Genomic DNA, 42731 nt, shown 5'->3' with positions numbered 1-42731 from the left:
TTGGTGTTCGCCTGCTTGAACAGAACGAGGCAAAACACGTCTCGCTCCTCAATCCGTTATCGGCGTTCCTGATGCAGTCCAAGGCGGTACAAGCGTTCATTTGGGAGCTTTATGAAAACGAGCTATTCTTCAATGAGACAGAGCGGACCGTCATCCGCACATACTTTTTACCGACCTATCTCGAGCCTGACCCGTTTTTAGGTCAGCGCGCTTACGTGCAAAAGCCCGCGTTCGGACGAGAAGGGGATTCGGTCATCTTGTACGAAAAGGATGGCACGCCGTTCCATAAAGAAGCGCTTCAAACGTACGCAGACGAGACGGCTGTCTATCAACAATTCGATGAATTACCGGTTCGGAAAACGAACATGGTGAACGGCACGATCGACACACACTATATGATTGGTTGTTTCTGTTTGAACGGTCGCCCGTCCGCGCTCGGTGCGCGGGCCGGCAGCATGATTACGAACAACCAGTCCTACTACTTAGCCATCGGCACACAAAAGGAGAATAACTCATGACGTTCATCACGCTCGATTCGATTTTGAGCTTTTTGGCCCACCTCGGTACAGGGTTTGGCCTCATCTTGATTGGTCTCGTCGTCTTCGCGTTGACGACAAAGTATTCGGAACGAAAGCTCATCAAAGCCGGCAACGTCGCCGTCGCCTTGAAACTTTGGGGCAAGGCGCTCGGTCTCGCTATCGTCATCTATACGGTATGGGCGAATAGCGTCAACTTGCTCGATGCCTTCATTTGGGGGATCGTCGGGATTCTTGCACAAGTGCTTGCGTTTTGGACGTTCGAGTACGTACTCACGCCTGGTGTGAACTTAGAAAAAGAAGTCGAGAACGGCAACCTCGCCGTTGGCATCAGTCTCTTCTCGGCCTCGCTCGTCGTCGGCATCATCGTCGCCGCAAGCTTGACGTACTAACAAACAGCCCATGCACTCAATCGAGGCATGGGCTGTTTGTTCGGGAGGAGAAGAAACATGTCAAAACGTGGACTCTTACTATTGCTGACGGGTCTGCTCATCGTCATCGCGATTTCGGTCACGGCCGGCGTCGGGTATTATCAGGACGAGCAACGAAAACAACCTTTGGCACAGGCGCAACAAAAACTGCATGAGCACATGACCGCTCAAGGCTGGTACACATACATACAAGGCAGCACCGTCGTCTTATTTACGAATGAAGCCGAGACGATTCTCGGTCTCGGTATCATGAATTCAGATGGAGGCTTCAGCACATCGACACGGGACACGATTGAAGAAAAACCGTTCGACTCGATTCACTTTGGCAATACGACTGATGAATGCATCGGGATTCGCTTCAACGAAAAACCGAAAGATGTGGTTTACGTGCGACTGAGCGGTTCGGATTGGAGCGAGACATACACCGTGAACGACCCTCGAGACGAAGGGTACGTCATGTCTTACTTGATCACGCTCGATGAATCACAACGAGGAAGATTCAAGACACTCGAGACGCTTGACGGCGACAGAAATGTGATGCACGTTGAAGAATTATAACACCGCAAACCGATGACCGGTCTGCGGTGTTGTGGCGACTGCTCTCGCGGTCGTCTTTTCTTATGCGTTGGCGAGGACGACTGATGGCCCGAAGAACTCGTAACGGGCTTGTGGAATCGTCTGGACGACCGTCTCCATCATCGCCGTCGGGCCACACGTGTAGACGTCGTGCCCGTCGACATCGAGCGCCTCAAGTTGTGTCGCGCTCAGACAGCCTGATACGTCGTCGACGTGTGTGATGAGCTGGAGTCCGTCGTTCACGAGTTCGTCGAGTTCTTCACCGAGCGGACGAAGGTTCGTGCTGCGCACCGCATGCAATAGTGTGACCGAACGGCCTTCACCGAGCGCGGTCTTCGCCATGTTGAAGAGCGGCGTGATGCCGATGCCGCCGGCGATGAGGGTGAGCGGACGGTCCGATGTTTCGAGCACGAAATCACCGGCTGGGGCGCTCACCGGGATCTCGGTGCCGACCGTCTGTGCGTGGAGCCAATTCGAGACGAGTCCTTCCGCTTTCGGTGCGATCCAGTAGCCGTCTTCTGTCGTCTCGACGACGCTGTATTGACGGTGATGCAAGATGGCCTCACCTTGGATGCGGGCTTGGACTGAGAGGTATTGACCCGAGATGGCCGTCCCGATGACGCCATCGTTCGCGACAAGGCGGAATCGTTTCACTTCCGGCGTATCCTCAATCACTTCGGCGATCGTGAACGGCTTGAAACCGAGCCAAGGCGCATCGTCGTACATCTGTTTCTCGAGCGAGATGAAGACATCGGCGATGACGCCGTACGCTTTCCCCCATGCATCGATGATGTCCGGCGTGGCGGCTTCTCCGAGTACGTCTTGAATCGCGCCGAGTAAGTTCTCACCGACGATCGGATAATGTTCTGGACGAATGTTCAAACTCTTATGTTTATGAAGCGCCGGTTGGATGGCCGGAAGGATTGCTTCGAGCCGATCGATATGGACGGCGGCCGCATAGACCGCGTTCGCGAGCGCCTCTGGCTGACGGCCGCGTTGTTGGTTCGTATGGTTGAAGAAGTGACGGACTTCTGGGTTATTTTCGAACATCCGCTTATAAAAGTGACTCGTGATGGCGACCCCGTGGTCTTTCAAGACAGGTGCGGTCGCTTTGACGATTTCGATGGTCTGTTGGTCTAACATCTATGTTTCCCCCTTTTCAAATGTACACGTTCATTATGTGAGAGAAATCACTTTAAAAGCAATATATTAAATACTAGTTTTAATCAAGTTCAAATTTCTGACTTGAATCCGCCACGCTTTCTTCACACCTTTCATCATCGCGCTTTCGCGAGATGTCTTGTACAATGAACGAACGAAGAGGTGATTTCATGCGGCTCACGCAATCGTGCGATTACGCACTCCGAACATTGATGTATAGTGCCACGTTCTCCCATCGTCTCGTGACGATTCAAGAAGTGGCGGACCAGTACCAGATTTCAAAAAACCACGTCATGAAAGTCGTCTACGAACTCGGTAAGCATGGGTATCTCGAGTCGGTGCGCGGGCGCGGTGGTGGTTTCCGATTAGCCCGTCCGATGAAAGACATCAACGTCGGCGACGTCGTTCGGACGATGGAACCGTTCGATCTCGTCGAGTGTTTCGGCGAAGGCCGCTGTGTCATCGCCCCTGCCTGCGACCTCCGGAGCGTGTTGAACGAGGCGATGCTTGCGTTCCTCCATGTGCTCGACCGTTACACGATTGCCGATCTCGTTGCGAATCGGACGAACGAACTGGCCCTACTTTTAGGCGCACAAAAGCCGACGGACTAAACGAGTCTGTCGGCTTTTGAATTAGAGTGGTTTTAACTTCGCTTCGATTTCATCCCGGCGCGGTTCAAGGAATGGCGGTAGCGCCAAGCGCTCCCCGAGCGTCTCGACGGACTCATCGGTCGCAAATCCCGGTCCATCGGTCGCGAGTTCGACTAAAATGCCGCTCGGCTCACGGAAATAAATCGACTTGAAATAATAGCGGTCAATCAGTCCGGAATGGCTGATACCAAACTCGTTTAACCGCTCGACCCATTGCTCCATTTCCAAGTCGTCCTCGACACGAACGGCGACGTGATGGACGCTTCCCCGGCCCGGCCGCTCCGACGGGACATCGGGACGGTCGACGAGGTGAATCTCCGTCGCCACGCCCCCCTCTCCTGTCTCGAACACACGAACCGTTTGCTCATTCCGCTCAAATTCAGAGGCGAAACGATAGCCGAGCACGTCCGTCAATACGCGTCCCGTCTTCTCGATGCGTCGCACCGTCCATTCACTGAAACCGAGACCGAAGATAGCGACGTCGACGGGGACCGGACCGTTTGACCACGGTGTCCCCGAGCCACCTTCGACGAGGCAGAGCCGTTGCCCTTCCCCGTCTTCGAAATAAAGCGTCGGTCGGCCAAGCACCTCTTCTATCGGATCATGAAGCACACCGAAATGAGCAAACCGCTCCAGCCAATAGGTCAATGCTCCCGCTGGCACTCGAAGCGCCGTCCGTGAGATGCTGCTGCTTCCTCGATACGTCTGCCCGAGAAACGGCAGTTCGAAGAACGTCAAATCGGTCCCCGGCGTCCCCGTTTCATCTGCATAGAATAAGTGATACATCGACGGATCATCTTGGTTGACCGTCTTTTTGACGAGTCGCATCCCGAGCACTTCTGTATAGAATCGTAAGTTTTTCTTTGCGTCCCCCGTCATCGCCGAGACGTGGTGTTGCCCTAAAATCGCCTTCATTCGCTTCTCCCCTTTCACGTTTGATTCTATTGTACCACCACCAAATAAGTAAAGCTCACTTTACATAAAGTAAAGTTTGTTTTACACTGTTGTTAGAAACAGGAAATGAGGTGGCGCCATGCCGTTGATTAATCGCGTCAAAGAGTTGCGGGCCCGGCATCACTTGACCCAAGGTGATCTCGCGGCCAAAGTCGGTGTGACGAGACAGACAATCATCTCGCTCGAAAAAGGGAGTTACACGCCGTCGCTTCTGTTGGCGATGCAAATCGCCCGCGTGTTCGAGGAACCGGTCGAGACTATTTTTACTATCAAGGAGGAAACAGAATGAAACGTGTCATCATCCAATCCATGTCGAGCATCGTCTTGTATATCCTCATGGCGTTCACCGTTGCGTCATTCGCCTCGACAGTCACACATTCGTTGGCTGCCATTGAAACCGGCGCGTTCGAGTTGGAGTTCAATCTCTTGCCGTTCTTCTTGTTGATCGTCTTCTTTATCGTCTGGACGATCTATTCGTTCCGCACACGTCCGAATCAACAGATGAGCTTCGGCCAATGGTCGATCCGCATGACCGAATTCAGTGAAGTCGATGAACGCGAGGCGTTGATCACGGCGAAAGCGACGAAAGCGGCGTACGTCTCGTTCAGCATCTCCGTCCCGCTCTCCATGCTGACATTTTTCTTTTATCCGCTGTTTCAGGCGGCCTGGCCGACGTATCCGGTCTTTGCGCTCCTCTCCACGATTGTCATTGCGAACCTCGTCTACATGACGACGTGGATTCGCGCCTATACCCGTTAAGGAATTCACAACGAATTCCTTTTTTTGTGTCGATTTTTCGTCGACTCGGACGTCACGATTGCCAAGATCGTCTCGTTGTGCTTATATATAACTAAATGGTTATATAAAGTGTCAAAGGAGTCCTGTCCTGTGAAAACCGTCGATTTGACGACCGGCAACGTGCAGCGCGTCATCGTAGCGCTCGCCCTCCCGCTCGTCGGCAGCTCGCTCTTACAGTTCACGTACAGTCTCGTCGATATGTTTTGGGTCGGCGCGCTCGGAAGCGACGCCGTCGCCAGTATCGGCGCGGCCAGTTTTTATATTATGCTCGCCCAGGCAATCCAGTCATTGATTGTCGTCGGGGCCGGCATCAAAGTGTCACAAGCCGTCGGCAAACGCAACGATGAATTGATTCAACGCTATGTTCGGAGCGGCAGACGGTTGAACTTCGGGCTCGGGCTTTTGTCTGCCCTCCTGCTCGTCTCACTCGGACCGACGCTGATTGGCTTTTTGAACATGAACGCGCCAACCGTCGAACATCTTGCCTATCAGTATTTGCTCGTCAGTGCACCGATGCTCCTGTTCTCGTTCTTCAATTTGCTGTTCGCCCGTCTGTTCAGCGCCTATGGAAACACGACGACGGCGATGCGGATCAACGCGACGGGCGTCATCCTCAACATGATGCTGTCACCGCTCTTCATCTATCCGCTCGGCCTTGGCGTACTCGGGGCCGGTCTCGCGACGCTCGCCGCGAACGCCGTCATGTTCGGCTTCTTTTGGCATCGGTCCCGGGCCTTGTTCGATTGGGAAGAGACCGTGCGACCGGTCCGCGCCGACTACACCGAGATTTTTCGTCTCGGGTTTCCGATGGCGACGCAACGCGTCCTCTTTACTGTCATCAGCATCTTTCTCGCCCGTATGATCGGTTCATACGGGACCGAGGCCATCGCGGCCCAGCGCATCGGCCTCCAAATCGAGGCGATCGCCTATATGATGATCGGCGGACTGAACGGCGCCATCGCGAGTTACACAGGCCAAAACCTTGGTGCCCGGAAAATTGACCGGGTGCACGAAGGATACCGGGTGACGACGCGAATCGGTATGCTCTACACCGGGCTGATCACACTCGTCTTCCTCGTCTTCCCGGACGCCCTTATCAGATTATTCGTCGATGATCCGACAACGATTGACATCGGTGCGAGCTATTTACGCATCATCGGTGTATCACTCATCTTCGCGTCGCTCGAGATGATCGGCAACGGCTACTTCTCCGGACTCGGATTACCGAAAATCCCGGCGACCATTTCCATCGTCTTTACTGTCGCCCGCATCCCGCTCGCCATCCTGCTCGAGCCGGTTCTCGGTCTCGATGCCATCTGGTGGAGCATCGCCATCTCGAGCATCGTCAAAGGACTCGTCTCCGCATTGTACGTCCGACTAACAAAAAAGGAAGTGACTTCCCTTGCAGAAGCGATTTAGTCAGTTATCAAAACAATTGCTCACGAGCGGCCGGTTCGCCATCGAGCGTGAGATGCTCCGCGTGACACCTGAAGGGACGCTCGCCGTCACGAAACACCCAGACAGTCTCGGTGATAAGGCGACGCACCCCTATATCACGACCGACTTCTCGGAAAGTCAAATCGAGCTGATCACGCCGACGTTCCCGACCGTCGAAGGGGCACACGACTTCCTACAGACGCTGTACGATATCACGGCGCTGCATATCGATGACGAGCGCCTCTGGCCGCAGTCGATGCCGTGCGCGCTTCCGGACGGCGGGATCATCCCGCTCGCCGATTTTGGCAGTTCTGGCGTTGAGGCCGGCCGCTACCGGGAGCATCTGCTCCAAAAATACGGGGCGAAAAAACAGCTCATCTCGGGTATCCATTTTAACTTCTCGTTCGCAGACGAGTTGGTTGCGGCTTTATATGAAGGGTCGCCCGAACAATATGATCGCTTCAAAGATGAACTCTACTTGAAGCTCGTCCGCAACTATTTGCGGATGCGTTGGCTCATCGTCTACCTGTTCGGTGCGACGCCTGCCGTCCATACGAGCTATGAAGAACGTTGCGTCAGCCAGATGCAGGCATTGAACGAGGACGTGTATTCGAATTCGACGGCCCTGTCTTACCGAAATAGCGACTGCGGCTACACGAACGTCGAACCGCTCTACTCGGACTATTCGACGCTCGCCGCATATACCGACAGCGTCCGCCGCTTCATCGCGAAAGGCGACATCGAGAGTCCAAACGAGCTATACTCGCCGATTCGTTTGAAGACGTCCCGGGGCGGTAACGACTTGGAACGACTTGAAACGAACGGCATCGACTATATCGAGATTCGAAACATCGATTTGAACCCGTTCGAGAAGACGGGCATCGCCCTCGACGACTTGAAGTTCCTGCACATCTTCCTGCTCTACTTGGCGTTAAAAGACGAGACAGACTCCGCAAACTGGCAGGCCGAGGCGTTCCATAACCAACAGCTTGTCGCCAAAGAAGGGCTATCCCCGACGCTCACGTTGCACCGGGATGGCGATTCGATCGCCTTACACACGTATGCGAACGAACTGTTAGATGACATCGAAGCGTTCAACACTCGCTACGCCCTCGGGTTCGCGGACGTCTTCGGCTCCGTCCGCGAACGAATCGACCATGTGGACGCGACGTATTCGGCCCGGTTGACGAAAGTGATGACAACCGAAGGCTACACGGCCTGGTCGCTCCGGCAAGCCGAACTGTTCTATCGAGACGCATACGCCAACCGGTTCCGAATGCACGGCTACTCGGACATGGAGCTGTCGACGCAGATTTTGATGAAGGCGGCCTTGAAACGTGGCTACACCATTGATGTCATCGACCGAGACGACCAGTTCATCCGGATTCGCCACGGCAACCGGACCGAATATGTGAAACAGGCGACGAAGACGTCAAAAGACAACTACGTGTCGGTGCTCATGATGGAAAACAAGACGGTGACGAAACACGTCCTCGCCGAGCATGGCATCCGCGTCCCTGAAGGAGTCGAACTCCGAAGTGAAACCGATTTACGAGACGCTTGGCATGCGTTCTCAAACGAGCCGGTCGTTTTGAAACCGAAGTCGACGAACTTCGGGATTGGCATCCACATTTTCAAGGACGGGACGACGCTCGACGAGGCGCTCGCGGCGTTCCATCACGCTCGTACGTTTGATGACGTCGTTCTGCTCGAGACGTTCCTGCCCGGAAAAGAGTATCGTTTCCTCGTCATCGGCGACGAGGTCGCCGGCATCTTGCACCGCGTCCCGGCGAACGTGACCGGAGACGGCGTCTCGACAATCCGTGAGCTCGTCGCCCAAAAAAACGAAGACCCGCTCCGCGGAAAAGGATACAAGACCCCGCTCGAAAAAATCGAGATCGATGACATCGTCGTGGCGTTCCTGCGCCCTCAACGCAAGACACCGGACAGTGTACTCGCGGATGGTGAGCGCGTCTTCCTTCGCGAGAACTCGAACATCAGCACCGGCGGCGACAGCGTCGACTATACCGACCACATCGCCGATTCGTATAAACAGATCGCCGTCGCGGCCGCGAAGGCGGTCGGTGCGACGATTTGCGGTGTCGACATGATGATTCCGTCGCTCGAGCGTGAAGGTGACTACGGTATCATCGAGCTGAACTTCAATCCGGCCATTCATATCCACTCGTTCCCATACGAAGGGAAAGAACGCCCTATCGGTGAGACGGTGCTCGATTTGTTGTTTGACTGAACAAGTTGTACTTCTCCAAAAAGCGGGAATAAGGACTACGTTGAGGTCAAGACGCTTTCTCATGAAAGGGGACGTTTAAATGGGGGCTGTCAAATCGCACGTGGAAGGCAACACACTCGTCGTCGAACGTAGCTTTCGGGCATCGCGCGAGCTCGTGTTCGAAGCCTTCTCGAGCCCAACCCATCTCGAATCTTGGTGGGGACCGGCCGGATGGAAGACCGAGGTTCGCACGTTCGCGTTCGAACCGAGCGGGACGTGGCATTACAAGATGACATGTGTCGACAAAAATCAAGGCGACTATTATGGGATGGAGTCATGGGGGAAGTCGACGTTCGTCGAGATTAAACCACATCGAAAAATTGTCTATACGGACGCCTTCTCGGATGCGGACGGGAACATCAATTCAGACTTTCCTGTCATGACAATCACGAACGAGTTTTTAGACATCCCGAACGGCACACTGCTCGTCAGCCGCTCCGAGTTCTCGGACGTCGAATCGCTTGAAAAGGTCGTCGAAATGGGCGCCGTCGAAGGCTTCGCCTCGCAGCTCGAACGCCTCGACGCCATCGTATCCAGATAGCAGCAAGCACCGCTCCTCGACTGAGGTGCGGTGCTTTTTCTAATTCCTCATCGCTCTAATTGTTCGAATAGTCGATTGAGTTGAGGTGCATCAATCGCCTCAACCGCATCCCCGACACTGATCTCGGTCGAACAATAGCCGTCATGCGGAACAAGATAACCTGCGATGCCAATCCCAGTCGCGTCTTGAACAGCTTGAATCCGGGCCGAGACTTCCGCCACGTCCCCCTCAACATGAAGGTGGAACATATTCGTCACCGGGACGTCCGGTGTCGTCCATACCCCATCGAGCGCATTGAAACGGCGCGCGAGTTCTTTCGCCTGTTCATAATAGCTCGCCATCCGGTCTTTCCGCAGTTCATAGTAATAGTCGGCCGGGATAATGTACGGATACAGTCCAATCAAATCCCCGCCATAGCGACGTTTCCAGACTCTCGCCTCGGCGCAGAACGGTTTCGGTCCGGCCAAGATGGCTCCGGCAATCCCGCCGATGCCTTTATAGAATGAGACGTAGACGCTGTCGAACAGTGCACATACTTCTGCTGCCGTCTTCTCGTAATACGGGAGCGTCTCGAATAGACGTGCCCCGTCGAGATGCAGACGAATCCCCCGCTCCCGGCACAAGTGACTGATCGCCTCCAGTTCATCGAACGGTGGCAAATAGCCCCCGAGCTCCCTTTGCGGCAACTCAATCAACAGGCAGGCGATATCCAGAATGGCTTGCACTTCCTCGAGCGTCATCATCCGCTTGTCGTCCCCAATTAAGATCGGCTCGAGGTGATGCAGTTCCTTCAAGCCATCCTGTTCGTGAATCTCCAAGTGACAGAGCGGATGATAGGCGACGCGTCGGTTCTCCGTCTCGTCCGCCCAAATGCGTAACGCAATCTGTTGCGCCATCGTGCCGCTCGGGAAGAAGATGGCGTTTTCCATGCCGAGTTCCTGTGCCAGTTTCTGCTCGAACCGCTCGATGACTTCGCCCGTCCCGTAATGGTCGCTCGCCTGATTCGGGTCGACGTCGGCGAACGCCTGCTGCAAGACGCCGACGTTCCGTCTGCCATGACCGCTCAGTTGATGCGACGTCTGTTGATACGATGTCCGTAAATCCATGTCATCCCCTCCAAAAATGGCCCCCTATCCATAGATAGGAGGCACCATCATTATTCGCGTACCCGGACGATCAATTTCCCGCGTACTTTTCGTGTTTGCAATTGTTCCAAACCATCTTTCAACCGATCGAACGGCAAAACGTCCGTGACGAGGTCGTTCAATTCACCGGCCTCGAGTAATTTCATCAATTCCTCAGCCATATACGCCAAGTTGCGAATGGCGCGCTCATCCTCACTCGCATGGGCCGCACCAAGGGCGACCTCATGGATGGACGGCGAGAGCGTAAAGCCTTTCACGTTCGACGTATCCGGCGGACCGGCGATGTAGGCGAGCTGTCCGCTGAAGGCGAGCCGGTCGAGATCGGCTGTCGCGACGTCACGTCCGACCGTATTCAAGATGAGGTCGACGCCGCGGCCGTCCGTCTCTTCCATAACCCGCGCCGTCACGTCTTCCGTGTTATAGTCGATGGCGACATCGGCACCGAGTTCTTTCACCCAGTCAAAGTTGTCAGGCGACGCCGTCGTGAACACCTTAAGCCCAAGTTTCTTCGCAAGTTGGATCGCATAGCCGCCGACCCCACCCGCCCCGGCGTGAATGAGAATCGTCTCTTTGTCGCGCGTGTTCAACTTCTGCATGACCGCCTCATACGCCGTCATACCGGCACAAAGGATGGCCGCAGCGGCCTCATCGCTCACGTCAGGCGGGACGACGGCACAGGCACGCGCATCGACGACCGCATACTCGGCGAAGCCACCGTTCTTCCCGAGGCTCGTATGGACGGCGACACGTGACCCGGTGATGATGTTGGCGATACTCGAGCCGACTTCGACGACTTCCCCGACGAGGTCGACCCCGAGAATGTGCGGGTACGACCAGTTCGGGTTGCCGTTCGTGCCAACTTTATAGTCGACCGGGTTCAACGCGACCGCCTCGACTTTGATGAGCAGTTCACCCGCTTTCGGTGTCGGCCGCTCCGTCTCCCCGAGATATAGATGTTCGAGTCCTGGTTGATCGAGTAACCATGCCTTCATTTCAATACGCTCCTTCCGAATACGTCAATTCATACGAGTGCGAGTAAATCTCGACGAGGTTGCCGAACGGGTCTTCACAATACACCATCCGGTACGGTTTATCGCCCGGGTAATACTCCCGAATCGGCATGCGTTGTTTTCCGCCGTGGGCGACGATTTTCTCAACGAGTCCCTCGATGTCTGGGTCTTGGACGCAGTAGTGGAAAATGCCCGTCTTCCAAAACTCGAAATTGTCCTCCGGCGACTCATTGTTCGGGAACTCGAACAACTCAATCCCGATTTTGTCACCGGTCGACATATGGGCGATTCGGAAGCTACCCCAGCCCGGTCCGAACACGTCCGTGCACATGACACCAATCGGCGAGTCGTCCTCGACGACGTCTGACGGTTGCATGATCGTGTACCAGCCCATCACGTCCTCATAAAATTTCACTGCCTCCGCCACACTCGGCACCGATAGGCCGATATGTGAGAATGTACGTGGATATGTCACTGTCATCCGCTCCTTTTTGTTTGCTCAATTTGATCGATAACGATACGATACCTTCATCGAAGCAAGAAAAATAGTACGCACATTGAAGTAACTACCCGAAAGCGAGGCAAACTGAACATGACGACCCCGTTCCCCGTCAACAAGGCGCTCTGCTCGTGGGGCGAGACACGAGACGAATAAACCCTCGCCGAACCCGGCGAGGGTCTTGTCATGCTGCGAATAGACTGATGAGGTTTCCGTCCGGGTCGACGACGATGGCATAGCGTTGCCCCCAAAACGCATCCCACGGTTCCCGATGCGAGGCATAACCATGCTCGACGATTGCCTTATAGCGCGCATCTAGCTCATCTCGACTGTCGCATAAGAAGGCGAGTTCGACCCGGTGCCCCGTCGCCTGCTTCCATTCCCCATATACCGATTCGGCCACTTCGACCGTGTCGAAGGCGAGCCGGACACCGCCGTCATCGACCTCGACGTGCGCTTCCCCATCTATCGCTTCCGGGATCGTTAAGCCGAGCAAACGATAGAAGTCGAGCGCCCGTTTCATATCTTCGACGACGATGCCGACCATGTCTAATTTGATTCCCATGTGGTCACCCCATTCTTTAAGTTGGTGGTACTATAATGAGTGTAGCACTCCATTCTGACCTTGAATCGAGGAAATTCACATGACGTATCAATTTTCTACCCTGACCCAGCCACAAGCTGAAACGATTGCCTTTACGTGGCATTATGAAGGCGATTATGCCTTCTACAACATGGAAGCGGACGAAGCCGATTTGGCCGAATTTTTAGACGCCGAACAGCGCGGACCGTCTGTGTTCGCCATCACGTCCGACACCGAACTAATCGGTTTCGTGAGCGTCGCGAGAACGGATGATGAAACGCTTGATATCGGCCTCGGTATGCGTCCGGACTTGACCGGACGCGGGGGTGGACGCGCGTTCCTTTCGTCGATTCTCGACTTCATCGAGGTGACGTACGTGCCGCGTCGCATCACGCTCGCCGTCGCCGCCTTCAACGAGCGGGCCATCCGGCTGTATGAGACAGGTGGTTTCAAACAGACCGGTTCGTTTCAACAACCGACGAACGGGAGCGTGTATGAATTCGTCCGCATGGAACGCAAAGAAAGTCCTCAGAACGTTTGATTCTGAGGACTTTTCCTATGCGAACTGTTTCTTTTGGATATATGACAAGCCGAGCGCCGCAATCAAGATGGCCCCTTTGACGATGTCTTGGGCATAGTACGGCACATCCCACATCGTCAGCCCGTTCAACAAGATGCCAATCAAGACGGCACCGATTAACGTGCCGACGACGTTCGGGCGTCCCGTACCGAAGACGGCGTAGCCGATGTAGGCGGCCGCGACCGCGTCCATGAGGAGCGGTGCGCCGGCCGACACTTGGCCCGTGCCGATCCGTGACGCCAAGATGATGCCGCCGATGGCTGCGAATAGCCCACTCAACACGTAAGCGTACAGCTTGATTCGATTGACGGCGATACCCGAACGACGGGCCGCCTCGACGTTCGAGCCGACGTAATAGAACTCGCGCCCCGTCTTCGAATACGTCAAGAACAGATGGGCCCCGGCGAAGAAGAGGATCATCAAGATGGCGACGAACGGGACCGGACCGATTGAACCTTGGCCGATGAAGAGGAACGATGGGATGAACCGCCCCGGCGCCGTTCCTCCATCAATCGGCATGTTGTCATAAATCGAGAACCCTTTCGTGTACGTCAATTGGACCCCGTTGATGACGTACATGATGGCAAGCGTCGCGAGCAAGTCCGGCAACCGGAATTTGATTGTCACGAGCGCGTTCAACAGCCCGACGAGAACGCCGAGAATAATTGGGACGAGCAAGGCGACGAGTAGCTCTTGACTATGTAACACGAGGCTTGACGCCGCCCCGATCGTCGCGAGACTCGCCGTCGAACCGACCGATAAGTCGAACCCGCCGACGATGAGCGAGAACGTCACCCCGAGGGCGAGCAGCGAGACGATTGAGACGGATTTGATGATGTCGCTGAAGTTGGCGTACGTGAGGAACTGGTCGTTCGTCACGCCGAAGACCGCAATCAATGCGAGAATCGCGAACAGCGTTCCGTATTGACCGATTCCCGTGAATCGCTTCGCTTTCGGTTTGAGTACGAGTTGGGCCATGTCATGCCCCTCCTTTCTGTTGCCAACGGCCGCGGTCGAGCCAGAGCGTCCGGTTGGCGACGAGTTCGAGTTCATGCGCTTCACTCGACGTGAAGATGACCGTCTTGCCTTGTTTGGCCAGTCGTGTCACGAGTTCATAAATGTCCCGTTTCGCCGTCACGTCGACGCCTTTCGTCGGCTCGTCGAGTAAATACACGTCCCGGTCTTCAAACAACCACTTGCTGAGGACGACTTTTTGTTGATTGCCACCGCTCAACTCACGCACCGGCTGTCGAACATCGGCATATTTGACACGAAGCGAGGACAAGACGCGTTGTAACACGCTCGTCTCGCCTTCCACGACTAACGCGTTTCGTTCAATCGAGTCGTCGAGAAAGAGTCCTTGCTTGCGCCGTTCTTCCGGGACGAAGGCGAACCCCGCGCGGACCCCTTGTCGCGGGGTGTGGATCGTCGTCACGTTCCCGTTGAGCTCGATGTGTTGCTTCGCGTCTGACAAACCGAACAACGCCTCGACGAGCTCCGTCTTGCCGCTCCCCGTCACGCCGCCGATGCCGACGACCTCGCCTTTGTAGGCGGTGAACGATAACTCGGTCCCAAACGCGGGTAACGTGAGCGTCGCCTTCAGTTGGACCTCGTTCGTCGGTGTCGCTTTTTCCAACTCATCTACAAGTGCCGTCCCGCTCAATAGCGTATGGACGTCTTCGGTCGACAACGGTTGGAACGGCCCTTCATAGACGAGCCGCCCGTCCCGGAGAAACGTCGTCGTCGTCGTGACACGTGTCAGTTCTTCGGAGCGGTGTGTGATGAGGAGGATGCCGACGCCGTCTTCGGCGAGTGTCTGCAGTAGCGAAAGCAGTGCCGCCGCATCGTCCGTCGACAAGGCGGCCGTCGGTTCGTCGAGCAAGAGGTACGTCGCCTCGCTCGCAAGCGCCCGGGCGATTAAGATGCGTTGTTTGACGCTGAGCGGATAATGCCCACTCGGTTTCGTCACATCGATCGCGAGACCGACACGCTTCAAATACGCCGTAGCCCGTCGCTTCAATTCACGCGGTTGAATCCGTTCGACCGTCTGCCACGGCACGACGTTCTCATAGACCGGTAAGTCGAGATAAAGCGCATCATCAACTTCTTGCGACACGGTGATGACACCACGTCGAATCGCTTCGGCCGGCGTGAGCACGACGGTCTCGTCGTCAAGCGAGATGGACCCGGACGTCGGTGTCGTCGTGCCGTTCAATAGCTTGATTAACGTGCTCTTCCCGGCCCCATTCAAGCCGAGAAGGCCATGAATCTCGCCGCGACGCAGCCCGAACGTGACGTCATCGAGCACCGTCACGTCCCCGTATTGTTTGGTGACGCGTTCAAGCCGAATCATCATTTCATCCAGTCCGACCAAGCCGCGTCCGACGCGCCCCAATTCGGTACGTATTGACCGAGATCATCCATCGTCACTTTCTCGTCCGGTAAGACGTCACGGTCGACTAAGTACGGGTCAATCGAATGGATGGACGGCGTCTCTTCACCAGCTAATTTTTGGTAAGCATATCGGACTTGGACACGACCAATCTCGGCCGGGTCGGTCGCTGCCGTCACTTTCCACGGGCTTCCCTCTTCTTGCATGAGCTGAAGGTCCTCATCGCTCAAATCGATGCCGTAGACGGCAATCTCATCGCGCCCGGCTTGTTTGATGGCACGGCTCGCACCTTTGGCGAATTCGTCCCACATCGCGAACACGGCGTCAATCTCGCCTTCCGGGTACTTCTTCAAGATCGCTTCCATCTGGCTCTGTGTGTCGAGCGCGGTGTTGTTCGTCGCCGAACCGAACTTGGCCACTTCCTCGATCCCTGGATAACGCTTCAAGAACGCATCGTAAATCGTATGGCGACGTTCCATCGGCGTGAAACCGCCGACCCAAATCGTGACAATCTTCCCTTCCCCGTCCAAATCCTCCGCGAGCGCCTTGAGCGAACGCCACGCGAGCGAATAGTCGTCTTGGTCGATGACCGTGACGCCTTCGTTCGTCAAATCGTTGTCGAACGCCACGACTTTGATGCCTTTGTCGAGCGCGCGTTGGACGGGTTCTTTCAACGCGTCGGCGCGCCCGTGATCAATCAAGATGACATCGACACCTTGCGTCGTCGCCGTGTCGACATAACTCGCCATCTTCGACAAATCATTGTCGGCGTTATACACTTTCACGTTGCCGCCGAACGATTCGACTTGTTCGGTCACACCGTTTATGTACTGCGACGAGAACGTCCCGATCGACATTTGCATGATCAGGGCGACGTCGATGTCTTTCGGCAATGTCCCGTTCGAAGCCGACACCGGTTTCGTTTCCGGTGTCTTCTCGGTCGGTTTCGGCGTGGCTGCTTGTTCGTTCGTGCAACCGACGAGCGCCAAGACGAACGTGAATAGTAAAATCAATAGTTTCTTAGACATGAATCGTTCCCCCTACATGATGTGTGATAGCCGTCTCGTTCGCCTCGAACACGCCCGCCTCGGTGATGAGTCCCGTGATGAGCTCGGGCGGTGTGACGTCGAACGCCGGATTGAAGACCGTGATGCCGACAGGTGCCGTCGGCTGGCCACCGATGTGTGTCACTTCTTTCGCGTCCCGCTCCTCAATCTCAATCGCATCGTCTGCCGTCAAATCGAACGTCGAATGCGGTGCTGCGACATAGAACGGGATGCCGTAATGGTTGGCGAGCACGGCGAGTTGAAGCGTCCCAATCTTGTTGGCGACGTGTCCCGTCCGTGTGATGCGGTCGGCTCCGACGATGATCGCGTCGACGCCTTTCGCTTGAATCGTCCACGCGGCCATATTATCGGTGATAAGCGTGACGTCGATGTCCGCTTGGTCGAGTTCCCAAACGGTGAGGCGTGCCCCTTGCAGAAGTGGACGGGTCTCACAGGCGAAGACGTTGAACGTGACACCGCGCTCTTTCCCAACATAAAACGGTGCGAGTGCCGTCCCGTAACGCGACGTCGCGATAGCGCCGGCGTTACAAATCGTCAAGACGTTCCCGCCTGAAGGCAACACGGTCAGTGTGTGCTCTCCGATGGACCGATACGTGTCGACGTCACGTTCATAGAGGGCGACCGCGCGCCGTTTTATTTCCCCGGCAATCTGTTCGAAATCGTCCCCGCTGTTCAATTCGAGAAGCGACTCGATCACGTTTTGTAAATTGACCGCCGTCGGCCGTGTCGCGATCAAACGGCGTCCGACAATCTCGAGACGACGCGTGAAATCTGGGTCGTCGACGAGACGCTCTGCCTCTTTCGCCAGGACGAACGCCCCGAAATACGCGATCGCCGGTGCGCCTCGGACTTGGAGCGTCTCAATCGCGTGCTCCGCTTCTTCAAGCGTCTCGATCGTCACGTAACGTGCCTCATGCGGAAGGAGCGTCTGGTCTAAGAGAATCAACTCATTGGTCGAGACGTCAAAGCGAATGTTTTGCACCGTCATACGCGTACCCCCGATAACAAGGTGACGAGGCCGTCAATCGAGTCGACTTCGTGACGTTCTTTAATGAGCGCCGTACCGAGCGCGAGCGCATCGCGTTTCCGCTCGAGACGTGTCGTTTCGGGTAACGTCTCAAGGTCTGCGACGCCGGCGAGGCCGATGGCGCGGCGGATGAGTTCGCAACCGGCATAGCCGACCGTGTCGGCGAAAATCGTTTGTAACAAGTCGTCGACATATCCTTCCGTGTCGAACGGCTCGACGGCGTTCGTGAAGTTGTGGCGGAACGTCTTCTCAAACGTCTCCCACACCGTGAGGACGTCCGTGAACCGTTCGAATCGCTTGAGCGGATCGTGGAACGTGGCGAGCGTCAAATGCGCGATAATCTGTCCGACGTCGAAGCCGAACGGTCCGTAGAATGCGAACTCCGGATCGATGATTTTCGTCTCCTGCGTCGTCGCAAAGATGCTTCCTGTATGTAAGTCGCCATGAAGCAAGGCGTCATGTTTCGTGACGAATCCGACTTTCAGTTTCGCCACCTCGACTTTGAGCGCCTTGTCATGCCAGAGGCGTTCGACGTCAGGACGCAGCGCCGCCTCGATATTGTTCGACTCGGCGTCTTTATACGGATCGGTGAAAATGAGCTTTTCCGTGATGTCGCACAGCTCCGGGTTGTAATACTCCCGTTCCTTCCGCTTCTTCTCGATTGGACCGGCCGCGTAGTCGGACGTGGCGAACAACGTCTCGCCTAAAAATTCACCGACGTGACGGGCCAGTTCAGGATACGTCTTCCCTTCGAGGTAACCGGTGCGGACGATTTCATAATCGGACAAGTCCTCTAAAATCGTGTACGCGAGCGTCCGGTCGCTCCCGAGCACGTTCGGCACGAAACGTGGCACGACTTCTGCGAACTGACGCAACGCGAGCTGCTCGATCCAGGCCCGTTCAAGCGTGAGCGGCCAACTTTCCCCGACGACTTTCGCATACGGGAGCGCTTGTTTGACGATAAGACGCTGTTCGCCTTGACGGATGCGGAAGACGAGGTTCAAGTTTCCGTCCCCAATCTCATCGCATTGGGCGATCCCTCCTTCTTCAATCAGTCCGAGTGCCCGGACGTGGTCGACGACCGTCTGTTCAGTAAATGGTTGATATGCCATGTCTATTTCCCCTTTCGATGATTTCCACAAAAAAAGCCCCTTTCTCCGCGAGAAAGAGGCACAGCCAGATTGGTTGTTCCTCTCATCTTTCAGACATTCGTCTGGTGGATGTAGCACCGTGCCGTACTGGTCGGTTGCTGCGGCGTCATCGGGCCAATTCCCTCTGCCAACTCGCGATAAGAGTGTGTTATTCGATTTGTGTGACTATGAGCTGAATATTACGGAGTCGACGCCCTGGTTGTCAACGCTGTTTTTTTGAGCATCGAGTCACTTTTTGTTTGCATATATGGAAACAAATTTCTAAAATAAAAAATTTTCAAAAAAGGAATTGACGCTGTGACGATTCTGTGCAAAAATTCAATTAAATTTCACAACTTCAAATCATATTCTTATCAAGAGCAGACGGAGGGACAAGCCCGATGATGTCGCAGCAACCGACCCGATTGGGCACGGTGCTAATTCTTGCAGCAGACGCTGAGAGATAAGAGTTCATTTTTTATGATGACCTCTTGCCTCGGCATGGGGTCATTTTTTGTTTGACCGGAAGGAGGAACGAACATGGGCATCATCGCCACTTATGAAATTAACCGTACGGACCGCGTGGCCGACCTCGCCGCGAAAATCGCGCTCGAGTTGACCGTCGGCACGTGGACAGACTTACCACACCTAGAACAAGCACAGTTACAAGCGTATCGCGCCGAAGTCGTCTCGACGTCACATACGGAAACGACGAGCCGCTTCAAAATCCGCTACCCGCTCCATAACGTCAGTGCGGACTTCTCATCCATCTTGACGACGACGTTCGGAAAGCTATCACTCGACGACTCGGTCCGGCTCGTCGACCTCGATTTACCTGAAGCGTTGCGCGACACGTTTCCCGGCGCCAAGTTCGGGACAGAAGGCGTCCGTCAGCTACTCGGCGTCTACGACCGGCCACTCGTCATGAGCATCTTCAAAGGGGTCATCGGCCGAGACTTGACCTTTTTAGAAGCACAGCTCCGTGACCAGCTCGACGGGGGCATCGATATCGTCAAAGACGACGAGATTTTATATGACAATCCGCTCACCCCTTCACTTGAGCGGGCGCAGATCGGCCGCACCGTCTTAGGCGAGCATTACGAGGCGACCGGAAAACGTGCCCTGTACGCCGTCACGCTAAGCGGACCGGTGTTCACGTTACGTGACCAAGCGCTACGGTTGATTGACGCTGGGGCAACGGCCCTCCTCTTCAACGTCTATACATACGGGCTCGATACCTTGCGTGAGCTGGCGAAAGACCCGGACGTGAACGTGCCGATTTTAGCGCACCCGGCGTTCGCCGGCGCCTTGACCGGTTCAATCAGCCATGCACTCCTACTCGGGAAGCTTCCTCGACTCGCCGGTGCCGACTTGACGCTCTTTCCATCGCCGTATGGATCGCTCGCGACGCCGCGTGACGAGGCGCTCCTCATCCGCGATGTAAGCGCGGAACCGAGCGAAAGAAAAGCGATTCTCCCGGTCCCGTCAGCCGGGATTCATCCAGGGCTCGTTCCCGACATCATCCGTGATTTCGGAACCGATGTCGTCATCAATGCCGGTGGCGGCATCCACGGACACCCAGACGGCGCCGCAGCCGGGGCCCGGGCGTTCAAACAGGCCATCGCGCACGTCCTCGGACAACGAGACGGCCAGACGACCGAGCTCGAGACGGCATTGAAAGCGTGGACGACGCGATGACGGTCCATATCCTCTGCGATTTCGACGGGACCATCACGGCCGAGGACAACATCATCGCCTTGATGAAGGCGTTCGCTCCTCCCGAATGGGTCGAGCTGAAAGACGCGATCCTCGCCCAAGACATCTCGATTCGCTCCGGCGTCGGCCAACTGTTCAACTTGTTGCCGAGTAGCGGGCGTACCGCATATCGAGACTATTTGGTGGAACGTATCGCGTTACGCTCTGGGTTTACTGCCTTTTTGGCCGACGTGCGTCAAAACGAATGGCACTTTGACGTCGTCAGCGGCGGGATGGACTTCTTCGTTCAACCAATTTTAGACGGCCTCGTCGGTTCCGAACATATTTTCTGTAACGTCGCCGACTTCTCGGGTGAGACCGTGACCGTCGCGTGGCCACACGCGTGTGACGATCAGTGCACAAACGATTGCGGTTGCTGTAAACCGACGATCGCCCGCCGCATCGTCGATTCCAATGACCGGTTGATCGTCATCGGGGATTCGGTGACCGATTTCGAGATTGCGAAACGGGCGGACTTCGTCTATGCCCGTGGACAACTCATCACGCTCTGCGAGGCGGAAGGCATCCCATTCGCCCCGTTCGAGACGTTCCATGACATCACCCATCATCTGCAGGAGGTGACCGTATGAGTGTGACCGCCCGTTGGCTCGAACTAGCCGACATTAAAGATGAGCTCGCCGCCCGCGACTGGTTCCCCGGAACGAGTGGGAATTTGGCGATTCGCGTCGAAGATGACCCGCTCACCTTTTTAGTCACTGCGAGCGGACGTGACAAGCGAAAACGAACACCGGACGACTTCGTCCTCGTCGATGCTTTCGGACGCTTGATCGGCGAACAGACAGGAAAACCGTCCGCCGAGACGTTGCTCCACGTGGAGGTGTTCAACCGGACCGAAGCAACGTGCTCGCTCCATGTCCATACGATTGACAACAACGTCATCTCCGAGCTTTATGCCGCTCGAGGCGAGGTCGTCTTCACCGGTCAAGAGATCATCAAGGCGCTCGGTTATTGGGAAGAAGATGCTATCGTCCGTGTCCCGATCATCGACAACCATGCCGACATCCCGACGCTTGCCGCGGCGTTCGCCCCTCATGTCCGTTCAAGCGCCGGTGCCGTCCTCATCCGCAACCACGGCATCACCGTCTGGGGCGAGACACCGGCGGCGACGAAACGCTATTTAGAAGCATATGAGTTTTTATTCAGCTACACGTTAAAACTACGCGCCTTAGGCGTGCATTCATAAGGAGGAACCATCCATGGCTACAATCTATTTCCAACAAACCGAAGAACGTCACGTCGACCAAACTGAAGTGAGCGCCTTTTTAGAGTCACGCGGCATTCTATATGAACAGTGGGACATCAACAAGCTCCCAGTAAACCTGCAAGAGAACTACCAGTTGACGGACGAGGACAAACAGGCGATTCTCGCGACGTTCCGTGACGAGATTAAAGATGTATCGGAACGCCGTGGCTATGAGACGGCCGACGTCATCTCGCTTTCGGATGCGACGCCGAACTTGGACGAATTACTCGTCAACTTCCAAAAAGAACACCACCACACGGACGACGAAGTTCGCTTCATCGTGAGCGGCCACGGTATCTTCGCAATCGATGACGCCGAGCGTGGCTACTTCAACATCGAACTGAACCCAGGCGATCTCATCTCGGTGCCGGTGAACACACGCCACTATTTCACGCTCCAAGACGACCGCAAAGTCGTCGCCGTCCGCATCTTCGTGACGACGGAAGGCTGGGTGCCGATTTACGAGAAAGAAAACGTAAACGCATAATAAAGAAGCGGACGAATCACTCGTCCGCTTCTTTATTTGGCTTCACGCTCAGCCAATCGTTCCCTTGCCGACTCGCGCATCTTCGAGACATCGACCTCACCAATTGCTTTTCCTAATCCACGCGTCGGAAGATTCACGTACATCGATTCGTAGTTTTTCACTTCGTATGTCTCGTGAAAAATTCCGACGACTTCACTTGACCGTGCTTTTTGATTGAACACTTTCCATGCTTTCATATGCTGATTGTTGTGAGCGTATTGAAGTAACTGTTCGCTCGAACGCCAATATTGAATGAGCGTAACCGAACGCCATCCGATGCTCGTCTCATGTGACAGGAACCCTAAATCCGAATGGGCATACAGCTCTTTCAACATGCCTGGCATGGCGTTGAACGTGGGCCACCACTTTCGAATCGAGCGCAACCGGTTCACTCGGATTCCGATGACAAATACGACGACGTCTTCATTCGGTACGGCCATCTTCCGTTTCATCGTCTGTTCCCCCTTCAATCATCCGCACTGTCCGTTCACACCATTCGATGAGGGCACGGGTCTGAGTCTTTCCATAGTCAAGCGTCATCAGCCAATACATCGCGTCCGGTGACTGGGTTTCGCTCGAGCGAATCATCGTCTCAATCGCTTCATACGTCTCCAATCGTCCACGTAATAACGCTTCATGATGGGTAATCTTTTCAATCGTTTCTTCTAAAGGTTCGTGTCTCGCAAAGAACAGTTTAAGCAACAGTTCATTTCGTTGAACCGGTAGTTCTGCCGGCTTCTCCTCGAGCCAACGACGTAACTCTGTCTCGCCTGACTCGGTCAGTTCATACGCTTTTCGATCGTCTTCTTCATTTGACAGTACAATCAGCCCGTCTTGTTCTAACGCTTTTAACGTCGGATAAACTTGCCCGAAGCTAATTTTCCAAAAGTGGTTTAAGCTGTGATCAATCATCTGCTTCATCTCATAACCGGTCCGGCAGGATGTCGTCAATAATCCTAACAGGGCATATCGTGTCGAGTTTTCGCGTGGCATCCGTCATCTCCTATATCAAAAAGATACTATCTATTTGATATATACCCGGTCATGAAACGATCAAACAAAAAAACATGTGCCTCCGAAGAGACACATGTTGACTCAATGCTTGACCGCCGACGGTTTCGAAGAGAACCAACCCCAAAGGGCAATGGCGACCATGACCGACCAGAAGAAGAGCGTCCAACCGGTCGAATGGACGAACCCGTGCGGGAGTCCGATGAACTCGATGGGCGTTCCTTCGATTAATCGTTTGAAGCCTTCGTGTTCCAAAACGAGAACCGTCAGCTTCACCCCGACCCAACCGACGATGATAAAAGCCGCTGTCTCGAGCGTCGGCCGTTGGTGCAAGAGTTTCACAAAAATCCGAGCTGCGAAACGCATTAAGACGACGCCGATGAGTCCACCGAGCAACACGACAAAGAATTGACCAGAGTCGATCCCACCGATCTCACCGAGACCGAGCGCCGGAAGACTGACCGCGAGCGCGACCGCCGCCAAAATCGAGTCGACCGCGAATGCGATGTCCGCGAACTCGACTTTCGCGACCGTCCACCAAAACTCTTTGCGCGAGACCGGTTTCTCGGTGACGGCCGTCTCGGCTTTCGCCTCTGCCGCCAGGTCTTGATGCGGCGCCATGTGGCGCGCCTTGTACGTCATATACAGATGTCTCGCACTCATCCCAATCAAATAGAGGGCCCCGAGCGCCTGCACTTGCCAGACGTTGATTAAGAATGAGATCAGGAACAGTGCGAGGAAGCGGAATACGAACGCTCCAAGCAAGCCGTAGAACAATGCTTTCTTTTGTTCCGTGCGCGGCAAATGTTTGACCATGACAGCCAAGACGAGCGCATTGTCTGCAGATAATAGCCCTTCAAGACCGATGAGGACGACGACAATCCAAGCATACTGCAGAATTAACTGCCAATCCATGTAAATCCATCTCCTTTTTGTTGTGTTCCTTCATATTTAATAGTGACTGTTTTTTTAAGTTCACGAGAACATTCTATTCCGATTTTTTTTTAAAAGCAATCGTTATTTTTTCACACTATGAAGTTTCTCACTAAAAACAGGTTCAAAGCATGTTCCTAGAGCAAATTGGTACCCGGTTCACGTACGTTTCGTGATAAAATCCTAACAAGAACGAGTGGTGGCATTCCACCCTCTCAAAAAGGAGAATCCGATTATGTCTACAAGCCATGTCGCTTTACCTACTAAAGCAGAACGACATAAATTATTCGGTTCGGTCCCACCAATTAAAGGAACGAAACCGACAGAGAAAGATAAGATGGTCGATTTGCAAAATACACCGAAGAACTTTTTGTTCGCGCTTGACAGCGTCGGCATCTCAAACGTGAAACACCCTGTCAATATTGATACGCCAAACGGGATTCAAGCGACGGTCGCAACGTTCGAATTGACGACGTCCCTCGTCCAAGACCGAAAAGGCATCAACATGTCGCGCCTTACTGAGCAACTTGACGCGTACCATAACCAAGGTTGGACCGTCTCGAACGCGTCGCTCATCGAGTTCGCACAAGAACTTGCCGAGCGAATGGAACAGACAGAAGGGCAACTCACGATCCGCTACCCGTGGTTCTTCAGCCGAAAAGCACCAGCGACCGGCCTCAGCGGTCTTATGAACGCGGACGTCATGCATCGTGTGTCGTATAACCTTGAAACCGGTACAGCGAGCGTCACGGTCGGGCTCGTCATCAACGTGACAACGCTTTGCCCATGCTCAAAAGAAATTAGTGAATATAGCGCCCACAACCAACGCGGCTACATCACGATCGAGGCCGGCCTCGACGAGACATCGCTCGACGGTTTCGACTGGCGCGTCGCGTTGCTCGATGCAGCCGAGTCAAACGCCTCAGCACCGCTTCACCCTGTCCTCAAACGTCCAGACGAGAAGCGCGCGACAGAGATCGCTTACGAGAACCCACGCTTCGTCGAAGACATGGTCCGTTTGATCGCAGCCGATTTGTATGAGATGAAACAAGTCGTCAACTTCTTCGTCGAGTGCCGGAACGAGGAATCGATTCACCAACACGACGCGATCGCCTCGATCACGTTCGATAAGCGCGAGAACTAAAAAAAACGAGTGAAGCCCCATCGGCTTCACTCGTTTTTCATAGGCTCCGGATGAGCCGAGTCGTCAACAAAATCACAATCAAGATGACCCATACCGCCCAGACGAGACGCCATTTTGCCCAATCGAGCCGTTTGACAAACGCGTACACGGTCAAATACAGCGCGATAAGGAGTGGAATGACGACCCATGGATTCTCAAGCATCACGCTTCGATGTCACCGTCCCAGGCGAGCATACCGCCCTCGACGTTGACGACCTTATAACCTTGAGACTCCAAATAGTCGCCTGCTGTCACGCTGCGGCCGCCCGAACGACAGATGATGTGATAGACGTTGTCCTTGGCGAGCTTCTCCGTCACTTCCGGGAACTCGGACAGCGGATAGAGCGGGACGTGCGGGATGTGACCTGCGTCATACTCGTCTTGTTCGCGTACGTCGATGATGTGGAGCGATTCGCCGTTCTCGAGCTTCTCACGTAATTCGGTTGCATGGATATGTTGCATATTGGTTCCCCCTTTTCAATGTTATCCTCTACTAGTTTACCTCAGACTTTCTTCATACAAACGCTTCTTGCTCCTGAAAAAAGCATCCTCCGCTCAGGAAGGATGCTTTTTGACTTACGCTTCGTTGCGTTCGTCGATGGCTTGTGCTGCTGTGATGAGCGTCAATTTATAGACATCTTCTTCGTTACAGCCGCGCGACAAGTCGTTGACCGGCTTGTTGAGTCCTTGAAGGATTGGTCCGATCGCTTCGAACCCGCCGAAACGTTGAACCATCTTGTAGCCGATGTTCCCGGCTTCAAGGCTCGGGAAGACGAAGACGTTGGCGTTACCGGCCACCTCAGAGCCCGGTGCCTTCTTCGCTGCGACGCTCGGGACGAACGCGGCATCAAACTGAAGCTCACCGTCGATTGGAAGGTTCGGAGCCTTCTCTTTCGCGAGACGTGTCGCTTCGATGACTTTCTCCGTCTCAGGCGACTTCGCCGAACCTTTCGTCGAGAAACTGAGGAGCGCGACTTGTGGCTCGATGCCGAACGTCTTCGCTGTCAAAGCAGACAAGTACGCGTTCTCCGCGAGGTCGGCCGCATCCGGTGCGATGTTGATTGCACAGTCTGAGAAGACGTACTGTTCGTTGTCGCGTACCATGATGAACACACCAGACGTCTTTTTAATGCCTTCTTGCATCTTGATGATTTGAAGGGCCGGACGGACCGTGTCTGCTGTCGCATGCATCGCTCCCGAGACGAGACCTTCTGCCTTGCCTGTATGGACGAGCATCGTGCCGAAGTAGTTTACGTCTGACGACAACAATTCACGCGCCTGCTCTGGCGTCGCTTTCCCTTTACGACGCGCGACGAACGCTTCGACGAGTGTATCGATGTCTTCATATGTTGCTGGATCATATTGCGTCAAAACTGAAATATCAAATCCGTGCTTTGAAGCGACCGCTTCAAGTTCAGCTTTCGGGCCGATGACGATCGGTTCGACCATGCCGTCATTTTTCAAACGGACCGCGGCGCCGAGCACACGCTCGTCGACACCTTCTGGCAAGACGATCGTAGGACGAATCGGGCTGACTTTTTGTTTCAACGTATCAAATAGTTTCATAACGAATGAACCCCTTTTTTCTTGAAATAAGTGTCACGTTTCTGTGACCGACTGCTGTCTTTATGCGATTTCAATTATACACAGGACCTTTTTTAAAATAAACTATTCTGCCCGTTTCGTCATAAATCGCTTGAAATCAATCATTATACGAATAGAACAGTTAGACTAAAACGACTGGTACAGGTAGCTGTGAAGCCGTTTCCATCTTTTGTGTCGTCTTCCCTTTACCCGCTTTGGTCTGTGACTACGCTCACACGTGACGTCAAACTTGCCAGGCCGTGAAGCGACTATGGTAAAATAAACAGCGAAGCCTAAGTTCCTGAAAGGAGTTTTTTTATGTCTGAACGCCCTGCACCAACACCTACTACAGAGACACAGCACGCCGCCGCCACTTTGGATGGCTGGTATACACTCCATGATTTCCGCACGATTGATTGGACCCGTTTAAAAACCGTTGATGCGACTGCTCGCCAAGAGATGATTGACGAGTTCGTTGCTTTCCTTGCCTCGCTCGAGGACGTGGAGGCGCGCGGAGAAGGAAGCCATGCGTTTTACTCGATTCTCGGACAAAAGGCGGACGTTGTCTTGATGGTACTCCGTCCGACGTTCAAAGAACTTGAACAAGTCGAACTCGCGCTCCGGAAGACGAAATTGTACGATTACATGATTCCGTCATACTCTTACGTTTCAGTTATTGAACTCGGGATGTACCGTGGTTCCGGTGACGGGGACCCTTATGAGAACCCGCATATCCGGGCTCGTCTCTATCCGACGCTCCCGAAAGCGGCGCATATTTGTTTCTATCCGATGAGCAAGGCTCGCCGTGACGGGGATAACTGGTATACGCTATCGATGGATGAGCGGAAAGACCTCATGTATCGTCACAGCATGATCGGCCGTAGCTACGCCGGCAAGATTCAACAGTTTATCGGCGGCTCAACTGGATTCGACGGCTGGGAATGGGGCGTGACCTTGTTCGCAGAAGACTCGCTCCAGTTCAAGAAAATCGTTTACGAGATGCGCTTTGATGAAGTAAGCGCGAAGTACGGCGAGTTCGGCGAATTCTATGTAGGAAACATCTTACCAAAAGAAGAACTCGGCACATTCCTAGGCTAAATCTAGGTTTATGCAAACGTTCACTTGGGAATCTTTGTTTATAGAGGCAACTCCATAAATAATGATCAATGAGGTGAACAACGATGCGCGTGTTCAAGGAATCAGATCGAGACACTGCGGAACGTTTAGATTCGTTTATTGAGCGAATGGCACCGACTGCCGAGCTAGTCCAACTTCGATTTGAACAACAATTAAAACATACACAGCGAAAGGGTCAGGCGAAAGCCTGACCCTTTATTTTGTCTTCGCATGAAGCGCATCCCCGAGGAACGTCGCGAGTTCGAGCATGCCATACGTGCCCGCCTTCGCCTCGGCGTCGGAGTTATAGTTCGTGTTCGTGTTCACATCGTAGGCGTAAACGTTTCCGTCTCGGTCCTCGATAATCTCGATGCCGGCGACGGCGATCTCATTCGCCGCGAGGAACGCCTCGAGCTGCGCAAGAATCCGATGCGTAAACCCTTCGACAATCTCAAACTTCGCCGGTGGCGTCTCGCCGACCGGGCAGAACTGATCCTCAATCGAGCACGCGTCCGCCGGGCACAATTCAAACCCTTCCGACGTGTCGACGCGCACCGCGTAGACAAATTTGCCACCGATAAATTCGCAACGCGTGATGAACGGCTGCGGCGCCTTGATGTACTGTTGAATCAACGTGATGCCATCGACCGAGTCTTCAAAAGTTGGTCCATATACATACTCACGTAGCGCCTCAATCGAATGGAACAGTTGGACACCGAGCCCTTTCCCTGCCCGGTTATGTTTCGTGATGAACGGGGTCATCCCGAGCGTCTCCGCCGCGTTCATGATTTGCGCTTTTCCGACTGCCGCAATCGTCTTCGGAACACGAATCCCTTCGCGTCGAAGCGCCGTGTATTGATTCACTTTACTCACTTCGAGACGGATGGCGCGCGTCCCGTTAAAGACGGTCCGATTGTTCGCCTCGAGCCAAGCGAGCACCCCTTCCGTCAACTCAGGCGCGTAACGATGCCCCCGTGTGTGGGAGGAGGCGCTCATCCGGTTGTAGAACACCCCTTCGGGCGGCGTCGCCTCGATGTCGACCATCCCCTCGTCTAGATGCCATAACTCATACGGTAACGCCAACTCGTCGAGTCGTTTGACGAGGTGGTCCGTCCACTCATTGTTTTCGTGTAACACATGAATTTTAGCCATACGTACCTCCCCTTTTTTCGTATCCTCACTTTACCATGCTATATCTGATTATTCCAATGCGCATAACTACAGATGCGTTATTTCTTAATTTATAACGATTTCATGGTATAATGAACTTAATAATAATTTTGAAAAGCGACAATATTTATAAGGAAGTGATGTGTTTGAATGGTTCGGTTTTAAGTACGGATAGCTTGATTTTATTGTTCGGCCTCCTCCTCGTCGCAGGAGTACTCGCCACACGCGTCTCGACCCGATTCGGCCTCCCAGCCCTCCTCTTGTTCATGAGCATCGGGATGGTCATCGGTAGTGACATCACTGGTCTTATCTTCTTCGACAACACAGGTCTCGCTCAGATGATCGGGGTCGCAGCGCTCATCGTCATCTTGTTCGAAGGCGGACTGCAGACAAAGTGGTCCTCGATTCGTAGCGTCCTTGCCCCGTCTGCCTCGCTCGCCACAATCGGCGTCTTGCTCACGACGGCTGTCGTCGCGGTTGCCGTTCGTTTCGTATTTGGTTTAGATTGGATTGAATCTTTCCTGTTTGGTGCCATCATCGGTTCGACCGATGCGGCGGCCGTCTTCGCCTCCTTCAAAGGGAAAAACATTGCACCGAACGTCGGTGCGACACTCGAAGCCGAGTCCGGCACGAACGACCCGATGGCGATGTTCTTAACGATTCTTGCCCTCGATTTCATGATGAAACCGGGCGCGACCATTTGGGACGGCATTTGGATGTTCGTCTTGCAAATTGTCGTCGGGGCACTCCTTGGATATCTCCTCGGAAACGTCTCTCGCCTCATGCTCAACCATTTGAAACTTGACTCGAGCGGACTACACGCCGTCCTCATGATTTCGATGGCGTTCATGACGTACGGGACTGCTGCATACTTTGCAGGCAGTGGACTACTCGCTGTCTATATCGCTGCGATGATTGTCGGAAACGCGCATACGGCTCACGAAGTGACGATTGTCCAATTCTCTGAGGCGCTCGCCTGGATTATGCAAATCATCATGTTCGTCATCCTCGGCTTGCTTGTCTTCCCAAAACAGTTGCTCGACCTCGAACTGATTTGGAAAGGTATGCTCATCTCGTTCATCTTAATGTTCATCGCACGACCGACCGCCGTCTACTTGTCGACGCTCGGTATGGCGTTTACGAATAAAGAGAAGCTGTTCATCTCATGGGCCGGGCTAAAAGGCGCGGTCCCGATCGTCCTCGCGACGTTCCCGCTCATCGCAGGCATCGATAACGCCCAATTGATTTTTAACGCCGTCTTCTTCGTCGTCGTGACGAGCGCCTTGATTCAAGGCACGACGCTCACCCCGCTTGCGGCGAAACTCGACTTACTCGGACCCGATAAGATTCGGTCTCCGTACTCGATTGCGCTCGTCTCGAGCAAACAGTCGCAACATCAACTCGTTCCGTACGTCGCGACGGAAGAGTCGTCGATGATTGGGAAGACGCTCGCCGACATCACGCTTCCACCTAACACGGTCGTGAACGCGATTGTGCGCCAAGACTATCTGATCCCGCCGACGGGCCAGACGAAAATCGAGCCGGGCGATTTGTTATACGTCCTCGCCTCGACATACCGCCACGACCAACTCGACCGCAAGTTCGGGGAGGACGGGCTCGAACGTGTCGAGTTATGACGATTTCTTTTCATCATTTCGTCACGTGAATCAGGTTTAGACCATATAAAAAACGAACATAGTAGAAGTGACAACACTTCTGCCATGTTCGTTTTTTAATGGAGGAGGGATTCATATGTTCGACTTGACCCCATTTCGAAAGAATGAACTCGATCGGCTCCGCAAAGACTTGTTCGGCGATATGTTTGAACGGATGAATCAATTGTTCGACCCAAAAGAAGGGGCGACCTCGTTCCTTGACTCGTTCAAACTCGACGTCAAAGACCAAGAAAGCCAATACGTCATCGAAGCTGAGATGCCGGGCATTCAAAAAGAGAATATCCACGTCCGTTATGACAAAGACCACCTCGTCCTCTCGGTCGATCAACGCGAAGAAAAAGAAGAAGACAAAGATTATGTGTACCGAGAGCGCCGTGTCACCTCAATGCAACGTTCACTCTATCTGCCGAACGTGAAAGAGGACGGCATCAAAGCGAAGCTCGCGGACGGGGTGCTGCATTTGACGATTCCAAAAGCTGATGACGGGTCGACGACACGTACGATTGAAATTGAAGGGTAAGGGGTGTGCCTCGGCACATTCCTTACCTTTTTGTGTCCACTGTCTTCGCCGCTCGAATCAAAGCTGCCACTTCCTCGTCTCGTCCTTCGTGGAGCGCCTCGACGATAAAACTGCCGACGACGACGCCATCACACGCCTCGCCGAGTACTCGGACTTGTTCGGCCAGATGAACGCCGAATCCAGCAAGCACGGGCACCGGCGAACGAGCCGTGAGCGCCTGTAAATGTCCGAGCAACTCGTCTGGAAACACATCCGCCTTCCCAGTCGTTCCTTTCAACGTGACCGCGTAGACGAATCCCTCGGTCTGATTCAATATCGTCTCGACCCGCTGCGCGCTACTCGTTAATGTGACGAGCGGGATGACGGCAACGCCGTGGCGATCCGTCTCGGCGAACAGTTCGAGACTTTCTTCAAATGGTAAATCCGGGATGATCACCCCGGTCACTCCACATGCTGCCGCTCTTTCAAAGAACGGTTGCACTCCGAAGCGAAACACCGGATTCAAGTAGGTCATGAGGACAATCGGGACTGAAAAACGTCCAGTTCCTTCTATTAAACGGTCGAGCACTTGTGCGAGCGTCACGCCTTCGGCGAGGGCGCGCATACCGGCCGCCTCGATGACTGGTCCGTCCGCTACCGGATCCGAGAACGGGATGCCGAGTTCAATCGCTGTCGCCCCCATCGCTTCAAGCCGTTCAATCGTCGGAATCAAGTTGTCGAGTCCGCCGTCTCCTGCCATGATATACGGGACGAACGCCGTCCCTTCACTCCGCTCCCGAATCGCTTCATCTAAGCGCATCATCCTGTCACCCTTTCTCGAATCGTGTGTACGTCTTTGTCTCCTCGTCCCGATAAGCAGATGACGAGAATCTCATCCTCCGTCATCGTTTCAGCAAGCGTCTCGGCATAGGCGAGTGCATGCGATGACTCGAGCGCTGGAATGATGCCTTCATTCCGACTGAGCGACATGCAAGCCGCAAGCGCCTCATCATCCGTGACGGCAGCGTAGCGAACCCGCTCGATGTCTTTCAAGAAACTATGCTCCGGCCCGACGCCAGGATAATCGAGTCCGGCTGAAATCGAGTGCGCTTCTTGAATCTGCCCGGCCGCGTCCTGGAGCACGTACATGAGCGACCCGTGGAGCACGCCGACCTCACCCTTTGTGAGCGTCGCCGCATGCTCCGGTGTGTCAATTCCGCTCCCCGCTGCCTCGACACCGTATAAGGCGACCGTTTCATCATTCAAGAACGGATAAAACATACCCATCGCGTTACTGCCGCCGCCGACACAAGCGATGACCGCGTCCGGCAAGCGACCGGTCTTGTCGAGCATTTGACGACGCGTCTCCATGCCGATCACACTTTGGAAATCACGGACCATCGCCGGGAACGGGTGCGGTCCGAGCACGGAACCCATGACGTAATGCGTATCGTCGACGTGTTTGACCCAGTAGCGTAACGCTTCGTTCACCGCATCTTTCAACGTCCGGCTCCCCGACTTGACCGGGACGACCGTCGCGCCGAGTAGCTCCATCCGAAACACGTTCAACTGTTGTCGCTCGACATCTACTTCGCCCATAAAGATTGTACATTCGAGATTGAGTAACGCGCACACCGTCGCGGTCGCGACACCGTGTTGTCCTGCTCCGGTCTCGGCGACGATCTTCTGTTTGCCCATCCGTTTGGCGAGCAGCGCTTGGCCGATCGTATTGTTGATTTTATGGGCGCCGGTATGGTTCAAGTCTTCTCGCTTCAAATAGACGTTCGTCCCGAGGCGGCGGCTCATGTTCTCCGCGTAGTAAAGCGGTGTCTCACGCCCGACATATCCGCTTAAAAGTTCCTCGAACTGCTCATGGAATGCCGGGTCTTGCTTCGCTTCCTCGTAAGCGACCTCTAGCTCTTCGACCGCTTGCATGAGTGTCTCCGGTATATATTTCCCTCCGTAAGGTCCAAACTTTCCGTTCACTGGTTGGCTGTACATACATACTCCTCCTTGGCACGTTTGATAAACGTGCGAATCTTCTCAACATCTTTCTCTCCGTCCGTCTCGACGCCGCTTGAAACGTCGACCCCATCAGGTCTTACGATTTGAATCGCCGTGGTGACATTCTCTGGGGTTAACCCTCCGGCGAGCCAAAACGGTTGATTTGGTCGTCTTAACGTCGCCCAGTCGAGTGTTTTCCCGCTTCCTGGAACGGGTGCATCCAAGAGCACAAGATCCGCATCCGCCTCACGACTCGCTTCGATAATCAGTAACCCAAAACGTCGGAACGCGTCAAGCGGACGTGTCCGGCGATGGAGTTGAAGATCGGTCAACCCGGCGGGAAGCGTACATTCAACTTCCTCCGGTGACGGGTCGAGGAACACCCCGACGACGCGTACCGACTCTGGGATATGCTGACGTAACCGCTTTGCGGTCTCCACATCGATACGCCGGGAGCTATCGGCAAACACGAATCCAATCGCGTCAGCCCCCGCCTCGACCGCAACCCGGACGGCTTCTTCCGTCTTCACTCCACATATTTTAACGAACATGCTGTCAACTCCTCGATGAGTGACGTCGGGTCTTCTTCACGCATGAGCGCCTCCCCGACGAGGATCGCGCTCGCACCGGCTGCCTGGAGCCGCTCGGCCGCTTCTTTTCGATCCACGCCGCTCTCGCTGACGAACGTGATGTTCGGATATTTCTGCATCAAGTTGATTGACGTCTCGAGCGTGACCTCGAACGTTTTCAAGTTACGATTGTTGATGCCAATCAATACGTCCTTGAGTTCGAGCGCCGTTTGGAGTTCCGTCTCATCATGCACCTCGACGAGAACGTCGAGGCCAATCGCTCGGGCATATGCTGTGAGCGCGGTGAGCCGACTCGGATGAAGCGCCGCGACGATTAAAAGCGCCGCGCTCGCACCGGCCGCTTTCGCCCGGTCGAGCTGTCGTTCGTCGATGATGAAGTCTTTACAGAGAACTGGAATCTCGACCGCCTCCGCGACGAGCTTTAAATCGTCGAACGATCCTTTGAAATACGTCGCATCGGTCAAGACGGAAATCATCGTCGCCCCGGCCGCTTCATACGCTCGGGCACGTTCCGCGACATTGACTCGGTCCCGAATCAACCCTTTTGAGGGGGACGCCCGCTTGATTTCGGCGATGACGTGGAAGCCGTCGTTCATCACGTCGAGCAATCGAATCGGCTCGGTCCGGACGACGTCCATCGCCTTCATCTCGTTCACTTCTTCTAGCTTCGTCCCGATGATTTTCGTCAAGTAGCTCATAGTCGAACCTCCGTTTGTTGTAATTGGTTGAGTACGCCGAGCGCGAGGCCCTCATCGATACTATGGATCGCTTTTGCGACTCCTTCACGTAGTGTCTTCACTGCCCCATACGTACATAAGGCGAGTGCCGCGTTCAAGAGGACGACGTCCCGGGCAGGTCCTTCTTGTCCGTTCAACACGGCGACGAGCGTCTCCGCGTTTTCTGATGGTGTTCCGCCGCGAAGTGCCGAGAGCGGGGCCCGCATCAACCCGACGTCGCATGGGTCAACTTTATAGCGCGCCGTCTGATCGCCGTCAAAGAACAATACGTCGTTCTCACCGGCAAGGCTTGCTTCATCGAGACCGCCGGCGCCGTGGACGACCATGCCGCGTTCGACGCCAAGTTGCTTCATCGCCGCCGCCATCTTCTCGAGGAGCGAAGGATGATACACGCCAATCAATTGTCGTCTCGGTTTAAGCGGGTTCGTGAGCGGCCCGATTTGGTTAAAGATCGTGGCGGTCGCGAGCTCTTTTCGTGCCGGCATGACATGTTTCATAATCGGATGGACGTGTTGGGCGAACAAGAAACTGAGGTTGGCTCGTTCGAGGTCCGCTAGTACATCTTCCGCTGTCCGGACGATCGGGACACCTAACGCCTCAAGCACGTCCGCGCTGCCCGAACGACTCGACACGCTCCGATTCCCATGTTTTGCGACTGGGATGCCGAGCCCCGCCAAGACGAACGCGACGGTCGAACTGATGTTGAACGTATGGGCGCCGTCCCCGCCTGTACCGCAAACGTCAAGGACAGGCAACGTCGTCTCGGGGAATGTCGCCGCTTCACGGATGTAGGCGGCGAGTCCTGCCATCTCGTCGGCTGTCTCACCTCGCACTTTTAACGTGAGTAGCACTTCTTTAATGCGGGCCGTGTCCGCCGTGAACAGTTCCTCCGCGGCTTGTTTCATCTCTGTCGCTGTCACTCGGTTCGTCAGTAGTCGTGTCAACATGTATAGTTCCTCCTCTAATTTTCGGTACAAAAAAACTCCATACGACGTCTGTCGTATGGAGGACGGTATGGACCGCGGTGCCACCTCTCGTTGGATCACGCATAGATCCCGCTTTTTCCGATGCAATCACATCGTATCCCGATAACGGGGGAAACCGTCACGACCTACTGCATTCGGCCGTGCTCTCATGAGCCCATTCGCATAAAGGTCTCGGTCAGGATCTCACCACCCCTGACTCTCTGGACGAGACTGCTCCATGCTACTCTTCTCAATCATCGATTTTCTATGTGAAACGAAAAAAGGGTCACTCGCCTACCCATAGCTTACGCTATGAGAAGGACGAGTAACCCCGTGGTGCCACCTTCGTTGGTTCCGTAGAACCCACTTCACGGACGATCATCCGCTTCCCCATGATAACGGTGGGTCACCCGCTAAAGCCTACTCAAAGTTTCGGTTTAGAGCTCGGAAGTCCATTCGCGACGTCCCACATACTGATTCACACCAACCATCAGCTCTCTGTCATGCGGGGCCTGTCGTTACTTCTCTTCGTCAACGCCTTTGTTCGTTTCAATTAAGTTAACTCGTACTATACAGGGGACGGACTCCCCTGTCAAACAAAAGCGTGCAAAAAAAGTTTGCTTCTATAAGGTGACACGAAAAAGGCGACGTTTTTCGCAACCCGGCAAGTTGACATACGTTTTTTTCGTCTGCTATAGTCGTCCCCAACAACACTTCACTTGGCTAAAGGAGATAAGACAATTGGAAACAAGCAAACTAAAACGTGAGCTGTCGACCCGGCAACTCACGATGATTTCGCTCGGGAGCGCCATCGGGACGGGCCTCTTCCTCGGAAGCGGGCTCGCCATCCAGACAGCGGGACCGAGCGTGCTCGTCAGCTACGCCATCGGGGCGTTTATCGTCCTCTTACTCATGGGCTGTCTCGCAGAAATGACGGTCGCCCATCCGACATCTGGTTCGTTTGGCACGATTGCCGAACGTTACGTGCATCCGCTCGCCGGCTTTTTGGTCCGTTATTCGTACTGGGTCGCCAACGTCCTCGCGATCGGCGTCGAGGTGAGTGCGATTGCCATCTATATGCGTTACTGGTTCCCGGATGTGAACGGTTTCGTCTGGGTCGCCTTGTTCGGTGGGCTCCTCATCTACATCAACGCCCGCCACGTCCACACGTTCGGCACGACCGAATACTGGTTATCCTTCATCAAAGTTAGCGCCATTTTCTTATTCATCATTCTCGGTACGGCCACGTTGTTCGGCCAGCCCGGTTCTCCGATTGAATCGATTACGACAGGGAACGAAGGTTTCTTCGCTTTCGGTTTTTATGGGATGTGGGTAACGATTTTCATCTCGCTCTTCAGCTTTCTCGGGACTGAACTCGTCGCCGTCACGGCAGGCGAGGCGAAAGACCCGGACCGCGCCGTCCCGAAAGCGTTACGGGCGACCGTATTCCGCTTGACGTTCTTTTATCTCGTCACGATTGCGATTATGCTCATGCTCATCCCGTGGCAGCAGGCGGGCATCGATCAAAGCCCGTTCGTCCTCGTCATGCAACAGTTCGACGTGCCTGGCGCAGCCGGTATTTTGAACTTCGTCATCTTGATTGCGGCACTTTCGGCGATGAACGCCCAATTGTATGCCTCGACTCGGATGATGTATTCGCTCGCCGAAGCTGGCGACGCACCACGTGTGTTTAAAAAAGTGAGCCAGAACGGCATCCCGACGTATGCGCTTTTCGTCTCAACAGGCGGAATCGTCCTCGCGGCACTCCTGCAAATCTTCATGGAGACGTCGTATCCGTTCCTCATGGGCATCTCGATGTTCGGTGCGATCTTCACATGGTTCATGGTATTCGTCTCTCACTTGTTCTTCCGCAAGAAATGGACCGGCCGTAAGCTCCCGGTCCGCATGCTCGGATACCCGGTCTTGCCGCTCCTCGGAGCCGTCTTGCTGCTCAGTCTGATGATCACGACATGGTTCACCGACTTTGATATCTTGCTCAAGTTCGGGATTCCATGGTTGATTGGCTTAACAATCGTCTACTTCGTCCGGGAACGCTTCCGGAAATCGGAGAACCCATCCGATGACATCGAACAGGCGAACTAAAAAATCGCTCCTACCGGTTATGGTAGGAGCGATTTTTTTCATGAAAACGAGCACCTATCGCAATCGACAGGTGCTCGTGGCATTTGATTAGAAGAACTGACGTGGGTTGACCGTGTTCCCCGCGCTCGATGACGAGTACCAGTAGCTCCCTCTATGAATCTCAAAGTGGAGGTGCGGGCCTGACGAGTTCCCAGTGTTTCCAAGTGTCCCGATGTTCGAACCTTGCGTTACACGCTGTCCGGCGCTAACAGACACCGAGTTCATGTGGGCGTAAACTGTTGTCCACACTTGTCCGTTGATGACGTGTGCAATCATGACGTGGTTCCCGTAAGCCCCACCCCATCCTGCACGGATGACCGTACCGGTTGCTGACGCGCGAATTGGCGTTCCGACAGGTCCAGCGATATCGACACCGTTATGGAACGTGTAGCCGAACTGACCGCTTGCCGGTCCCCATCCTTGCGTGTAACGTCCTGCCGCAGGCTGGATGAACATCGCACCAGATGGCGCAGGCGTCGACGCAGTCGGCGTGCTTGGCGCCGGTTTTGATGCTGGTGCTGCTGGTTTTGGAGATGGTGCAGCTGGCTTCGGTGCTGGCGCAGCCGGTTTTGGTGCCGGCGTCGCATTTTGTGTCGTCTGGTTTGAAGATGCTGACGACTGGGTACTATTACTATTGTTTTGCTTTTGCTGAGCTGCAGCTTGACGCGCTGCTTCTGCTCGTGCGGCTTCCTGACGAGCCGCTTCGGCTTTGGCTTCTTCGGCAAGACGCGCTTCTTCTGCCTTACGCGCTGCTTCCTGACGAGCTGCCTCTTCAGCGCGACGACGTGCCTCTTCTTCTTCACGACGTTGTGCCTCGATTTCGGCGGCAATCGCTTCTTCTTGCGCGATCAATGTCGCTTCGATTTCTTGAAGGTCGAAGATTTGCGTCTCGAACTCGATGTTTTTCTCTTCAAGTTCTTTAATCCGTGCTTCACGCTGTTTCATCTTCTTCTCGAGGTCGGCTTGACGCGCTTCGAGCGCTTTTTGTTGTGCTAAAAGCGATGCACGTTGCTCTTTCAATGCGGCCTGTGCCTCTTGAAGGGATTGGCGTGTCGCTTCGTAGTCGTCAAACAACTCTTGGTCGCTTCGTTGAATCGTCCCCGCCGTGATCATGCGTGTAATCAAATCCGAGAAGTTTTTCGAACCGAAAATGAACTCGGCCCAGTTGATTGAGCCGCCGCCATTGATTTGCATCGTGGCCATCCGTTCACGCATCATCGCTTCTTGTGCTTCCATCTTCTTTTGGTACGCTTTGATGTCCGCCTCTAGGTCCTCGATCTTCATCTCGGTACGCTTGATTTCTTGGCGCTTCGCTGCGACGTCATAGATGATATCTTGGAGCTGGGCGTCCATTTTGTTGACTTCTTCTTGTACCTTCGAGATTTCTTGATTGTTCTCTTGGATCTTTGAAGACGTGTTCGCTTGGTTGTCTTTTACGTTTTTACGTTGGTCTTGAACTTTCTTCTGCTGCTCTTGTTTCTCTTTGATTGTCGTCGAGGCATCGGCCACCGAGTGTGATCCGAGGAGCAAGGCGCTGAGCGTCAGTGTCGAGACGGTGCGTTTCCAGTTGATCAATGCGGACATCCTTTCTAAAATAAACAGGTTATACGTACGGTCTTTTATCTGTCGTTTTGCTATGTAACAAAAACGATTAATTTTTCAGTTTCAACACGACTAATTATATCGAAGTGTTTAATGTTTTCCTGTTAAAGTTATATTTCACTTTTATTACGACTAAAAAGTGGGTGTGCCCTTGGTACGCCCACTTTCGCTTTATTTCAACGGTTTTCCCATTTGTTTTATTTCGAAATGTTCTTGTAATAATAGTTGGAAATAACGACACATTCCCCTTATATTCAAAAAACTTCTTCTCATGATTTCTACATTTCACCAATCCCAGAAAACGTAAAAAGGGGCCGCCTTTCACCGGCCCGAAGGAAAGGTGAAAGACGACCGAGTGGTTCGTTGTGATGAACACGAGGGTCTTACAAGTTGAAGTATACGGCTCTCGTGTTAACGGACTGTGGATTTTTGATTACAACTTCAAGGCGCCAAGGATGACGAATACCCAGGCCGCGATGAATAGGACGCCACCAATCGGCGTGACGGCACCGAGCTTCGTAATGCCTGTGAGCGCCATGACGTAAAGGCTCCCCGAGAAGAAGATGATTCCGGCGAACATGAGCCAACCTGCCGTACTAAACTGACTGATGCTGACCCGCATTAAAATCGAGGCAAGCGCGATGATGCCGATCGCATGAATCATGTGATAGAGCACACCCGTCTGCCAGTTCGCGAGCATGTTCGGCGTGAGACGTTCTTTTAACGCGTGCGCACCGAACGCACCGAGTGCGACGCCGAGCGCCATGAGCGCCGCGCCGATGATGAGTAAGACTTTCATAAACCGTTCCCCCTTATCTGACTTGCCGTGCTGGTAAATTCCACTTTCGATAGTAGGATATCACTCGAAGGGTCGCGACGACAATGAGTAACGCATAGACCGGCAACCCGCTCTCGAGCCGGAAGTAGTACGTGACGACGGCGATGATGATTGCCCAAATCGCATATACTTCCGACTGTAAGACGAGCGGCTTCCGCCCCGCGAGCAAGTCACGGACGACGCCGCCTCCGACCCCGGTCAACACGGCCGCCGCGATGGCCGCTGATAACGGCAAGTCGAGCTTGATTGCGACTTGAGCTCCTTGGAAAGCGAAGGCGACGAGCCCGATCGCATCGACGATGACGCCCCAGCGTTCCCAGTGCGGCAAGACGACGCTCGGCAGCAGGAAGATGAGCAAGGCGACGAGAAAACAGAGAATAAACAAATCATTTTGTTGCCAAATCAAGCTGACGGGATTACCGAGCAGGACGTTTCGAATCGCCCCGCCGCCGAACGCGGTCGTAAACGCGAGCAGCCAAACCCCAAAGATATCGTATTTTTCGTCCATCGCGATGATGGCACCGCTCGCCGCGAACGCAACCGTTCCGACGACGTTGAGTAATTCCCATTCCATGAACATCCCTAGCCCTTTCTCCTAAGCATTGTATGGTACAGTAAAGATACAAAAAATCAGATCAGTCACGCGACTGCTTGTAAAGGATGTCGGTACTTTTATGAAACGAATCGCTTTGTTCCGCATATGGATTATCGTCACAATGTTCGCCCGATTCATCATTAAAATTTACGCCTTCTCGCGCAAGCAACAGCAAGGCCTGACGAATCAAGAAGAATACGAGGCGCTCATGCTCAGTCTCGCCCGCGAGTATAAACGGAACGCCTTGCGGTTAGAAGGCCTCTTAATCAAGCTCGGCCAATTCTTGTCGATTCGGGCCGACTTGTTGCCGACGTCCGTCTTAAACGAGCTGTCCGAACTTGTCGACCGTGTCCCGACGTCCGGCTGGGAGAAGTCACGCGCGATCTTAGAAGCCGACTGGGGCGTCCCGTACACGCAAGTCGTCAAAGACGTCGACGTCGACGCCGTCGCCTCGGCCTCAATTGGCGAAGTGTACGGCGCGACATTGCTCGAGAACGGCAAGCGGGTCGCGCTAAAAATCCAGCGCCCGGACATCGAAAAGATTATCCGGACGGACTTCAAAGCGATGCGTATCGTCACGACGATGCTCAAACGAACCGCGCTCGCAAAATCGACCGACTTAGATAGCTTATATCGCCAAATGATTTTTGTCATCGGGGATGAGTTAAATTTCCAAACCGAATTAAAAAATGCGCACTATTTCAAAGCGAAATATGCTGAAAATCCGGACGTATACATCCCGGACTACTACGACCACCTCTGTACGAATCGTGTCTTGACGATGGACTGGGTCGATGCACGCCGCATCACCGACCTCGCTTTCTTGAAAGAGAACAACATCGACCGCTCCGCGCTCGCCGAACGATTGTTTACGATGGCGGCCGAACAACTGTTGTTCGGCGGAAAATTCCACGCCGACCCGCATCCCGGCAACGTTCAAATCCGGGCCGACGGGACCATCATCTTGCTCGACTTCGGAATGGTCGGTTCGACGACACCGCAAGACATGGCGACGATTCGAAAAATCTTGCAGGCGTTCATTTCCCTCGATTATGACGGGGTCGTCGACGGTTTGGAGAATTTACGCTTCCTTTTGCCGACGGCGAACAAACATAACATTCGTCAAGCGCTCGAAAAAGCCGTCACGTTCTACTTAGAGACCGACATCGACACGGTCGACACGAAGCTCATCGAGAAAGTGTTGCAAGACATCCAGTTGCTCGTCAAAAACGAGCCGATTCAGCTGCCGGCCGAGTTCGCTTTCTTCGGTCGGGCCGCCTCGACGTTACTCGGGATCTTACAAATCCTCGACTCAAAAATCGACCTCTTTACGCTCGGGAAGCCAATCGTCATCCAGTGGCTCGAAGCGGACGGGACGACGATTCAAAACCGGTATGTCATGACGGCACTCAACTACGGTAAAAAGTTGTTGAACGTGCCGCCACTACTTGATAACTTCTTGAAAGAACCGACACGTAAACGCTTGTCTGAACAAGCAATGTTCCAACGTCGGCTCGAATCGAAGGAGCTATTGCACCGTCAGCTGTTCAATTCCGGGTTGATTCTCCTCGGGCTTCTCGTCGGTCTGCTAGGATACATCCGTCCCGACGAGTGGTTGTTCTGGTCCGGTGGGGTCGTCGCCGTCATCGCTTACTTCAACTCCAGACGCCTCGGTCGGAAGATTCGCCATTTGGCCCGGCAAGACTTTCGGGTTTAACACCGTCACGTTCCATC

Annotated in this window: 46 protein-coding genes, 2 riboswitches and 2 other annotated features; of the genes, 20 read left to right on the top strand and 26 right to left on the bottom strand. The window is 54.2% G+C overall.

Annotation, left to right across the window (positions count from 1 at the left end; all coding sequences use genetic code 11):
• The 3 genes from DI14_RS07135 to DI14_RS07125 form a co-directional block, all read left to right on the top strand.
• Positions 1-518, top strand: a 518-nt coding sequence (locus DI14_RS07135) for a glutathionylspermidine synthase family protein (RefSeq protein WP_034807012.1), incomplete at its 5' end; no start/stop codon positions are given.
• A complete protein-coding gene (locus DI14_RS07130; RefSeq protein WP_034807010.1) occupies positions 515-928 on the top strand; it encodes a DUF350 domain-containing protein in 414 nt (137 codons plus the stop codon). The genes DI14_RS07135 and DI14_RS07130, both read left to right, overlap by 4 nt.
• A 57-nt stretch (positions 929-985) precedes the next feature.
• Complete coding sequence (locus DI14_RS07125) at positions 986-1525, top strand: hypothetical protein (protein ID WP_034807008.1); 540 nt, start codon at positions 986-988, stop codon at positions 1523-1525.
• A gap of 60 nt (positions 1526-1585) precedes the next feature.
• On the opposite strand, the gene DI14_RS07120 is transcribed toward DI14_RS07125, so the two are convergent.
• The gene (locus DI14_RS07120; RefSeq protein ID WP_034807007.1) at positions 1586-2686 is read right to left on the bottom strand and encodes a globin domain-containing protein; all 1101 of its coding nucleotides are present in this window, start codon (positions 2684-2686) and stop codon (positions 1586-1588) included.
• 188 nt (positions 2687-2874) lie between these two features.
• Between DI14_RS07120 and DI14_RS07115 the strand changes: the two genes are divergently transcribed.
• Positions 2875-3315 carry an Rrf2 family transcriptional regulator gene (locus DI14_RS07115; RefSeq protein ID WP_034807005.1) on the top strand — a complete coding sequence of 147 codons (441 nt, stop codon included), beginning with the start codon at positions 2875-2877 and terminating at the stop codon, positions 3313-3315.
• Between the two features lie 21 nt (positions 3316-3336).
• On the opposite strand, the gene DI14_RS07110 is transcribed toward DI14_RS07115, so the two are convergent.
• A complete protein-coding gene (locus DI14_RS07110) occupies positions 3337-4269 on the bottom strand; it encodes a ring-cleaving dioxygenase (RefSeq protein WP_034807003.1) in 933 nt (310 codons plus the stop codon).
• Positions 4270-4387: 118 nt separating this feature from the next.
• On the opposite strand from DI14_RS07110, the gene DI14_RS07105 reads away from it, so the two are divergent.
• The 5 genes from DI14_RS07105 (at position 4388) to DI14_RS07085 (ending at position 9374) form a co-directional block, all read left to right on the top strand.
• Positions 4388-4597 carry a helix-turn-helix transcriptional regulator gene (locus tag DI14_RS07105; protein WP_034807001.1) on the top strand — a complete coding sequence of 70 codons (210 nt, stop codon included), beginning with the start codon at positions 4388-4390 and terminating at the stop codon, positions 4595-4597.
• Positions 4594-5067: a hypothetical protein gene (locus tag DI14_RS07100; protein WP_034807000.1), complete on the top strand. Its 474-nt coding sequence runs from the start codon at positions 4594-4596 to the stop codon at positions 5065-5067. Before DI14_RS07105 ends, DI14_RS07100 begins: the two co-directional genes overlap by 4 nt.
• A gap of 24 nt (positions 5068-5091) precedes the next feature.
• On the top strand, positions 5092-6525 hold the full coding sequence (locus tag DI14_RS07095) for an MATE family efflux transporter (protein ID WP_255344265.1): 1434 nt from the start codon (positions 5092-5094) through the stop codon (positions 6523-6525).
• Complete coding sequence (gshAB, locus tag DI14_RS07090; protein WP_034806996.1) at positions 6509-8794, top strand: bifunctional glutamate--cysteine ligase GshA/glutathione synthetase GshB; 2286 nt, start codon at positions 6509-6511, stop codon at positions 8792-8794. Before DI14_RS07095 ends, gshAB begins: the two co-directional genes overlap by 17 nt.
• Positions 8795-8873: 79 nt before the next feature.
• The gene (locus tag DI14_RS07085) at positions 8874-9374 is read left to right on the top strand and encodes an SRPBCC domain-containing protein (RefSeq protein ID WP_034806994.1); all 501 of its coding nucleotides are present in this window, start codon (positions 8874-8876) and stop codon (positions 9372-9374) included.
• Positions 9375-9421: 47 nt separating this feature from the next.
• On the opposite strand, the gene DI14_RS07080 is transcribed toward DI14_RS07085, so the two are convergent.
• The 4 genes from DI14_RS07080 to DI14_RS07065 all read right to left on the bottom strand — a co-directional run bounded on the left by DI14_RS07080 (position 9422) and on the right by DI14_RS07065 (position 12593).
• Positions 9422-10480, bottom strand: a complete 1059-nt coding sequence (locus DI14_RS07080) for a low specificity L-threonine aldolase (RefSeq protein ID WP_034806991.1) — start codon at positions 10478-10480, stop codon at positions 9422-9424.
• A gap of 50 nt (positions 10481-10530) precedes the next feature.
• Entirely contained in the window at positions 10531-11511 is a 981-nt protein-coding gene (locus tag DI14_RS07075; protein WP_034806989.1) for a zinc-binding dehydrogenase, read from the bottom strand.
• Between the two features lies 1 nt (position 11512).
• On the bottom strand, positions 11513-12004 hold the full coding sequence (locus DI14_RS07070; RefSeq protein ID WP_034806986.1) for a lactoylglutathione lyase family protein: 492 nt from the start codon (positions 12002-12004) through the stop codon (positions 11513-11515).
• A 208-nt stretch (positions 12005-12212) separates the two neighbouring features.
• On the bottom strand, positions 12213-12593 hold the full coding sequence (locus DI14_RS07065) for a VOC family protein (protein ID WP_034806985.1): 381 nt from the start codon (positions 12591-12593) through the stop codon (positions 12213-12215).
• A 79-nt stretch (positions 12594-12672) separates the two neighbouring features.
• Between DI14_RS07065 and DI14_RS07060 the strand changes: the two genes are divergently transcribed.
• On the top strand, positions 12673-13152 hold the full coding sequence (locus tag DI14_RS07060) for a GNAT family N-acetyltransferase (RefSeq protein WP_034806983.1): 480 nt from the start codon (positions 12673-12675) through the stop codon (positions 13150-13152).
• A gap of 15 nt (positions 13153-13167) precedes the next feature.
• Here DI14_RS07060 and DI14_RS07055 read toward each other — a convergent pair whose 3' ends face one another.
• From DI14_RS07055 to mtnK, 5 genes are read right to left on the bottom strand one after another with little or no spacing between them, the layout of a single operon-like run.
• On the bottom strand, positions 13168-14169 hold the full coding sequence (locus DI14_RS07055) for an ABC transporter permease (RefSeq protein ID WP_051622635.1): 1002 nt from the start codon (positions 14167-14169) through the stop codon (positions 13168-13170).
• Between the two features lies 1 nt (position 14170).
• A complete protein-coding gene (locus DI14_RS07050; RefSeq protein ID WP_051622634.1) occupies positions 14171-15544 on the bottom strand; it encodes a sugar ABC transporter ATP-binding protein in 1374 nt (457 codons plus the stop codon).
• The gene (locus DI14_RS07045) at positions 15544-16611 is read right to left on the bottom strand and encodes a sugar ABC transporter substrate-binding protein (protein WP_034806981.1); all 1068 of its coding nucleotides are present in this window, start codon (positions 16609-16611) and stop codon (positions 15544-15546) included. The genes DI14_RS07050 and DI14_RS07045 overlap by 1 nt, the downstream gene beginning before the upstream one ends.
• Positions 16604-17638 carry an S-methyl-5-thioribose-1-phosphate isomerase gene (gene mtnA / locus DI14_RS07040; protein WP_034806979.1) on the bottom strand — a complete coding sequence of 345 codons (1035 nt, stop codon included), beginning with the start codon at positions 17636-17638 and terminating at the stop codon, positions 16604-16606. Before mtnA ends, DI14_RS07045 begins: the two co-directional genes overlap by 8 nt.
• Positions 17635-18789, bottom strand: a complete 1155-nt coding sequence (mtnK, locus tag DI14_RS07035) for an S-methyl-5-thioribose kinase (protein WP_034806978.1) — start codon at positions 18787-18789, stop codon at positions 17635-17637. Before mtnK ends, mtnA begins: the two co-directional genes overlap by 4 nt.
• A 79-nt stretch (positions 18790-18868) precedes the next feature.
• A riboswitch (SAM riboswitch) is annotated at positions 18869-18972 on the bottom strand.
• A gap of 203 nt (positions 18973-19175) precedes the next feature.
• Positions 19176-19277: riboswitch (SAM riboswitch) on the top strand.
• Positions 19278-19347: 70 nt separating this feature from the next.
• Between mtnK and DI14_RS07030 the strand changes: the two genes are divergently transcribed.
• Genes DI14_RS07030 through DI14_RS07015 form a run of 4 tightly spaced genes read left to right on the top strand, consistent with a single transcriptional unit; the run spans position 19348 to position 22313 of the window.
• Complete coding sequence (locus DI14_RS07030; RefSeq protein ID WP_034806976.1) at positions 19348-20505, top strand: 2,3-diketo-5-methylthiopentyl-1-phosphate enolase; 1158 nt, start codon at positions 19348-19350, stop codon at positions 20503-20505.
• The gene (locus tag DI14_RS07025) at positions 20502-21152 is read left to right on the top strand and encodes a 2-hydroxy-3-keto-5-methylthiopentenyl-1-phosphate phosphatase (protein WP_034806974.1); all 651 of its coding nucleotides are present in this window, start codon (positions 20502-20504) and stop codon (positions 21150-21152) included. The genes DI14_RS07030 and DI14_RS07025 overlap by 4 nt, the downstream gene beginning before the upstream one ends.
• Positions 21149-21766, top strand: coding sequence for a methylthioribulose 1-phosphate dehydratase (locus DI14_RS07020; protein ID WP_034806972.1), 618 nt, complete (start codon positions 21149-21151; stop codon positions 21764-21766). Before DI14_RS07025 ends, DI14_RS07020 begins: the two co-directional genes overlap by 4 nt.
• Positions 21767-21779: 13 nt before the next feature.
• Positions 21780-22313 carry an acireductone dioxygenase gene (locus DI14_RS07015; protein WP_034806970.1) on the top strand — a complete coding sequence of 178 codons (534 nt, stop codon included), beginning with the start codon at positions 21780-21782 and terminating at the stop codon, positions 22311-22313.
• Between the two features lie 32 nt (positions 22314-22345).
• Here DI14_RS07015 and DI14_RS07010 read toward each other — a convergent pair whose 3' ends face one another.
• The 3 genes from DI14_RS07010 to DI14_RS07000 form a co-directional block, all read right to left on the bottom strand.
• Entirely contained in the window at positions 22346-22804 is a 459-nt protein-coding gene (locus DI14_RS07010) for a DUF4188 domain-containing protein (protein ID WP_034806968.1), read from the bottom strand.
• Positions 22776-23345 (bottom strand): PadR family transcriptional regulator, encoded by a 570-nt coding sequence (locus DI14_RS07005; protein ID WP_034806967.1) that lies wholly within the window; start codon positions 23343-23345, stop codon positions 22776-22778. Before DI14_RS07005 ends, DI14_RS07010 begins: the two co-directional genes overlap by 29 nt.
• A 102-nt stretch (positions 23346-23447) precedes the next feature.
• The gene (locus tag DI14_RS07000; RefSeq protein WP_034806965.1) at positions 23448-24278 is read right to left on the bottom strand and encodes a TerC family protein; all 831 of its coding nucleotides are present in this window, start codon (positions 24276-24278) and stop codon (positions 23448-23450) included.
• A gap of 253 nt (positions 24279-24531) precedes the next feature.
• Between DI14_RS07000 and folE2 the strand changes: the two genes are divergently transcribed.
• Positions 24532-25440 carry a GTP cyclohydrolase FolE2 gene (gene folE2 / locus DI14_RS06995; RefSeq protein ID WP_034806963.1) on the top strand — a complete coding sequence of 303 codons (909 nt, stop codon included), beginning with the start codon at positions 24532-24534 and terminating at the stop codon, positions 25438-25440.
• A 37-nt stretch (positions 25441-25477) separates the two neighbouring features.
• Here the strand turns inward: folE2 and DI14_RS15505 are convergent, their stop codons facing one another.
• The 3 genes from DI14_RS15505 to pta form a co-directional block, all read right to left on the bottom strand.
• Positions 25478-25642, bottom strand: coding sequence for a hypothetical protein (locus tag DI14_RS15505; protein WP_034806960.1), 165 nt, complete (start codon positions 25640-25642; stop codon positions 25478-25480).
• Entirely contained in the window at positions 25642-25941 is a 300-nt protein-coding gene (locus tag DI14_RS06985; RefSeq protein WP_034806958.1) for a rhodanese-like domain-containing protein, read from the bottom strand. The genes DI14_RS15505 and DI14_RS06985 overlap by 1 nt, the downstream gene beginning before the upstream one ends.
• 114 nt (positions 25942-26055) lie before the next feature.
• A complete protein-coding gene (pta, locus tag DI14_RS06980) occupies positions 26056-27045 on the bottom strand; it encodes a phosphate acetyltransferase (protein ID WP_034806956.1) in 990 nt (329 codons plus the stop codon).
• 336 nt (positions 27046-27381) lie between these two features.
• Between pta and hemQ the strand changes: the two genes are divergently transcribed.
• Positions 27382-28161 carry a hydrogen peroxide-dependent heme synthase gene (gene hemQ, locus DI14_RS06975; RefSeq protein ID WP_034806954.1) on the top strand — a complete coding sequence of 260 codons (780 nt, stop codon included), beginning with the start codon at positions 27382-27384 and terminating at the stop codon, positions 28159-28161.
• Between the two features lie 234 nt (positions 28162-28395).
• Here the strand turns inward: hemQ and DI14_RS06970 are convergent, their stop codons facing one another.
• The gene (locus DI14_RS06970) at positions 28396-29331 is read right to left on the bottom strand and encodes a RimK family alpha-L-glutamate ligase (RefSeq protein ID WP_034806951.1); all 936 of its coding nucleotides are present in this window, start codon (positions 29329-29331) and stop codon (positions 28396-28398) included.
• Between the two features lie 158 nt (positions 29332-29489).
• Between DI14_RS06970 and DI14_RS06965 the strand changes: the two genes are divergently transcribed.
• Together DI14_RS06965 and DI14_RS06960 are read left to right on the top strand one after the other, a co-directional pair.
• On the top strand, positions 29490-30986 hold the full coding sequence (locus DI14_RS06965; protein ID WP_034806950.1) for a potassium/proton antiporter: 1497 nt from the start codon (positions 29490-29492) through the stop codon (positions 30984-30986).
• Positions 30987-31101: 115 nt separating this feature from the next.
• Positions 31102-31545 (top strand): Hsp20/alpha crystallin family protein, encoded by a 444-nt coding sequence (locus DI14_RS06960; RefSeq protein WP_034806948.1) that lies wholly within the window; start codon positions 31102-31104, stop codon positions 31543-31545.
• A gap of 22 nt (positions 31546-31567) precedes the next feature.
• Here the strand turns inward: DI14_RS06960 and trpA are convergent, their stop codons facing one another.
• Genes trpA through trpD form a run of 5 tightly spaced genes read right to left on the bottom strand, consistent with a single transcriptional unit; the run spans position 31568 to position 35802 of the window.
• Positions 31568-32344, bottom strand: coding sequence for a tryptophan synthase subunit alpha (gene trpA / locus DI14_RS06955; protein ID WP_034806946.1), 777 nt, complete (start codon positions 32342-32344; stop codon positions 31568-31570).
• The gene (gene trpB / locus DI14_RS06950) at positions 32344-33525 is read right to left on the bottom strand and encodes a tryptophan synthase subunit beta (RefSeq protein ID WP_034806944.1); all 1182 of its coding nucleotides are present in this window, start codon (positions 33523-33525) and stop codon (positions 32344-32346) included. The genes trpA and trpB overlap by 1 nt, the downstream gene beginning before the upstream one ends.
• A complete protein-coding gene (locus tag DI14_RS06945; protein ID WP_034806941.1) occupies positions 33507-34079 on the bottom strand; it encodes a phosphoribosylanthranilate isomerase in 573 nt (190 codons plus the stop codon). The genes trpB and DI14_RS06945 overlap by 19 nt, the downstream gene beginning before the upstream one ends.
• The gene (trpC, locus tag DI14_RS06940) at positions 34055-34816 is read right to left on the bottom strand and encodes an indole-3-glycerol phosphate synthase TrpC (protein WP_034806939.1); all 762 of its coding nucleotides are present in this window, start codon (positions 34814-34816) and stop codon (positions 34055-34057) included. Before trpC ends, DI14_RS06945 begins: the two co-directional genes overlap by 25 nt.
• Positions 34813-35802 carry an anthranilate phosphoribosyltransferase gene (gene trpD, locus DI14_RS06935; protein ID WP_034806937.1) on the bottom strand — a complete coding sequence of 330 codons (990 nt, stop codon included), beginning with the start codon at positions 35800-35802 and terminating at the stop codon, positions 34813-34815. The genes trpC and trpD overlap by 4 nt, the downstream gene beginning before the upstream one ends.
• A 55-nt stretch (positions 35803-35857) precedes the next feature.
• Positions 35858-36087: a binding site (T-box leader), on the bottom strand.
• A gap of 47 nt (positions 36088-36134) precedes the next feature.
• Positions 36135-36364 (bottom strand) — a binding site (T-box leader).
• A 197-nt stretch (positions 36365-36561) separates the two neighbouring features.
• On the opposite strand from trpD, the gene DI14_RS06930 reads away from it, so the two are divergent.
• Positions 36562-37923, top strand: a complete 1362-nt coding sequence (locus DI14_RS06930; protein WP_034806936.1) for an amino acid permease — start codon at positions 36562-36564, stop codon at positions 37921-37923.
• A gap of 87 nt (positions 37924-38010) precedes the next feature.
• Here DI14_RS06930 and DI14_RS06925 read toward each other — a convergent pair whose 3' ends face one another.
• The 3 genes from DI14_RS06925 to DI14_RS06915 all read right to left on the bottom strand — a co-directional run bounded on the left by DI14_RS06925 (position 38011) and on the right by DI14_RS06915 (position 40982).
• Complete coding sequence (locus DI14_RS06925) at positions 38011-39546, bottom strand: murein hydrolase activator EnvC (protein WP_034806935.1); 1536 nt, start codon at positions 39544-39546, stop codon at positions 38011-38013.
• A gap of 451 nt (positions 39547-39997) precedes the next feature.
• Positions 39998-40363 carry a DUF423 domain-containing protein gene (locus tag DI14_RS06920; RefSeq protein ID WP_034806934.1) on the bottom strand — a complete coding sequence of 122 codons (366 nt, stop codon included), beginning with the start codon at positions 40361-40363 and terminating at the stop codon, positions 39998-40000.
• Between the two features lie 13 nt (positions 40364-40376).
• On the bottom strand, positions 40377-40982 hold the full coding sequence (locus tag DI14_RS06915) for a trimeric intracellular cation channel family protein (RefSeq protein ID WP_034806933.1): 606 nt from the start codon (positions 40980-40982) through the stop codon (positions 40377-40379).
• Between the two features lie 94 nt (positions 40983-41076).
• Between DI14_RS06915 and DI14_RS06910 the strand changes: the two genes are divergently transcribed.
• Positions 41077-42714, top strand: a complete 1638-nt coding sequence (locus DI14_RS06910; protein ID WP_034806932.1) for an AarF/ABC1/UbiB kinase family protein — start codon at positions 41077-41079, stop codon at positions 42712-42714.
• Positions 42715-42731 lie beyond the last annotated feature (17 nt).

Origin of the sequence: Exiguobacterium sp. AB2, from assembly GCF_000696055.1 — a bacterium.
Classification (GTDB): domain Bacteria; phylum Bacillota; class Bacilli; order Exiguobacteriales; family Exiguobacteriaceae; genus Exiguobacterium; species Exiguobacterium alkaliphilum.
Note: the sequence above shows the minus strand (reverse complement) of the source record. Positions and strands in the feature narration are given on the sequence as shown.

What these genes read in the sequence shown, in the direction of transcription:
- DI14_RS07075 (WP_034806989.1), bottom strand. Translation starts at nt 11,511, where the DNA reads ATGAAGGCATGGTTACTCGATCAACCAGGACTCGAACATCTATATCTC.
- DI14_RS07125 (WP_034807008.1), top strand. Translation starts at nt 986, where the DNA reads ATGTCAAAACGTGGACTCTTACTATTGCTGACGGGTCTGCTCATCGTC.
- DI14_RS07100 (WP_034807000.1), top strand. Translation starts at nt 4,594, where the DNA reads ATGAAACGTGTCATCATCCAATCCATGTCGAGCATCGTCTTGTATATC.
- DI14_RS07110 (WP_034807003.1), bottom strand. Translation starts at nt 4,269, where the DNA reads ATGAAGGCGATTTTAGGGCAACACCACGTCTCGGCGATGACGGGGGAC.
- folE2 (WP_034806963.1), top strand. Translation starts at nt 24,532, where the DNA reads ATGTCTACAAGCCATGTCGCTTTACCTACTAAAGCAGAACGACATAAA.
- mtnA (WP_034806979.1), bottom strand. Translation starts at nt 17,638, where the DNA reads ATGACGGTGCAAAACATTCGCTTTGACGTCTCGACCAATGAGTTGATT.
- DI14_RS07030 (WP_034806976.1), top strand. Translation starts at nt 19,348, where the DNA reads ATGGGCATCATCGCCACTTATGAAATTAACCGTACGGACCGCGTGGCC.
- DI14_RS07025 (WP_034806974.1), top strand. Translation starts at nt 20,502, where the DNA reads ATGACGGTCCATATCCTCTGCGATTTCGACGGGACCATCACGGCCGAG.
- DI14_RS07130 (WP_034807010.1), top strand. Translation starts at nt 515, where the DNA reads ATGACGTTCATCACGCTCGATTCGATTTTGAGCTTTTTGGCCCACCTC.
- DI14_RS06915 (WP_034806933.1), bottom strand. Translation starts at nt 40,982, where the DNA reads ATGTTCATGGAATGGGAATTACTCAACGTCGTCGGAACGGTTGCGTTC.
- DI14_RS06985 (WP_034806958.1), bottom strand. Translation starts at nt 25,941, where the DNA reads ATGCAACATATCCATGCAACCGAATTACGTGAGAAGCTCGAGAACGGC.
- DI14_RS07010 (WP_034806968.1), bottom strand. Translation starts at nt 22,804, where the DNA reads ATGAAACGGAAGATGGCCGTACCGAATGAAGACGTCGTCGTATTTGTC.
- DI14_RS07015 (WP_034806970.1), top strand. Translation starts at nt 21,780, where the DNA reads ATGGCTACAATCTATTTCCAACAAACCGAAGAACGTCACGTCGACCAA.
- DI14_RS07105 (WP_034807001.1), top strand. Translation starts at nt 4,388, where the DNA reads ATGCCGTTGATTAATCGCGTCAAAGAGTTGCGGGCCCGGCATCACTTG.
- DI14_RS07020 (WP_034806972.1), top strand. Translation starts at nt 21,149, where the DNA reads ATGAGTGTGACCGCCCGTTGGCTCGAACTAGCCGACATTAAAGATGAG.
- trpA (WP_034806946.1), bottom strand. Translation starts at nt 32,344, where the DNA reads ATGCGCTTAGATGAAGCGATTCGGGAGCGGAGTGAAGGGACGGCGTTC.
- DI14_RS06920 (WP_034806934.1), bottom strand. Translation starts at nt 40,363, where the DNA reads ATGAAAGTCTTACTCATCATCGGCGCGGCGCTCATGGCGCTCGGCGTC.
- DI14_RS06945 (WP_034806941.1), bottom strand. Translation starts at nt 34,079, where the DNA reads ATGTTCGTTAAAATATGTGGAGTGAAGACGGAAGAAGCCGTCCGGGTT.
- DI14_RS06970 (WP_034806951.1), bottom strand. Translation starts at nt 29,331, where the DNA reads ATGGCTAAAATTCATGTGTTACACGAAAACAATGAGTGGACGGACCAC.
- DI14_RS07085 (WP_034806994.1), top strand. Translation starts at nt 8,874, where the DNA reads ATGGGGGCTGTCAAATCGCACGTGGAAGGCAACACACTCGTCGTCGAA.
- pta (WP_034806956.1), bottom strand. Translation starts at nt 27,045, where the DNA reads ATGAAACTATTTGATACGTTGAAACAAAAAGTCAGCCCGATTCGTCCT.
- trpB (WP_034806944.1), bottom strand. Translation starts at nt 33,525, where the DNA reads ATGTACAGCCAACCAGTGAACGGAAAGTTTGGACCTTACGGAGGGAAA.
- DI14_RS07055 (WP_051622635.1), bottom strand. Translation starts at nt 14,169, where the DNA reads ATGGCCCAACTCGTACTCAAACCGAAAGCGAAGCGATTCACGGGAATC.
- DI14_RS07065 (WP_034806985.1), bottom strand. Translation starts at nt 12,593, where the DNA reads ATGGGAATCAAATTAGACATGGTCGGCATCGTCGTCGAAGATATGAAA.
- mtnK (WP_034806978.1), bottom strand. Translation starts at nt 18,789, where the DNA reads ATGGCATATCAACCATTTACTGAACAGACGGTCGTCGACCACGTCCGG.
- DI14_RS06960 (WP_034806948.1), top strand. Translation starts at nt 31,102, where the DNA reads ATGTTCGACTTGACCCCATTTCGAAAGAATGAACTCGATCGGCTCCGC.
- hemQ (WP_034806954.1), top strand. Translation starts at nt 27,382, where the DNA reads ATGTCTGAACGCCCTGCACCAACACCTACTACAGAGACACAGCACGCC.
- DI14_RS07005 (WP_034806967.1), bottom strand. Translation starts at nt 23,345, where the DNA reads ATGCCACGCGAAAACTCGACACGATATGCCCTGTTAGGATTATTGACG.
- DI14_RS07120 (WP_034807007.1), bottom strand. Translation starts at nt 2,686, where the DNA reads ATGTTAGACCAACAGACCATCGAAATCGTCAAAGCGACCGCACCTGTC.
- DI14_RS07000 (WP_034806965.1), bottom strand. Translation starts at nt 24,278, where the DNA reads ATGGATTGGCAGTTAATTCTGCAGTATGCTTGGATTGTCGTCGTCCTC.
- trpC (WP_034806939.1), bottom strand. Translation starts at nt 34,816, where the DNA reads ATGAGCTACTTGACGAAAATCATCGGGACGAAGCTAGAAGAAGTGAAC.
- DI14_RS07115 (WP_034807005.1), top strand. Translation starts at nt 2,875, where the DNA reads ATGCGGCTCACGCAATCGTGCGATTACGCACTCCGAACATTGATGTAT.
- DI14_RS15505 (WP_034806960.1), bottom strand. Translation starts at nt 25,642, where the DNA reads ATGCTTGAGAATCCATGGGTCGTCATTCCACTCCTTATCGCGCTGTAT.
- DI14_RS07060 (WP_034806983.1), top strand. Translation starts at nt 12,673, where the DNA reads ATGACGTATCAATTTTCTACCCTGACCCAGCCACAAGCTGAAACGATT.
- DI14_RS07080 (WP_034806991.1), bottom strand. Translation starts at nt 10,480, where the DNA reads ATGGATTTACGGACATCGTATCAACAGACGTCGCATCAACTGAGCGGT.
- DI14_RS07045 (WP_034806981.1), bottom strand. Translation starts at nt 16,611, where the DNA reads ATGTCTAAGAAACTATTGATTTTACTATTCACGTTCGTCTTGGCGCTC.
- trpD (WP_034806937.1), bottom strand. Translation starts at nt 35,802, where the DNA reads ATGTTGACACGACTACTGACGAACCGAGTGACAGCGACAGAGATGAAA.
- DI14_RS06965 (WP_034806950.1), top strand. Translation starts at nt 29,490, where the DNA reads ATGTGTTTGAATGGTTCGGTTTTAAGTACGGATAGCTTGATTTTATTG.
- DI14_RS06910 (WP_034806932.1), top strand. Translation starts at nt 41,077, where the DNA reads ATGAAACGAATCGCTTTGTTCCGCATATGGATTATCGTCACAATGTTC.
- DI14_RS06925 (WP_034806935.1), bottom strand. Translation starts at nt 39,546, where the DNA reads ATGTCCGCATTGATCAACTGGAAACGCACCGTCTCGACACTGACGCTC.
- DI14_RS07050 (WP_051622634.1), bottom strand. Translation starts at nt 15,544, where the DNA reads ATGATTCGGCTTGAACGCGTCACCAAACAATACGGGGACGTGACGGTG.